The organism is Streptomyces europaeiscabiei, assembly GCF_036346855.1.
In the GTDB taxonomy this organism is placed as follows: Bacteria; Actinomycetota; Actinomycetes; order Streptomycetales; family Streptomycetaceae; genus Streptomyces; species Streptomyces europaeiscabiei.
Genome location: NZ_CP107841.1, coordinates 2,871,937 through 2,929,607 on the forward strand (window position 1 = coordinate 2,871,937; position 57,671 = coordinate 2,929,607).

A 57,671-nucleotide genomic window follows, 5' to 3' on the forward strand; every position below is an offset into this window, starting at 1 on the left:
CGGGAAGTTCAGGGTGTCGGCCTTCTCGGCCCAGAAGTCCGGACCGGTCACCGATCGCAGGGTGAAGTACATCGCGAAGAGGGCCGCGAAGAACATCAGCTCGGAACTCAACCAGATGATGGTTCCGACGCTGGTGAGGTTCGGCCGGTTGACCGACGGGTGCGCGTGCCCGGTTTCTACTGTCGTTGCTGTCGCCACGACCGACATTATGTCGGTCGCTTATCCCGCCCTCACTCCCGGGGGTGCCGTTCGGAGTGTTGCTCCCCTCCGTACCGGTGCTGACGTGGTGTTCGAGGGAGTAGCATCCGCGCATCGGGCCCTGTCCGTCTTGTTGTGCGTACGACGTCTGAGTCTTCTGCGTAACGGAGGAACAATGCAGCCGACCGCCACGGTGCTGGTGTACAGCGACGACTCGGGCACCCGGGAGCAGGTGCGGTTGGCCTCCGGCCGACGACCTGCCGCCGATGTGCCCCAGGTCGAGTTCTTGGAGTGCGCCACTCCGGCCGCCGTCATCAAGGAGCTGGACAAGGGCGGGATCGATGTCTGTGTGCTCGATGGTGAGGCGGCGCCCATGGGAGGCATGGGGGTGTGCCGGCAGATCAAGGACGAGATCTTCGAGTGCCCGCCCGCTCTGGTGCTGATCGGGCGGCCGCAGGACGCGTGGCTCGCGACCTGGAGCCGGGCGGACGCGGCGGTGACGCTGCCGGTGGAGCCGGTCGAGTTCGCGGCGGCGCTGGCTTCGCTGCTCCGGAGGAAGCAGGCGTTGAGCGCCTAGACCCCTGAGGGGGCGCGGCCTCACACCGACTCTGGTCGCAGGCGAGCCTGTACCTGGGGGCCCGGTACTTCCTCGGTGCCGCCGACCAGGGCGCTGCCCTCACGCCAGTTCTTCCAGTCGAGGTTCCAGTCGCCGTAGCCGTTGCCGAACGGGGCCATGGTGTCGCCGGCCGAGTTGACGACCTGGACGATGTCGCCCTCGTTGATGGTTTCGTAGAACCACTGGGCGTTGCCGGAACTCATGCCGGTGCAGCCGTGGCTGACGTTCGCGTACCCCTGGGAGCCGGTCGACCAGGGGGCCGCGTGGACGTACTCGCCGCTGTTGGTGACCCTGACGGAGTGGTGGACGGTCAGGTCGTAGAAGTCCGACGCACCTATGCTGGCGCTCGTCATGCGAACGGTACCTTCCTTGGCCAGGACGACCTTGACGCCGTTGCGGGTGTCGTAGCCGGGCCTGCCGGTGGTCACCGGTATCTCCTTGATGACCTGGTCGTTCTTGTAGACGGTCATCTGGTGCGACGAGGCGTCCGTGACGGCGACTATCTTGGCGCCGGTGGTCAGCTCGATGGGGTCGGCCTTCCCGCCCCAGAGCCGGTCGCCGATCTTGAGGCCCTCCAGGTTGCTGTGCACCCGGATGGTGGCCTCGGCGGGCCAGTACTCCTTGGGGCGGTAGTGGAGCTTCTTGTCGTCCACCCAGTGCCAGGCGCCTTCCGCGGCGGGGGTCGAGTCCACCTTGAGGGCGCGTTCGACGACGGACCGGGCGGCCTTGTCCTTCACCGGTCGGCTCAGTTCGGCGGTGACGGGCTGGCCGACGCCGTACCTGCCCTCCTCGGGGCCGAAGGTGACGTCGAGGCGCTTCTTGGTGAGGGGGCGGCCGGTGTCGAAGGAGCGGGTCTCGCGGCCGGGGGCGCCGTCCTCGTCCTCGGTGCTCACCCGGACCGTGTAGCGGGCGTTGGCGGCGAGCGGTGAGGTGGAGTGCCAGCGGCCTCCGTCGGCGGAGAGTTCGCCCGCCACGTACCGTCCTGCGGCGTCCACGGCGGTGACGTCGGTGATGCGTCCGTCGTCCTTGGCCGTGACTTCCAGCGGCTTGTCCGGGTCGGCCTTCTCCCCTTCCCCGGTGGGTGTGCTGAAGGTGACCTGGTCCGCGGCGTCGTACGGCCTGCCCGAAAGTGGGTGGCCACCGGAACCGCAGGCGGTGACGCCCGCTCCCAGGGAGACCACCAGCAGGGTGCAGCCGACGACCGTGCGACTACGGCGCGGGCGCGCCGGTATCGAGAGGCTGTGGGGGAGCGCGGAGGCCGAAGGGTCGAGCACGGTCGGGCTCTCGACACCGGCTGTGGCGCCCCTGAAAGGTTCTGAAGTGCTCATGGGTTCAACCTAGGAACGCGCGTCAAGCGTGGCGCGCCGGGTGACCCGACCGAGCTACGTACGGCGTGGCAAAAGGGGGAAGCCCGGACCTCCTGTCGGAGTGTCCGGGCTTCCGTGCGTTCTGCGCGTGCTACTGGTTCTGGCTTTCGCCGCGGTAGTACTCGAAGACCCAGCCCCAGAGGCCGATCAGGATGATCGGGGTGGAGAAGTACAGCAGCCACCAGCCGAAGACGACGCCCATGAAGGCGAGCGCGCCGCCCACGCCCAGGGCGAGGGGCTGCCAGCTGTGCGGGCTGAAGAACCCCAGCTCACCAGCGCCGTCGGCGACATCGGCCTCCTTGTCGTCCTGCGCGCCCACGTCGACCCGCCGGGCCGTGAAGGCCAGGTAGTAGCCGACCATGATGCACAGGCCGAAGGCCAGGAAGAGCGCCGTGGTTCCGGCCGGCTCCTTCGACCACACGCCATAGACGATCGCCATGGCGAGGACGAAGACGCTCAGCCAGATGAACATCTTGCCCTGGATCTTCACTTGTCGGCCTCCTTGGCCCCGGCGCCCGCGAGCTCACTGGCAGCCGGGCCGCCTTGCGCGAGCTGCTCGAGCGCAGCGATCTCAGGGTGGTGCAGGTCGAACGCCGGGGATTCGCTGCGGATCCGCGGCAGGGTGAGGAAGTTGTGCCGCGGCGGCGGGCAGGAGGTCGTCCACTCCAGCGAACGGCCGAAGCCCCACGGGTCGTCGACCTCGACCTTCTTGCCGTACTTGGCGGTCTTCCACACGTTGTAGAGGAACGGCAGGATCGACAGACCGAGGACGAACGAGGCGATCGTGGAGATCGTGTTCAGGGCCGTGAAGCCGTCGGCCGCGAGGTAGTCCGCGTAACGACGCGGCATACCCTCCGCGCCCAGCCAGTGCTGGACGAGGAACGTGCCGTGGAAGCCGGCGAACAGCGTCCAGAACGTGATCTTGCCGAGGCGCTCGTCGAGCATCTTGCCCGTCATCTTCGGCCACCAGAAGTGGAAGCCGGAGAACATGGCGAAGACCACGGTGCCGAAGACGACGTAGTGGAAGTGCGCCACCACGAAGTACGAGTCGGAGACGTGGAAGTCCAGCGGCGGCGAGGCCAGGATGACACCCGTCAGACCACCGAAGGTGAAGGTGATCAGGAAGCCGGTGGCCCACAGCATGGGTGTCTCGAAGGAGAGACTGCCCTTCCACATGGTGGCGATCCAGTTGAAGATCTTCACACCGGTGGGCACCGCGATCAGGAATGTCATGAAGGAGAAGAACGGCAGCAGCACCCCGCCGGTGACGTACATGTGGTGCGCCCACACCGTCACCGACAGACCCGCGATCGCGATCGTGGCCGCGATCAGGTTCATGTAACCGAAGATCGGCCGACGGGAGAAGACCGGGATGACCTCGGAGATGATGCCGAAGAACGGCAGGGCGATGATGTACACCTCTGGGTGCCCGAAGAACCAGAAGAGGTGTTGCCAGAGCAACGCGCCTCCGTTGGCCGCGTCGAAGACGTGGGCACCGAACTTTCGGTCCGCCTCAAGAGCGAACAGCGCCGCCGCGAGGACCGGGAAGGCCAGCAGGACCAGAACACCGGTCAGCAGCACATTCCAGGTGAACACCGGCATGCGGAACATGGTCATGCCGGGCGCGCGCATGCAGATGATCGTGGTGATGAAGTTGACCGAGCCGAGGATCGTGCCGAAGCCGGAGAAGGCCAGACCCATGATCCACATGTCGGCGCCGATACCCGGGCTGCGGACCGCGTCCGACAGCGGGCTGTAGGCGAACCAGCCGAAGTCGGCCGCGCCCTGCGGGGTGAGGAAGCCACCGACCGCGATGAGCGAGCCGAAGAGGTACAGCCAGTACGCGAACATGTTCAGCCGCGGGAACGCCACGTCGGGCGCGCCGATCTGCAGCGGCATGATCCAGTTGGCGAAACCGGCGAACAGCGGCGTCGCGAACATCAGCAGCATGATCGTGCCGTGCATCGTGAACGCCTGGTTGAACTGCTCGTTCGACATGAGCTGCGTACCCGGGCGGGCGAGTTCGGCGCGCATGAGGAGCGCCATGACGCCGCCGATGCAGAAGAACGCGAACGACGTGACCAGGTACAGCGTGCCGATGGTCTTGTGGTCGGTGGTCGTCAGCCACTTGACGACCACCTCGCCGCGCCGCTGGCGCCGGACCGGCAGCTCGTCCTCGTAGTGGGAGCCTGCCGCCTCGGCACCCTGGGGTTCGTTGAGGATGCTCACAGTACGTTCGTCTCCCGGTTCTTCTCGTGCTTCGTCTGCTCGATGCCGGCCGGGACGTAACCGGTCTGACCCTTCTCCACGAGCGACTTGAGGTGCTCCTCGTAGCGCTCCTGGGAGACGACCTTCACGTTGAAGAGCATCCGCGAGTGGTCCACGCCGCACAGTTCGGCGCACTTGCCCAGGAAGGTGCCCTCCTGGTTGGGGGTCACCTGGAAGGCGTTGGTGTGGCCCGGGATGACGTCCTGCTTCATCAGGAACGGCACCACCCAGAAGGAGTGGATGACGTCACGCGAGGTGAGGACGAAGCGAACCGTCTTGCCCTCCGGGAGCCAGAGCGTCGGGCCCGGGTTGCCGGTCTGCGGGTTCTTGTCGCCAGGAATGCCGCAGGTGTAGACGCCGCCGGCGTTCGCCGGGAAGTCCTTCTTGTACCGGTCCGGGATCGCGGCCAGGTTCTTGTCGGTGGCCGCGTCGCCGGTGGAGCCTTCGACGTTCTCGATGTAGTTGAAGCACCAGCTCCACTGGAAGCCCACCACGTTGACCGTGAGGTCGGGCTTCTTCGACGTGTCGAGGAGCTTCGACTCGTCGCGGGCGGTGAAGTAGAAGAGCACCGAGACGATGATCAGCGGGACGACCGTGTACAGCGCCTCGATGGGCATGTTGTACCGGGTCTGTGGGGGAACTTCGACCTTGGTGCGGCTGCGCCGGTGGAAGAAAGCACTCCACAGGATCAGGCCCCAGACCAGTACGCCCGTGGCGAGCGCGGCGGCCCATGAACCCTGCCAGAGGGAGAGGATCCGCGGAGCCTCTTCCGTGGTCGGGGTGGGCATACCAAGGCGGGGAAAGTCCTTGTATGTGCAACCGGTGGCGGTCGCCAGGACCATGCCCGCGGTCAGTGCCTGCAGCAGCTTCCGCCGCATCGGGCGCCGCGGCGAGCGGTCGGAGCCGTTGGGACTCACGTAGCGCCTTCCCGAGAGTCTCGCCCGCGCGGTATGGCTGCGGCCTTCTCGCTGGTCGGTCGCCGCCCTGCGACGGGCAGGGGTTTGGATGTTTATGCGGACCAAACCCTACTGGACGCGATTTGGGGTCGCGCGGGGAGGGGGGCCCAACACTCCGTGGGTCGTGCCGGGCGCCTAATAGCTCGGGAGTTCGGGTGATTTGGCGGGTGCGGGTGTGTTGTGGTTGTTCGCGCAGTTCCCCGCGCCCCTGCGTTGCGGGCCAGAGGCTTTAGCGTTGGCCTGTGGTCTACTTCGACGCTGCCTCAGCCGCTCCCCTTCATCACGTTGCCCGGCAGGCACTGCTGGCATCCCTGGACGAGGGGTGGGCGGATCCCGCGCGGTTGTATCGAGAAGGGCGGCGGGCCCGGCTGCTGCTGGACGCCGCCCGGGAGGCCGCCGCCGAGGCCGTGGGGTGCCGGGCGGACGAACTGGTCTTCACCTCGTCCGGTACGCGGGCCGTGCACTGCGGGATCGCGGGGGTGTTGGCGGGGCGGCGGCGGGTCGGGGGTCACCTGATCGTGTCAGCGGTCGAACACTCTTCGGTGCTGCACGCGGCGGAGATACATGAGGCCGATGGCGGCACGGTCACCCAGGTGGCGGTGGACCGTGCCGGGTCGGTGGCCGCGTCCTCGTACGCCGAGGCCCTGCGGGAGGACACCGCGCTCGCGTGTCTGCAGTCGGCCAACCACGAGGTGGGGACGGAGCAGCCGGTGGCCGAGGTCGCGGCGGTGTGCCGGGCGGCCGGGGTGCCGCTGCTGGTGGACGCGGCACAGTCGCTCGGGTGGGGGCGGGTGAACGGGGACTGGTCGGTGCTGACCGCCAGCGCCCATAAATGGGGTGGTCCGTCCGGGGTCGGACTCCTCGCCGTACGGAAGGGCGTGCGGTTCGCGGCGCAAGGGCCCGCCGACGAGCGGGAGTCGGGGCGGGCCGCCGGGTTCGAGAACATCCCGGCGATCGTGGCGGCCGCCGCCTCGCTGCGGGCCGTACGGGCGGAGGCGGACGCGGAGGCCGTACGGCTGCGGGAGTTGACGGAGCGGATCCGGGCGCGGGTGCCGTCGCTGGTGCCCGATGTGGAGGTGGTGGGCGACCCGGAGTGCAGGCTGCCCGGGGTGGTCACCTTCTCCTGTCTCTATGTCGACGGGGAGACACTGCTCCACGAACTGGACCGCGAGGGCTTCTCCGTCTCCTCCGGCTCCTCCTGCACGAGCAGCACGCTGACGCCCAGCCATGTGCTGCGGGCCATGGGGGTGCTGAGCGAGGGAAACGTACGGGTGTCACTGCCGACGGGGGCCGCGGCGGCGGACGTCGAGCGGTTCCTGTCGGTGCTGCCGGGGGCGGTCGCGGCGGTGCGGGAGAAGCTGGGGGCCCCGGCTCCCGCGACCGTCGTACATGAGGACGTCCTCGTCGTGGACGCCCTCGGCAAGCGCTGCCCGATCCCCGTCATCGAGCTGGCGAAGGTGATCGGCGACGTCCCGGTCGGCGGCACGGTCCGCGTCCTCTCCGACGACGAGGCGGCCCGCCTGGACATCCCGGCGTGGTGCGAGATGCGTGAGCAGGAGTACGTGGGCGAGGAGCCGGCGGAGCGGGGCTCTGCGTACGTGGTGCGAAGGCTGAGTTAGCGGGTATCCCGCGCCCCTTGCTCGCAAGGGGCGCGGGATACCGCGCGATCAGCCGCGACGGACTCTCAGCCGAGGTGCGCGCGAACCTCTTGTGCGGCCTCGTCCCCGTACGCCTTGGTGAACCGGTCCATGAAGTTCGCCCGGCGCAACTGGTACTCCTGCGTGCCCACCGTCTCGATGACCAGCGTGGCCAGCATGCAGCCGACCTGGGCCGCCCGCTCCAGGGAGACCCCCCAGGCCAGCCCCGAGAGGAACCCCGCGCGGAACGCGTCGCCGACGCCCGTGGGCTCGGCCTTGCGCTCCTCCTCCGGGCAGCCCACCTCGATCGGGTCGTGACCGGCGCGCTCGACGCGTACACCCTGCGCGCCGAGCGTGGTCACCCGGTGACCGACCTTGGCGAGGATCTCCGCGTCCGACCAGCCGGTCTTGGACTCGATGAGGCCCTTCTCGTACTCGTTGGAGAACAGGTACGTGGCGCCGTCCAGCAGTATCCGGATCTCTTCGCCGTTCATACGGGCGATCTGCTGGGAGAAGTCCGCGGCGAACGGAATGTTCCGGGAGCGACACTCCTCCGTGTGGCGGAGCATCGCCTCCGGGTCGTCCGCGCCGATGAGGACGAGGTCGAGGCCGCCGACGCGGTCGGCGACGGTCTTCAGCTCGATGAGGCGGGCCTCACTCATCGCGCCGGTGTAGAAGGAGCCGATCTGGTTGTGGTCGGCGTCCGTGGTGCACACGAAACGGGCCGTGTGCAGCGTCTCGGAGATGCGCACGGAGGCGGTGTCCACACCGTGCCGGTCGAGCCACGCGCGGTACTCGTCGAAGTCCGAGCCCGCCGCGCCGACCAGGATCGGGCGCGTGCCGAGCTGTCCCATGCCGAACGCGATGTTCGCGCCGACACCGCCCCGGCGTACGTCGAGCTGGTCGACGAGGAAGGAGAGGGAGACCGTGTGCAGCTGGTCCGCGACGAGTTGGTCGGCGAAGCGGCCCGGGAAGGTCATCAGATGGTCGGTGGCGATGGAGCCGGAGACTGCGATACGCACGGCGAGGACACGCTCCTGCGAAGGAAGAGGGGATTGACAGTTCACGCTACCGGGTCGTCCACGTGCTCTGAAGCAGGCAAAACTACCCGATAGTAGGCCTTTCTTCGCGGGGCCCGTGGTGCGTACGGTGCCGTTATGACGAACCCCAAGATCCACGGCACCGTTCCGTTCGACCCGGACGGCGGCCTTGCGGCGCTGCGCGGCGACTGCGCCCGGATGGCTCCGCACTGGGCGGCCCCCGCGAAGGTCATTACGGCTCCGGTGTCCCCTTCGCTCATTCACGGGGTGACCGTGCCGGCGACGTCCGCGCGGCTGGTGGACGCGATGCCGGAGTACGGCGACTGAGGGAACCGTCGGCTCCTCCGCCGCGTCCCATCGCTGTCCCCCGTATAGGGGATGCGGTGTACGACCTGCCGAAGGAGCAATGCGGTGAACTCCGAGCGACCCGACACCCCCGAGAACCCGGACGAGGGCCCCGCGCCCGACGCCACCGAGGAGATCAGGGCTGCCGGGGATGACGTCACCGAGGCCGACGCGGCCGACCGGGCCGACCGGGCCGACGCGGCCGACCGGGCCGACGCGGCCGACCGGGCCGACGCGGCCGACCGGGCCGACGCGGCCGACCGGGCCGACGCGGCCGACCGGGCCGACGCGGCCGACCGGGCCGACGCGGCCGACCGGGCCGATGAGCCTTCGGCTCCGGCCCCGGCTTCGTCCCCGACCTCGGCTGAGGTTCCGACCCCGGCTGAGGTTCCGGCCCCGGCTGAGGTTCCGACCCCGGCTGAGGCCCCGGCCCCGGCTGAGGTTCCGGCCCCGGCTGAGGTTCCGGCCCCGGAGAGTGGCGTGGACGACCGTGACGTAGCCGCCGCTGACAGCGACGGCGGTCCGGGTGACGGCGATGGCAGCGGCGGCGGTCATGTCGTGGACGTCGGCGGTGCCGAGCAGCCGCGTGGGCGGCGTTCCCGGGTGGCCGTGGCGTCGGTGGCCGCCGCGGTGCTGCTGGTCGGCGGTGGTGGGGCGTTCCTCGCCACCACCGCTTCCGGCGGGCCCGGGAGCGACGCCAAGGGCGCCGGCGCGCCCGGCGGTGACGGCACTCCCCCGCCGCTCGCGCTCGACGGCTACACCGACGGCGGTTCGAACGGCATCGCGCCCGGTGAGCCGAACCCCGACGGGGTGACCTATCGCGCGGGCGACGACCTGCCCGACGGCCCCGGCTCTGCTCCGGTGTACTCGGTCGAGGGCGAGGTGACGGCCGCCGAGGTGGCGCGACTGGCGAAGGCGCTCGGGGTGGAGGGCAGCCCGACGGCCGAGGGCGAGGCCTGGCAGGTGGGCGCGGCCGGGGACGGTTCGGGGCCGGTGCTCCACGTGAACAGGCAGGCGCCGGGAACGTGGACGTTCAACCGTTACACGCCGGGCACCGACAACTGCCAGAAGGTCGACGTCTGCACGTCCGGCACCGCCGAGGGCGGCGACCCGGTGAGCGCGGCGGCGGCCAGGAAGGCGGCGGCACCTGTCCTCAAGGCCGTCGGCCAGGACGACGCGAAGGTCGACGCCACCCAGCTCATGGGCGCCGTACGGGTGGTGAACGCCGACCCCGAGGTGGGTGGGCTTCCCACGTACGGCTGGTCGACCGGCCTCCAGATCGGCGCCGACGGCCAGGTGGTCGGCGGCAGCGGCAACATGAAGTCGCCGGTGAAGAGCGACACGTATCCCGTCGTGGACGCGGAGCGGGCGCTGGAGCTGATGAACGGCTCGGGGCAGGGCGTCGGCACCGAGGGCGGCGGCATCGGCGACTGCGCCGGTCCCGTACCGCTGGAGGGTGAGAACGGGACGGTCGCCGAGAGCGGGGCGGTCGTGGCGGACGAGACGCCGTGCGAGGGGGTGACCAGGCTGCCGAAGGCGGAGACCGTCGCTGTCGAGAAGGCGGTGTTCGGGCTCGCCTCGCACCATGTCGACGGCCGCCCGGCGCTGGTGCCGTCCTGGCTGTTCGAGGTGCGGCCGACGGGGGCCGGGGACACCTACACGGTGACGCATCCGGCGATCGACCCGAAGTACCTGGCCACCCCAGAGCCCCGCTCGGAGCCGACCGAGAAGCCCGGCAAGCCGGATGACACACCGTCCACCGGTCCGTCCTCGCGCGATGTGCGGCTCCAGGGCTTCACGCTGGACGAAGACGGGGACGAGCTGACCGTGACCTTCTGGGGAGGGGTGTGCAGCGACTACTCGGCCTCGGTGCGCGAGGAGTCGGACGAGGTGACGTTGACCGTGACCGACACCCCGCAGGAGGGCAGGGTCTGCATCCTGATCGCCAAGGAGATCGAGCTGACGGTACGGCTGGACGAGCCGCTCGACGGCCGGACGGTGGTCGGATCGGACGGCGAGGAGATCCCGCTGGGCGGGCCGCTCGGCAACCGGTAGGCCGTCGGATCGGACGGCGGGGCGATCTCGCGGGGCGGGATCGCGCAGCCGGAGCCGGGCTGGACACGGCACCACGGCCGAGCCCGCCGATGGCCATACGAGGGCGGCGTCCCCCTGGAGGGGACGCCGCCTTCGTCGTACCTGATCGTCGCCGTGCGCGTACGACTGCCGCGGGCGGGCGGGGACCCTAGCTGAAGGAGTCGCCGCAGGCGCAGGAGCCCGTCGCGTTCGGGTTGTCGATGGTGAAGCCCTGCTTCTCGATGGTGTCGACGAAGTCGATGGTGGCGCCGCCCAGGTACGGGGCGCTCATGCGGTCGGTGATGACCTTCACGCCGTCGAAGTCCTTCACGACGTCGCCGTCGAGCGAGCGCTCGTCGAAGAAGAGCTGGTAACGCAGGCCGGAGCAGCCGCCGGGCTGAACGGCGACGCGGAGCGCCAGATCGTCACGGCCTTCCTGGTCGAGCAGGGTCCTGACCTTTTCCGCGGCGGCGTCGGTCACGATGATGCCGTCGGTGACGGTGCCGGTCTCGTCCGATACGGACATCTACATCTCTCCCGGGTTGTACGGAGACTGCTTGCCGACGGGTGCAACCGCCGGAGCCCCGGATTCATTCCGGGCCGCGCGGATTTCCCCTCGCGTCTCTCTTCATGCTCGCACATGGTCCGCGGCATGGGCACCGGGTCGCCCGGGCTGTGGACAACCCCACGCGACGCGCGGCGGCCGAGCCCTCCGGGCCGTCCGCCGGGATTCATGTCACATCGACAATATGGGCATCGTCAAAGTGACGTGAAGCGGTTATGATAGATAGCGTCAATTCGACGAAAAGGATAGCCCGGATGTCCCGCCGACCCTCACCCGGACGGCGAGCCGCAGAACAGAAAGGGTGCGTGCCGTGACCACCGCCCAGACCCAGGAGCTCGACGTACAGCCGACGCCCCTCGCCCTGCTGCTGCTCGGCCGCGAGGCCGACCCGCGGAGCGAGCGGGGTGTCGAGTGTCCGGGTGACCTCCCCTCCCCGTCCGACCCCGACCTGGTGGAGCGCGCCCGCGCGGCCAAGGAGAAGCTCGGGGACAAGGTCTTCGTGCTGGGCCACCACTACCAGCGCGACGAGGTCATCCAGTTCGCGGACGTCACGGGCGACTCCTTCAAGCTGGCCCGGGACGCGGCGGCGCGCCCCGAGGCCGAGTACATCGTGTTCTGCGGTGTGCACTTCATGGCCGAGTCGGCGGACATCCTCACCGGCGACGACCAGAAGGTCGTCCTGCCGGACCTGGCCGCCGGGTGCTCCATGGCCGACATGGCCACCGCCGAGCAGGTCGCCGAGTGCTGGGACGTGCTGACCGAGGCGGGCATAGCCGAGCAGGTCGTGCCCGTGTCGTACATGAACTCCTCCGCCGACATCAAGGCCTTCACCGGCAGGCACGGCGGCACGATCTGCACCTCGTCGAACGCGAAGCGGGCGCTGGACTGGGCCTTCGAGCAGGGTGAGAAGGTCCTGTTCCTGCCGGACCAGCACCTGGGGCGCAACACCGCCGTGCGGGACATGGGGATGTCGCTCGACGACTGTGTCCTCTACAACCCGCACAAGCCGAACGGCGGTCTCACGGTCGAGCAGCTGCGGGCCGCGAAGATGATCCTGTGGCGCGGACACTGCTCGGTGCACGGCCGCTTCAGCGTGCAGTCCGTGAACGACGTACGGGAGCGGATTCCGGGCGTGAACGTCCTCGTCCACCCCGAGTGCAAGCACGAGGTCGTGGCGGCGGCGGACTACGTCGGGTCGACCGAGTACATCATCAAGGCCCTTGAGGCGGCCCCCGCCGGTTCCAAGTGGGCCATCGGGACCGAGCTGAACCTCGTCCGCCGGCTGGCGAACCGTTTCGCGCCCGAGGGCAAGGAGGTCGTGTTCCTCGACCGCGCGGTCTGCTTCTGCTCCACCATGAACCGCATCGACCTGCCCCACCTCGTCTGGACCCTGGAGTCCCTCGCCGAGGGCACCCTCGTCAACCGCATCGAGGTCGACAAGGAGACGGAGACGTTCGCGAAGCTGGCGCTGGAGCGGATGCTGGCGCTGCCGTAGCCCCTGGCCCGCGCAGCGGCGCGGCGCGCGCTCACCCCGACACGGGCTCCCGGTCGGGGTGGGCGGGGTCGAGGGAGAAGAGGGTGCCGTCGGAGACGGCCACGAACAGCGCTCCCTCGTGGGGCAGCGCCCAGGGAGCGCCGCCCTGGACGGACCAGGTCGGCGTGGCACGGGGCAGCGTCTCCCACAGCAGGGTGCCCTTGAGCCTGTCGAGCGCAGCGACCCTGCCGGTGTCGCTGGCCAGGTAGACGGTGCCCGTCACGGCGTCGTACCCGGGCTCGCCCGGCCGTTCCAGACTGGTCCTGGTCCGCCACAGCAGCTCGCCCGTGTGCGGTGACACGGCGGTCACCCGGCCGTCGGACCGGGTGAACAGCAGCATGCCGCCCGTCAGGGCCGCCCGGCCCCGCCCGTTCTCGCCCGGCTTGGTCCGCACTCGGGTCCCGGTCTCCAGGTCCATGAGCAGGATCGTGTCGTACGTCGGGTCGCTGCCGGGGGTCGCGTCGGTGTCCTCGGTGCCGTCCGCGACCAGGACCAGGTCTGACTGCTTCACGCCGAGGAGAACGCTGTTCAGCGGTACCTTCACGGTCCTGGCGGAGCCGTCGGCGCGGTCCACGACCAGGACCCGGGATTCCGAATTCGTCGCCTTGGCGTCCCGGGTCACCGGTCGGCAGTGCGCGTACGTGCCCGCTCCGGCCGTGGTGAACGTGCAGTGGTGGCCGGCGGGCATCGGCAGGGACCAGCGCTCGGCGCCCGTGCGCGGTGAACGGGCCGTGACCGTCACGCCGTCGGGTTCGGGGGTGAGGACGAGGCCGCCGGTCAGGGCCGGGGCGATCTCGGTGATGTCCACCCGACGGGTCCACAGCCGCTCCCCGGTGTCCGCGTCGAGGGCGACGAGATCGACCGGGTCCACCACGGGTTCGCCGCTGAAGACGGTCTGCTGCACGAGGACGGTGCCGTCCCGGACACCGACGACCGAGGCGTAGTACCGATCCCGCTCGTGGGTGGCCGGTACGAGGTCGGCCCGCCAGACGGTCTTTCCGGTCCTGCCGTCGACGCGGATGGGGAGGACTCCCTCGCCTCCGCAGTAGACGGCGTTCCCGTGCACCTGGCAGGAGGGGGCGCCGCCGTTGCGGCCGTCGTTCGAGGGCAGCGGCCCGCGGGTACCGGCCGACGCCTTCGCGAACACCGTCGTCTGCCACGGCTTCCAGCCGCTGGGCGGCGCCGTCCAGCGGGAGGTCGCGGTCGGCGCGGGTGCCGCCGTGTCGGTCGTCCTCACGCCGCCCGGTCCCAGCAGGTAGGCCGTCAGCCCGAGGACCAGCACACCGGCGGTGCCGGTCGCGGCGAGCAGGGGCCGGACACGGCGTCGGCGGGCGGGCCGGGTGGCCGGTTCGGGGTCCGCCCCGGGCCCCGTGCGGGGCTCCGTCGCAACGTCCTCCGTGTCCGCGCGCAGCGTCACCACCGGCAGGTCGTCCGGATCGGGCTCCGGCAGGGCGGTCGCGAACTCCTGTGCCAGTTCGACGAGTCCGGGACGGTCGGCGGCCTCCTTGGCCAGACAGCGTTCCAGGACGCCCCGCAGCGGCCCGTCCACCCCGTCCAGCACCGGTTCGTCGTGGATCACCCGGTAGGCCGTCAGATAGGGGCTGTCCGCGTCGAAGGGGCCCCGCCCGGTGACGGCGTACACCAGGAGGGTCCCGAGCGAGAAGACGTCCGAGGCCGGGCCTGCCGTGCGGGCGTCGGTGAGCTGTTCCGGGGACATGAACGGCGGGGTGCCGATCATCTGTCCGGTCTCGGTCAGGTTGAGGTTCTCCGTCGCGCGGGAGATGCCGAAGTCGATGACGCGGGGGCCGTCCTGCGCCATCAGGACGTTGGCCGGCTTCAGGTCCCGGTGCACCACACCGGCCCGGTGGATCTCCCGCAGCGCCTCGACGAGTCCCAGGGCCAGGGGGCGCAGCTCGGTGTCGGGGAGCGGGCCCCGGTCGCGGATCCGCTGGGCGAGCGAGCGCCCGGGCACGTACTGGGTCGCCATCCAGGGGCGTTCCGCCTCCGGGTCGGCGTCCACTACGGCCGCGGTGAAGGCGCCGCTGACCTTGCGGACGGCCTCGATCTCCTGCCGGAAGCGGGTGCGGAAGACGGGGTCCTGCGCGTACTGGGCGTGCACCACCTTCACGGCGACCTCTCGGCCGGAGCGTGCCCGAGCCCGGTAGACGACGCCCATGCCACCGTTTCCGAGGCGGTCGACCACTTTGTACCCGCCGACAGATCTCGGGTCGTCGCTGTGCAGGGCCACGCCCGGGTCCCTCCCCCGTGAAGCAGTTCGAGGCACAGGATACGTAACGCGGGCACACGAACGGCCGGGTCCCGAACGCTCACGGTTCGGGACCCGGCCGCTCCGGGCCTCGGGGGCGTCAGACCCCGGCGGGCTCCGGCTTCTCCGACTCGGACCCCGACGTCGACTCCGTCGGTTCGGACGAGGTGCCGGAGCGCTTCAGTGCCTTCTTCTTCGCCCGTCGCTCCTTGCGGATCTCGACCATCGTGTAGAGGGTCGGGACCAGGAGGAGGGTCAGGAGCGTCGAGGTGATCAGGCCGCCGATGACGACCACGGCCAGGGGCTGGGCGATGAAGCCGCCCTCGCCCGTGATGCCGAGGGCCATGGGCAGCAACGCGAAGATCGTCGCCAGCGCCGTCATCAGGATGGGCCGCAGACGGTGGCGTCCGCCCTCGATGACCGCCTCCACCGTGCCGTAGCCCTGGCGGCGGTACTGGTTGATCAGGTCGATCAGCACGATCGCGTTCGTCACCACGATGCCGATCAGCATCAGCATCCCGATCATCGCGGGGACACCCATGGGCGTACCGGTGATGATCAGCAGGCCGATCGCGCCGGTGGCCGCGAACGGGATCGAGACCAGCAGGATCAGCGGCTGGATCAGGGACCGGAAGGTCGCGACCAGCAGCATGAAGACGATCGCGATCGCCGCGAGCATCGCGAGGCCGAGGGAGGCGAAGGCCTCGTCCTGGTCCTCGGAGACGCCGCCGATGGCGGCCGTGGCGCCCTCGGGGAGGTCGATGGCGTCCAGCTTGGCGGTGAGGTCGGCGCTGACCGCGCCGGTGTTGTCGCCCTTGGGCTTCGCCGTGATCGTCGCGGCCCGCTGGCCGTCGATCCGGGTCATGGAGACCGGGCCGTCCACCAGCTCGACGTCCGCGATGTCACGCAGCTTGACCGGGCCCAGCCGCAGGTCCCGCAGCTCCTGAAGCGTCTCGGCGGGCTTCGCCGACCTGATGACGACGTCCCGCTCGGTGTCGTCGAGGATGGCCCGGCCGCTGGTCGTACCGCGTACGGCCTGGGAGACGGCCGCGCCGAGGGTCTGGTCGTCGAAGCCGGCCGCGGCCGCCCTGTCGGTGGCCCTGACCGAGATACGGGGCACGCTCGTGGCGAGGTCGCTGGTGACGTCCGTGACGTTGTCCATGGTCGAGACCGCGTCACGGACCTGATCGGCGGCCTTGCGCAGGACGTCGGCGTCGGCGGCCTTCACGACCACACTCAGGTCCTGGCTGCCGAAGGCGTCGCCGACCGCGACGGTCGTCGTACCGATCCCGGAGAGCCCCGCGAGGCCCTTCTCGATCGTGTCCTGGACGTCCGCGGCGGTGGCCGAGTCGTCCAGCATGACGCTGTACGAGGCCTGGTTGGAGTCGGTGCCACCGCCGAACGCGGCCATGAAGCCGGAGGAGCCGATGGTGACCTGGTGGTCCTTGACGCCCTTGGTGCCGGCGAGCAGCTTCTCGACCTTCCTGGTCTGCTCGTCGGTCGCCGCGAGGCTGGTGCCGGGCTTCAGCTCCTGCTTGAGGCTGAGGACCTCCTGGTCGCCCGGGTCGAAGAAGTTCGTCTTCAGCAGCGGGGTCATGCCGAACGTGCCGATCAGCACGACGGCCGCGATGGCCACACTGGTCAGGCGGCGGCGGGTGGCGAAGCGCAGGACGGGGACGTAGAAGCGCTGGAGGCGGCTCTTCGCCTCCTTCTCCTCCGCCTTCCGGCGTGCTTCCTCGGCGTCCTCGGGCGTGCCCTTCGGGGCGCGCAGGAACCAGTACGAGAGCACCGGGACCACGGTCAGCGAGACCACGAGGGAGGCCAGGAGGGCCGCCGTCACGGTGAGCGAGAAGCTGCCGAACAGCTCGCCCACCATGCCGCCGGTCAGGCCGATCGGGAGGAAGACCGCGACCGTCGTCAGGGTGGAGGACGTGACCGCGCCGGCGACCTCACGGACCGCCTTGAGGATCGCCTCCTCGCGCTCCTCGCCGTAGCCGAGGTGACGCTTGATGTTCTCCAGGACGACGATCGAGTCGTCGACGACCCGTCCGATGGCGATGGTCAGCGCGCCGAGCGTCAGCATGTTGAGGGAGAGGTCGCGGGTCCACAGGACGATCAGCGCCAGGACCACCGACAGCGGGATGGAGACCGCGGTGACGAGGGTCGAACGGATCGACGCCAGGAAGACCAGGATGACCAGGACCGCGAAGACCAGGCCGAGGGCGCCCTCGGTGGTCAGGCCGTCGATCGACTTGGAGACCGCCGGGCCCTGGTCGCTGACCACGGTGACGGTGGCGCCGGAGCCCAGGTCCCGGCGCATGGCCGGCAGTTCGTCCTCGACGGCCTCGGAGATGGCGACCGCGCTGCCGCCCCGGTCCATGGTGACCATGACCGCGAGGCTGGGCTCGCCGTTCGTGCGGGTGATGGAGTCGGCCCTGGCCTGCTCCTCCTTCACGGCGGCGACGTCGGCGAGGCGCACGGGCTTCTTCGCGCCCTCGCCGCGCACCATCAGGTTCTCGATCTGCTCCAGCGAGGTGTAGCCGCCGCCGACCTGGACGGTGCGGTTGGCGCCGTCCTCGTCGAAGGAGCCCGCGGGGACGGTGACGCCGCCCGCCTGGAGGGCCTGGGAGAGGGCCATCGTGCTCAGGCCCGCCTTCGCCAGCTTCGCGTCGTCGGGGGTGACGGTGACCTGGACGTCCCGTACGCCGTCGACGGTGACCTGGCCGACGCCGTCGATGCCTTCGAGGGTCGGCACGACGGTCCGGTCGAGCTGGTCCGCGAGGGCCTGCTGGTCCTGGTCGGAGGAGACGGCGAGGACGACGGTCGGCATGTCGTCCGTCGAGCCCGCGATCACCTGCGGGTCCACGTCGTCAGGCAGCTGCGCCCGGACCCGGTTGACGGCCTGCTGGACGTCGGCGACGAGCTGGTCGGTACCGGGTCCGTAGTCGAAGGACGCCATGATCAGGGCGTTGCCCTCGCTGGCGGTGGAGGTGACGCCCGTGATGCCGTCGACGCTTTCGAGGCTGTCCTCGATGGGCTCGACGACCTGCTTCTCGACCACGTCCGGGGACGCGCCCTGGTAGGGGGCGAGCACGGACACCATGGGCAGTTCGATGGTGGGCAGCAGCTGCTGCTTGAGCTGGGGTATCGCGATCGCCCCGAAGACGAGCGCGATGATCGACATCAGACCGACGAGGGCCCGTTGTGCGAGGCTGAACCGAGACAGCCAGGACATGGGTCAGGGTCTCTCTTCTGTGGCGTGAGCGGAGGACGAACGCCCATGTGTCACATGCGGCACGGGTGCCTCATGTGTCGCCTGTGTGAAGCATATGTGAGCGCTCACCTCATACCCTGGGCCATGGGGACCCCCTCTTCCCTCGCCCCCCAGGGCCATTTCCTTACAGCGCGCATACTCCGAGTGGAGTAGTCCCGGGCGGCTCTCAGTCCACCCGTGGGCGTACCAGCCCCGATTCGTAAGCGAAGACCACCAGTTGAGCCCGGTCCCGGGCGCCGAGCTTGGCCATGGCCCGGTTGACGTGTGTCTTCACGGTCAGCGGGCTGACCTCCAGGCGCTCGGCGATCTCGTCGTTGGAAAGCCCGCCCGCGACCAGCCCGAGCACCTCGCGCTCGCGGCTGGTCAGTGTGGCGAGCCGCTCGGAGCGGGCGGCGGCGCCGTCGCCGTCGGTCGAGTCGTCCGGCTGGGCGAGGAAGCGGGCGATCAGGCCCTTGGTCGCGGTGGGCGACAGCAGCGCCTCGCCGCCGGCGGCCACGCGGATCGCGTTCAGGAGTTCCTCCGGCTCGGAGCCCTTGCCGAGGAACCCGGAGGCGCCGGCGCGCAGCGACCGCACGACGTAGTCGTCGACCTCGAAGGTGGTGAGGATGACGACGCGGACGTGGGCGAGCGTCGGATCGGCGCTGATCAGGCGAGTGGCGGCGAGCCCGTCCGTGCCCGGCATCCGGATGTCCATCAGTACGACATCGGCCCGCTCCTCCTTCGCGAGCCGCACCGCCTCCGCCCCGTCCGACGCCTCCCCCACGACCTCCATGTCCGGCTCCGAGTCGACGAGCACCCGGAAGGCGCTGCGCAGCAGGGCCTGGTCGTCGGCGAGCAGGACACGGATCGTCATGCGGGGTCCCCCGGGGTGCTGGTCATGGTCGTACGGCTTGCGGAACGGCCTTACGGCTCACGGTCGTACAGCTCGCGGAACGGCCTTACCGCTCACGGTCGTACGGCTTCCGCGGCGGTCGTTCGGGTCTTGAGCGGCAGGATCGCATGGACGCGGAAGCCGCCGCCGTAGCGGGGGCCGGTGGTGAGGGTGCCGCCGATCGCGGCGACGCGTTCGCGCATGCCGAGGAGTCCGTGCCCGCCGCCGTCGGCCTCCTCGCCGTCCGTCCTCGCCCGCCCGGTGCCGTTGTCGAGGACGGTGATCTCCATGTTCGGGCCGACGCGTACGACGCTGACCTCGGCCTTCGCCTCCTGCCCCGCGTGTTTCTGCACATTGGTGAGGGCTTCCTGGATGACGCGGTAAGCGGCGAGGTCGACGGCGGCCGGGAGGCTCACTCCCTGGTCGGCGCGGGCCACCTCGACCGCCAGGCCCGCGTTGTGGAAGGTGCCGACGAGCTCGTCGAGCCGTACCAGACCGGGGGCGGGTTCGGTCGGGGCCTCGGGGTCGCCGGACTGGCGGAGCAGACCGACGGTGGCGCGGAGTTCGTTGAGTGCGGAGCGGCTGGCCTCGCGGACGTGGGCGAGGGCCTCCTTGGCCTGGTCGGGCCGCTTGTCCATGACGTGCGCGGCGACTCCGGCCTGCACATTGACCAGGGCGATGTGGTGGGCGACGACGTCGTGCAGGTCGCGGGCGATCCGCAGGCGCTCCTCGGCGACCCGGCGACGCGCCTCCTCCTCGCGGGTGCGCTCGGCCCGCTCGGCGCGCTCCCGGATGGCGTGCACGAAGTCGCGACGGCTGCGTACGGCGTCCCCGGCCGCGGCGGCCATGCCGGTCCAGGCGAAGATGCCGACGTTCTCCTGGTCGTACCAGGGCAGCGGGCCCGCGAGCATGGCCGTACCGGTGAGCACGGTCATCGTGAGCAGGCCGACACGCCAGGTGGTGGGGCGGTCGGTGGTGGAGGCGACGGCGTACAGGGCGACGACGGCGGACATCGCGACGGGGGCCCGGGGGTCACCGGTCACCAGTTCGGCGAGGGTGAGGGCGGAGGTCGCGGCCAGCACGGCCAGGGGCGCGCGGCGGCGGGCGATCAGGACGGCGGCGGCCGGCACCATCAGCACGATGCTGAGGCCGTCGGGGGTACGGGCACCCCACTTGTCGCCGTGCTGGGCGTGAGGGTCGACGAAGGCGCCCGCGACCATCGCGACGAGGACGCCGAGGGCGAGGGCCGCGTCCAGCGCGGTGGGGTGTGCCGTCAGCCAGGCCCTGGCGCGCGATGCGAGAGACGGCGGACTGTTCGGGTGCGGGTGGGTGGGGGCCGGTCGCGCCCCGCGCCGGAGCCGCTGATCGACACGGCCCCGCGCCCCTGGACAGCCCTTCGGCCCGGTCCCCCGCGTCGGTGCGATCACCCTGGGATGAGGCCGTCGTCGCTCAGCATCTCCCTGACCTCCTCCAGCGTCGCGTCCGGCGCCGGGAGGATCAGTTCCGACGGCTCCAGGGAGTCGTCGGGCAGGGTCGTGCCCAGTTCTCGGACCTTGTCCAGGAGGGCGTGGAGGGTACGGCGGAAGCCTGGGCCGTCGCCGACCTCCATTTCCGCCAGGAGCACGTCGTCCAGCTTGTTCAACTCGGTGAAGTGGACGTCGTCCAGCCTCACCTGCCCCTCCCCCATGATCCGTACGATCATGTCGCCCTCCTCAGGCGTGGGACCCGATGTGCGTACGCGATGTGTCTGCCCGATGGCACGTGTCCACCGTTCCACTGCCGCCCTACGGCTTGTCGAAGCGCGGAGTGTCCTGCCGCTGGGACTGCTGCTGGGCCGACTGGCCCGTGCCGCCCTCGATGGCCTGCTGCTGCGCGGACGGACCGCCCGCCAGCTCCGCCTTCATGCGCTGGAGCTCCAGCTCGACGTCCGTACCACCGGAGAGGCGGTCCAGCTCGGTCTGGATGTCGTCCTTGTGCAGGCCGGAGGAGTCGTCGAGAGCGCCGGAGGCGAGCAGCTCGTCGATCGCGCCGGCGCGGGCCTGGAGCTGCGCCGTCTTGTCCTCGGCGCGCTGTATGGCGAGGCCGACGTCACCCATCTCCTCGGAGATGCCGGAGAACGCCTCGCCGATCCGGGTCTGGGCCTGGGCGGCGGTGTACGTGGCCTTGATCGTCTCCTTCTTCGTACGGAAGGCGTCGACCTTGGCCTGCAGCCGCTGCGCGGCGAGGGTGAGCTTCTCCTCCTCGCCCTGGAGGGTGGAGTGCTGCGTCTCCAGGTCCGTCACCTGCTGCTGGAGCGCGGCGCGGCGCGAGAGCGCCTCGCGGGCCAGGTCCTCGCGGCCCAGCGCGAGGGCCTTGCGGCCCTGGTCCTCCAGCTTCGAGGACTGGGACTGGAGCTGGTTGAGCTGGAGCTCCAGGCGCTTGCGGGACGTGGCCACGTCGGCCACGCCTCGGCGCACCTTCTGGAGCAGCTCCAGCTGTTTCTGGTACGAGTAATCGAGGGTCTCGCGCGGGTCCTCGGCCCGGTCAAGGGCCTTGTTCGCCTTCGCGCGGAAGATCATCCCCATACGCTTCATGACACCGCTCATGGGCTTCGCGCGCCCCCTTCTGACGGAACTCCAGCTCACAGGTCTGCGACAGAACCCACAGTACGGGCCCTGCTTCTATTACCGCACTGTTCGGGGACGGATGCGCTCATCCCCAAGGACGACTGTGTACGGCACCGCTCCGGCGTAGGGAGTAGATGTCTCCCGGGGTTGCGTACGGGCCGCTCCCCGGAACATCTCGGACCCCCTACGGACGAACCGTCACCGCGCTCCCCCTTTTTCCGGGTTCCCGGGTTGCCCCGGCCACTTTCGCCCCACCTCTGTCTTCAGTACGGACGCCGGGTGTTGCCGGATCGTTCCCCACTCGGCTGGGGTCCATGCCCCGGCACCCCGTACCCTTGGGTTTTGTGTTCCGTAGCCGCGCCAAGAGCGAGAAGGAATCGGCCGCCGACAAGGCGACTGTGACCGACTCCCAGCAGACCCGTCACCCGCAGGCCCCCAAGGGGCGGCCCACTCCCAAGCGGAGTGTGGCCCAAGGCCAGCGTCGAAGCGTCGCCAATACGCCGACGACGCGCAAGGAGGCCGCCAAGCGCTCCCGCGACGAGCGCCGCTCCGCCATGGAGAAGCAGCGTCAGGCGCTGGCCACCGGCGACGAGCGCTATCTGCCCGCCCGGGACAAGGGTCCGGTGCGCAGGTTCGCCCGTGATTTCGTGGACTCGCGCTTCCACATCGCCGAGTTCTTCCTGCCGCTGGCCGTGGTCATCCTGGTGCTGAGCATGGTGCAGGTGGCGTCGCTGCAGAACGTCGCGCTGCTGCTGTGGCTGTTCGTGATCGTTCTGATCGTGGTCGACTCGATCAGCCTCGGGTTCCGTCTGAAGAAGCAGCTTGCCGCGCGCTTCCCCGACGCGAACAAGAAGGGCGCCGTGGCCTACGCCCTGATGCGCACGCTCCAGATGCGTCGCCTCCGGCTGCCGAAGCCGCAGGTCAAGCGCGGAGAGCGGCCCTGAGCACGACCGCTTTCTCCGGAGGTGCCGCGGATGCCTGGCTGAACCGGCTGGGCACACTGCGTGAGGTCGTACGACAGGAGCTGGTCTCCCGCCAGGTCGACGAGCAGATAGTCGGCCGCTTCCCGGTCGGGCAGCGGCTGCGGGTGCTCGACGTGGGCATGGGGCAGGGCACGCAGGCGCTGCGGCTGGCCCGGGCCGGACACGCGGTGACCGGGATCGAGCGGGAGGCGAAGCTGATCGCCGTGGCCCGGGAGGCGCTCGCCGCCGAGCCCGAGGGCATCCGGGGCCGGGTGCGGATCGTCGAGGGCGACGGCCGGGACACGGGTGTGCACTTCCTGCCGGGCAGTTTCGACGTGGTGCTCTGTCATGGGGTCCTGATGTACGTCGAGGAGCCGGACGCGCTGCTGGCGGGGCTGGCGCGGATGCTGGCGCCCGGGGGGCTGCTGTCGCTGCTCGTACGGAACGGCGACGCGCTCGCGATGCGGGCGGGGCTGGCCGGGGACTGGGCGGGGGCGCTGGCCGCCTTCGACACCACCGCGTACCGCAATCGGCTCGGGCTGGATGTGCGGGCGGATCGGCTGGCGACGCTGACGGACGCGCTCGGGGGGATCGGGGCGCCGCTGCACGCGTGGTACGGCGTTCGGGTGTTCACGGATCTGGCGGCGGACGACGCGGGGGTTCCTGGTGACGGGGATCTGGAGGCGTTGCTCGCCGCGGAGGAGCGGGCGGGGCGGACGGATCCCTATCGGCGGGTCGCGGCGTTGCTGCACCTGTGCGGTGTGCGCGGCTGAGTTCTCCTCGCCCCCGCCGCCCCTACCCGTCCCATCCCCAGGGGCTACGCCCCTTCGACCCCCAGGTGCGGGTTCGGTGGGGGCTTCTCGCGCAGTTCCCCGCGCCCCTTGAGGGCCTACGGCCACTCAGGGGCGAAAAGCACGGGGCGCAGCCCCTGCTTTTCAGGGGCGCGGGGAACTGCGCGAGAAGCCCCCTCCACCCGCACCCGCCCGCACCCGCAACCGCCCGCGAACCCCGTCACCCGAGCTCTTCCGCGGGATCGGGGCGGAGCCCCGCGTGGGAGCCCCGCCCACCGCGGAGCGGCTACGCGTCCTGGGCGTTCAGGCTCATCGGGCCGTAGATCTCCGTCGTGTCCTCGAAGAGGCGGACCTGTTCGGCGCCGCCTGCCAGGAGCTCCTTCCAGTGTTCCCCGATCCACGACTCGGCGTCCCCCTGGGTCGTGAACTCCTCGGGCTGGACCGCGGGCTGGACCTCCGCCCCGTCGGCCTTCTCGAACCGCCACGTCCATGCCGCCATGTGAGCCTCCGTAAGTACCGGCCCGGCACCGCACACGCAGCACCGAGCAAGATCCGGTTCCTCCCTGAGCCTAGTCGGACGCACAAGACCTGCGGGTGTTCATCGGGACACGCGAAGATCGGGGGCGTGGAACTGACTTTGCTGGGCACCGGCGCCCCCGCGGGGCTTCCCCGCCCCGACTGTCCGTGCGCGGCGTGTGCGACCGCGCTCGGTGATGCCGCGCGCGGGGCGACCGCGCTGCTCGTGGACGGCACACTGCTGCTCGACCTCACTCCGGGCGCCGCCCTCGCGGCCGCGCGCGCCGGGCATTCGCTGAACGGTGTGCGGCAGGTGCTGCTGTCACATCCGCACGACGGACCCCCCGTGGAGGTGCCGGCGGGGCTGCCGCAGCCGGGGCGGGTGCCCGACGGGCGGGAGCTGGCGCTGCTGACCGGGCACCGGGTGCGGGCACTGGCCCTGGATGCGCCGGGGACGGGGTACGCGGTGACCGGGCCGGGCGGGCAGCGGTTGCTGTACCTGCCGCCGGGCGGCGCGCCCGCCGGTCTGGAGGAGAACTCGGTGGAGCCGTACGACATGGTGCTCGCCGATGTGCTGGGGCGGCCGGACGCGCTGGCGCGGCTGCGGAGGGCGGGAGCCGTCGGGCCGACGACCGATGTCGTCGCCGTGCACATCGACCACGACGTGCCCCCGGACGGCGAGTTGCCGCGCCGGCTCGCGGCGGCGGGCGCGCGTGCCGTGCCGGACGGAACGACGCTGGCGGTGGGCGCCTACGAGGACGTGCCCGATGTGCCGCGCCGCACGCTGGTGCTCGGCGGGGCGCGGTCCGGGAAGTCGGTGGAGGCCGAGCGGCGGCTGGAGGCGTTCCCGGACGTGCTGTACGTGGCGACCGGCGGGATGCGCGGCGGCGACGGGGAGTGGGCCGCACGGGTCACCACCCACCGTGAGCGGCGGCCCGGCTCCTGGCACACGGTCGAGACCTGCGACCTCGTCCCGTTGCTCAAGGAAGACGACGGGCCGCCGCTGCTCGTCGACTGTCTCTCGCTGTGGCTGACGGACGCGATGGACTCGGTGGGGGCGTGGGACGACGCGGAGTGGGCCGACGGCGGGGAGCGCGCGCTCCGGGCGCGTGTCACCGAGCTGACCGACGCCGTACGGCACACGCGCCGCACGGTGGTCGCCGTCTCGAACGAAGTCGGCTCCGGAATCGTCCCCGCCACCGCCTCCGGCCGCCGCTACCGCGATGAACTCGGACGGCTCAACGCGGCCTTCGCGGCGGAATGCGAGCACGTGTTGCTGGTGGTGGCGGGTCAGGCCTTGTCCCTACGGGGTTGAGGCATCGGCTGCGTGGGGGCCGAAGGAGGCGGCCGGTCGTGTGGTGCGGCGGGCGAGGATGCGGTGGGCGCGGGGCGGGACAGGGGTGCAGGGGCGGGCGGTGAGGACCTCGTAGCCCAGGGACCGCAGTTCGGTGAGCAGGTTGCGCAGGGGCATGAGGTGGAGGGGGCGTGGGCGGTCGTGCGGCTTCCAGTAGCGGCGGCTTCCCCTGGGCCGCGTGCCGAACGGGCGGGCCGGGTCCGGGACTTCGAGGAGGAGGTGGCCGCCGGGGCGCAGGACGGCGTGGGCGGCGCGGAGTTCCTCACGGGGGTCGGCGGTGTGTTCGAGGTGGTGGAACATGCTGACCACGTCGTAGCGGGCGCGCAGCCGCGCGGTGATCTCCGGGTCGGTGAGCAGTCCCTGGTACGCCTCCTCCACGCGCCCGGCCTCCCAGGCCTGTTCGACGCGCCGGGTCGGGTCGAGGCCGTCGAAGGAGGTGTACGGGTGGATCGCGCGCGCGGCCTCCGGGAAGTGGCCGTACCCGGTGCCGACGTCCAGCCAGCTCTCCGGTTCGGGGTACGGCAGCAGCGCGCGGGCGGCGCCCCGGTGGTGCCTGCGGCGCCGTCGCCCGGCGAGGTTCGCGCGGACGTCGTCCTCGACGGGGTGCCGGTGGTACCGGAGCAGCAACCCGTCCGCCGTCGGCCGGGGGTTCTGGAAGGCGTGGGCGCAGTCCCGGCACTCGTCCACCACGAACGTGCCCGGCGTGCGCCGCCTCCCCTCCGGCGCACGCACCCGCGTGCGCAACTGCCGTGAACCGCACCAGGGGCAGTCGTCCCGGCGCGGTTCGTGGAAGGGGTCGGCTCCCGAGGCGGGTCGGCCGGGCTCCGGCCGCGGGGTGGGGGGCATGGCGGCTCCTGGGAACGACGGGATCGCGTACGCGACAGGGACGACGGCGCACGGACATTCGCACCGAAAAGGTACGTACGTGAGCGTGCTCCTGGGTGCAATGACGTGGCGGTGGCGCGGTGGGACGTTCGTACGTCGCGGGGTCACGGTGTGGCGCGGTCGTGTTCGAGCGCTGCCGGTACTGTTCGGCGAATGAGCTCGCTTAATCTCGACGACTTCACCGATCTGATCGAGCGCCCCGACGGTGGGGTGCGCCGCGACGCCGAGGCGCGGCGGGAGCGGCAGATCGTGCCGCCCGGGGCGCTCGGCCGCCTCGACGAACTGGGTGAGTGGCTGGCGGCGGCGCAGTCGGCCGTGCCGGTGCGGCCGATCGGCCGGGCCCGGGTGGTGCTGTTCGCGGGCGACCACGGGATCGCCGAACTCGGCGTCTCCGCGCGGGCCGCGGGCACCGCGGACCAGTTGGTGCGGGCCGTCCTCGACGGCAGCAGCCCGGTGGCGGTGCTCGCCCGGCAGCTCGACGTACCCGTCCGCGTGGTGGACCTTGGGCTCGACTGCGACCCGGACGCGTTGCCCGCCGAGGTCGTACGGCACCGGGTGCGGCGCGGGTCCGGGCGTATCGATGTCGAGGACGCGCTGACGGCCGAGGAGGCGGAGGCCGCGTTCCGGGTGGGTGTCGCCCTCGCGGACGAGGAGGCGGACTCCGGGACCGACCTCGTCGTCCTCGGCGATGTGAGCGTCGGCGGGACCACGGCGGCGGCCGTCCTCGTCGCCGGGCTGTGCGGGACCGACGCGTCCGTCGTCACCGGGCGCGGCGGGCGGGCGATCGACGATCTGGCGTGGATGCGCAAGTGCGCGGCCGTACGGGACGCCCTGCGGCGGGCCCGGCCGGTGCTCGGGGACCAGTTGCAGTTGCTGGCGACCGTGGGCGGGGCGGACCTCGCGGCCATGACCGGGTTCCTGTTGCAGGGCGCGGTGCGGAAGATGCCGGTGATTCTGGACGGTGTGGTGTCCGCGGCGTGTGCGCTGGTCGCCCAGCGGGTCGCCTTCCGGGCGCCGGACTGGTGGCTTGCCGGGCAGAGCAGCGGGGAGCCGGCCCAGGCCAAGGCGCTGGACCGGATGGCCATCGAGCCGCTGCTCGACCATGGCGTGAAGGTCGGCGAGGGGGCGGGGGCGCTGCTGGCGCTGCCGCTGGTGCGGGCCGCGGCGTCACTGGCGGCGGAGCTTCCGGAACGGGAGCCGTCGGAGCAGGAGCCGGAGAAGCCGGAAGAGGCCGAGGAGAAGAACCTCGCCGAGGAGTACGACGCGACCTAGGAAGGGCGCGACGGCATCGCGTACGGCCGGATCGGCAGCGTCGGACCGGGCCGTACGCGGTTGCGAGCCGTCGCGGCGGGAAAAGGGCGCCTGACGGAGCGGCGGAGCGGCGGAGCGGCGGAGCGGCGGAGCGGCGGAGCGGCGGAGCGGGCGGCACGGTCCGGACGCGCTGGAACTCGGCGACGAGGGACTCCTCGACACGGCCGAGTTCACGCTCGACGGACGGGCCGTGCGGACGGTTACCGGCGCTGGATCTGCCCGTGTGGGGCGGGCTGGCGCAGATCCTGATCGTGTTCGGGATCGCGGAGATCTGTCTGGGCCGGTGGCGGACGCCGGCGATCGCGTACGTCGCCACGCTGGCCGGCACGTTGTACGCGCGCGTGGGCATCGCGCTCGGTCCGGACGTCTTCTTCGTGGGGCTGCCGGCGTCGGACGCGGGGGTCGTGGACACCGGGCCGTCGGCGGCCGTCGTGGGGCTCGCCGTGTTCGTGGGGTGGCGTCACCGGGCTCACGTCACGGCGGGCGCGGTCGTCGTGGCGATGGTCGTCGAGGTGCTGGTGAAGGAGAACCTCGCGGGCAAGGAGCATCTGGCGGCGATCGCGGCGGTGCTGGTGATGTGCGGGGTCGTGGCCGTGCGTCAGCGGCGCTCGGGCGGGTCGCTCGGTTCGGCCGGACCGGCGGAACCGGACGGACCGGCGGGGAGCGCGGGGCGGGTGGCGGGTTCCAGTTCCGGTGCCGCGTCCGGGGTGCCGCCGATCCAGTCCTGAAGGCGGCGACTGGGGCCCGTCCAGCGGCGGTCGTGGCGGTAGGCGCGCTTCCAGGACCGGGCGCGGGCACGTGGGCGACGGCGGTAGAGGCGGCGCGCCCAGGCGGAGGTGGGGCGGGCCAGGCGGACGGCGCCGATGACCGCGATGAACGGGATGACCACGCCGAAGATGGCCGTGCGGGCCTTGCCCTTGGCGAGGGCGATCAGGGCGATCAGGAAGTTCGTCCCCATGGTGGCCATGACGGCGCCCCGGTCCTGGAGCTCCTCCTCGTCGAGGTCGTTGACGCCGAAGGGGAGGAAGCCGACCAGCATCAGGCCCACCAGAGCCGCTGTCAGCACGACCACCTCGACGCTCTGCCGGCCCTCCTCGCTCCAGTACACGTCGTCCAGGTGCAGGATCAGCGCGAACTCGTCCAGCACCAGGCCCACGCCCATGCCGAACAGCACGGCGGAGAGCAACGCGCCGAAGCCGTGCCCGTCGCCGGCCACCGAGCCGAAGCCGCCGATGACGGTGAGGACGACGCCGGGGACGACATGGTGGATGTGTACGCCGCCGCTGCCGCTGATGTTGCGGAAAGGTCCCTTGCCCGCGCGGATCAAACGGGTGATGACCCGGGTGATCAAGAACGTCAGTACGAACGCGAGGAGCGCGAGAAGCAGCGGCAGTTTGCCCGGCTCGATGATGTTCCGCTCCCACCAGTGACCCATATGCGAACTTTATCCACCACCGCCCTTGGGCGCCGCCGAGCCCGTCGGCCCCGCCGGGTAGCCTGCGCCGGTGTCCACGCCCCCCGAGCCCCCCGGCGACGAACCCATGACCCCGGTGTCCGCGCCCGCGCTCTCCGACGGCCCGCGTTTCGCCTTCGGCACCCTGACCGTGCTGCCGGTGGCCGTGCACCGCTGGGACCGCGAGGCCGCGCGCGCCGGAATGCTGTGCGCGCCCGTCGCCGGGCTGGTCGTCGGCCTGGGCGCGGCCGCGCTCGGCTGTCTCCTCCTGCTCCTGGGCGCCGGTCCGCTGCTCGCAGCCGTGGTCTCCGTCGCCGTACCGGCCGCCCTCACCCGGGGCCTCCATCTGGACGGGCTCGCCGACACCGCCGACGGGCTCGGCAGCGGCAGGCCCGCCGAGGACGCCCTGCGGATCATGAAGCAGTCGGACATCGGGCCGTTCGGGGTCGTCACCCTCGTCCTCGTCCTGCTGGCCCAGGTCGCCGCCCTCACCGAGGCGTACGGCGAGTCCTGGACGCTCGGCGCGCTCGCGGCGGCCGTCTCGGCGACCACCGCGAGGCTGGCCCTGACCCTGGCCGCGCGCGTCGGCGTACCCGCCGCCCGACCCGAGGGGCTGGGGGCCGCGGTGGCGGGGGTGGTTCCGGTACGGGCCGCAACTCTCGTGGCCGTCCTGGTCGGGTGCGCGGCGGCGGGCGCGGGGGCGCTCCTCGGGCCGTACGACCTCGGCCGCGCGGTCCTCGCGGTCGTCGTCGCCTGCGGTGCCGCCGAACTCCTGCTCCGCCATTGCGTACGGCGGTTCGGCGGCGTCACCGGTGATGTGTTCGGCGGCCTGGCGGAGACCGCGGCGACGGCGGCGCTCCTGGTGTTCACCCTCGGGTGAACACCAGGCCTTCCGCCACACCCCCAACTCCCACTTCTTCAGCAGCGAGCTGAGCTCCAGGCGTCGGGCCTCGGCGCAGAGGTCGCCCGTCTCATCCAGCACTCGACGTGGAAATGATGCAGACCGATGAGCTGATCACTCACCGGCGGGACGAGCGTGACCCAGGTCATGGCATACGAAGCACGAAGACGACCATGAAGCCACCCAGGGGTGAACGCCCGCAGGAGTGATCGAAATCGGCTGCCGACGCTACGCGCGAAGACCGTCGGCGCTACGCGCGAAGACCATGGAACCGCGACTCGGGCCCCGGCGATAAGGGATCCCCCTATGCCGAAGGCATGGGGATCTCCCTGCACGTCCGGGGCGGAAAGTCGGGGAGGCTGGTCGCAGCGGACGCCGTACGGACGGCGAGAGCGCAAGCGGCCCACGCCCCAGGTCCGATGGGCCGAACAAGGGCCTAGGCTCGTTCTCGGCACGTCGACCCATCCGTTCGGCCACCGAAACTCAATCGGAAGCGAGATTTCACCACCGTGACTGCTCTCACTCTCAGCACCGCCGCCGCGTCGGGTCTCCGTGCCGACGCGATCGTGGTCGGTGTCGCGAAGGGCGCCAAGGGACCGGTCATCGCGCCGGGTGCCGAGGCCGTGGACAAGGCCTACGACGGCAGGCTGGCCGGCCTCCTGGAGACCCTCGGCGCCTCTGGCGCGGAGGGCGAGGTGACGAAGCTGCCCGCACCGTCCGGCTTCAAGGCGCCGCTCGTGGTGGCGGTGGGCCTCGGCGCGGTGCCCGAGAAGGACGCCTCGTTCGGCGCCGAGGCGCTGCGCCGCGCGGCCGGTGCCGCCGCCCGCGCCCTGTCCGGTACGAAGAAGGCCGCGTTCACGCTGCCCGTCGAGGACGCCGACGCCGTGGGCGCCGTCTCCGAGGGCGCGCTGCTCGGCGCGTACTCCTTCGATGCCTACAAGGAGACCGCGCCTTCGAAGAACGCCGCGAAGGCGAAGAACGGCAAGGCGCCGCTCGCCGAGATCGCCGTGCTCGGCGCGAAGCCCCGCGACAAGGCCCACAAGGCGGCCGCCGAGCGCGCGATCGCGGTGACCGAGGAGCTGAACCGCGCCCGCGACCTGATCAACACGCCGCCGAACGACCTCTACCCGGAGGCCTTCGCCGCCGTCGCGCAGACCGCGGGCAAGGAACACGGCATCAAGGTGACCGTGCTCGACGAGAAGGCGCTCGCCAAGGGCGGCTACGGCGGCATCCTCGGCGTCGGCGCGGGCTCCGCGGCCACGCCCCGGCTGGTGCAGCTGTCGTACACCAGCTCCAAGGCGACGAAGCACCTGGCGTTCGTCGGCAAGGGCATCACCTACGACTCGGGCGGCATCTCGCTCAAGCCCGCCGGGCACAACGAGACGATGAAGTGCGACATGAGCGGTGCGGCCGCCGTGTTCGCCGCGGTCGTCGCCGCCGCACGCCTGGGCCTCGAGGTCAACATCACCGGCTGGCTCGCCCTCGCCGAGAACATGCCGTCCGGCTCCGCCACCCGCCCGGGTGACGTGCTGCGCATGTACAGCGGCAAGACGGTGGAGGTGCTGAACACCGACGCGGAGGGCCGGCTCGTGCTGGCCGACGCGCTCGCCAAGGCCTCCGAGGACAAGCCGGACGCGATCGTCGACGTGGCGACGCTGACCGGGGCGATGGTGCTGGCGCTGGGCAACCGGACGTTCGGGATCATGGCGAACGACGACGCGTTCCGCTCCGCGGTGCACGAGGCGGCGGAGGAGTCGGGGGAGCCGGCGTGGCCCATGCCGCTGCCGGACCACCTGCGCAAGGGGATGGACTCCCCGACCGCCGACATCGCGAACATGGGTGAGCGGTACGGCGGCGGGCTCGTCGCCGGGCTGTTCCTGAAGGAGTTCGTGGGCGAGGGGATCACCTGGGCGCACCTGGACATCGCGGGGCCGGCCTTCAACGAGGGGGGTCCCTTCGGGTACACGCCGAAGGGCGGGACCGGGACGGCGGTGCGGACCCTGGTGCGGCTGGCCGAGCGGGCTGCCTCCGGCGACCTGGGGTGATGGTCGCCGAGGAGCTCGGCGTCTGAGGGGCGCGGTGGACCGTGGACCGGCTGTGGCCGATCGCGCGGTTCCCCGCGCCCCTTCGGGGCGTTGCCCCACGGCTGCTGCGTCACATCTGAGCGTGTGGTGTCTCACACCCCGGCCCGGCGTCTCGTTCCCTCCCGACAAGTGCGAAGATGGGGCTCGGCAGGACAGGGCCCCCACCACAGGGCCGAAGAAGAGCGGCCGGACACCAGCCGCCGCGCGGTCATGGACGACCGGCGTACGGCGTACATGCATGGAGGACGTGACGTGGCGAACGACGCCAGCACCGTTTTCGACCTAGTGATCCTCGGTGGTGGTAGCGGTGGTTACGCCGCGGCCCTGCGCGGGGCCCAGCTGGGCCTGGACGTCGCCCTGATCGAGAAGGACAAGGTCGGCGGCACCTGCCTGCACCGGGGATGCATTCCCACGAAGGCCCTGCTTCACGCGGGCGAGATCGCCGACCAGGCCCGCGAGAGCGAGCAGTTCGGTGTGAAGGCCACCTTCGAGGGCATCGACGTCCCGGCCGTGCACAAGTACAAGGACGGCGTGATCTCCGGCCTGTACAAGGGCCTGCAGGGGCTCATCGCCTCCCGCAAGGTCACCTACATCGAGGGTGAGGGCCGCCTGTCCTCCCCGACCTCCGTCGACGTCAACGGCCAGCGTGTCCAGGGCCGTCACGTCCTGCTGGCGACCGGCTCCGTGCCGAAGTCGCTGCCGGGCCTGGAGATCGACGGCAACCGCATCATCTCCTCGGACCACGCCCTCGTCCTGGACCGTGTGCCGAAGTCGGCGATCGTCCTCGGCGGCGGTGTCATCGGCGTCGAGTTCGCCTCCGCCTGGAAGTCCTTCGGCACCGACATCACGATCATCGAGGGCCTGAAGCACCTGGCCCCTCTCGAGGACGAGAACTCCTCCAAGCTTCTTGAGCGCGCCTTCCGCAAGCGCGGCATCAAGTTCAACCTGGGCACCTTCTTCTCGAAGGCCGAGTACACCCAGGACGGTGTCAAGGTCACCCTTGCCGACGGCAAGGAGTTCGAGGCCGAGCTGCTGCTCGTGGCCGTCGGCCGCGGCCCCGTCTCCCAGGGTCTGGGTTACGAGGAGCAGGGCGTCGCCATGGACCGCGGCTACGTCCTGGTCGACGAGTACATGCGGACGAACGTCCCGACCATCTCCGCCGTCGGTGACCTGGTCCCGACGCTCCAGCTCGCGCACGTCGGCTTCGCCGAGGGCATCCTGGTGGCGGAGCGTCTGGCCGGCCTGAAGGCCGTTCCGATCGACTACGACGGTGTGCCGCGGGTGACGTACTGCCACCCGGAGGTCGCCTCCGTGGGCATCACCGAGGCCAAGGCCAAGGAGATCTACGGCGCGGACAAGGTCGTCGCTCTGAAGTACAACCTCGCGGGCAACGGCAAGAGCAAGATCCTGAACACCTCGGGCGAGATCAAGCTCGTCCAGGTCAAGGACGGTGCCGTGGTCGGCGTCCACATGGTCGGCGACCGCATGGGCGAGCAGGTGGGCGAGGCCCAGCTGATCTACAACTGGGAAGCCCTCCCCGCCGAGGTCGCCCAGCTCATCCACGCCCACCCGACGCAGAACGAGGCGCTCGGCGAGGCCCACCTGGCCCTCGCGGGCAAGCCGCTGCACTCGCACGACTGACCCCTCGGTCGACGAAGCGACGATCCAGACTTCCGCAATCGTTAAGGAGCAACAGAAACCATGGCGGTTTCCGTAACCCTTCCGGCGCTCGGCGAGAGCGTCACCGAGGGCACTGTCACCCGCTGGCTGAAGGCCGAGGGTGAGCGCGTAGAGGCCGACGAGCCGCTGCTCGAGGTGTCGACCGACAAGGTCGACACCGAGATCCCCTCCCCCGTCGCCGGCATCCTGGCGTCCATCAAGGTCGCCGAGGACGAGACCGTCGAGGTCGGTGCCGAGCTGGCGCTGATCGACGACGGCACGGGCGCGCCCGCCGCCGCCCCGGCCCCCGCCGCCGAGGAGGCTCCGGCTCCGGCCCCCGAGCCCGCCGCGGCCGCGCCCTCCACCGAGCAGGCCGCCCCCGCGCCGGCCCCGACCGCCGAGGCGGCCACCGGTGCCGGCTCCGCCGAGGGCACCGACGTGGTCCTCCCGGCGCTCGGCGAGTCCGTCACCGAGGGCACCGTCACCCGCTGGCTCAAGGAGGTCGGCGACTCCGTCGAGGCCGACGAGCCGCTGCTTGAGGTCTCCACCGACAAGGTCGACACCGAGATCCCGGCACCCACCTCCGGTGTGCTCCTGGAGATCACGGTCGCCGAGGACGAGACGGCCGAGGTCGGCGCCAAGCTGGCCGTCATCGGTGCCCCGGGTGCCGCTCCGGCGGCTGCTCCGGCCCCGGCCGCCCCGGCTCCGGCTCCCGCCGCAGCTGCCCCGGCCCCGGCTGCCCCCGCGGCTCCGGCTCCGGCCCCCGCGCCGGTGGCCCCCGCCGCTCCCGCCCCGGCACCCGCCGCCGCTGCTCCGGCCGCGCCGGCTGCCGCACCCGCCCCGGTCGCCCCGGCTCCGGCAGCTGCCGCCCCGGCTGTGACTGCCGCGGGCTCCGCCGCCACCAAGGCGACCGACGAGGGCGCGTACGTCACCCCGCTGGTGCGCAAGCTCGCCGCCGAGAACGGCGTCGACCTGGGCTCCGTCAAGGGCACCGGTGTCGGCGGCCGTATCCGCAAGCAGGACGTCATCGCCGCCGCCGAGGCCGCGAAGGCCGCTGCCGCCGCTCCGGCGCCGGCCGCCGCCGCTGCTCCGGCCGCCAAGAAGGCGCCGTCCCTGGAGGCCTCGCCCCTGCGTGGCCAGACCATCAAGATGCCGCGCATCCGCAAGGTCATCGGCGACAACATGGTCAAGGCGCTGCACGAGCAGGCCCAGCTGTCGTCGGTCGTCGAGGTCGACGTCACCCGCCTGATGAGGCTGCGCGCCCGGGCCAAGGACTCCTTCGCGGCCCGCGAGGGTGTCAAGCTCTCCCCGATGCCGTTCTTCGTCAAGGCCGCGGCCCAGGCGCTGAAGGCGCACGCGCCCATCAACGCCCGGATCAACGAGGGCGAGGGCACGATCACCTACTTCGACGCCGAGAACATCGGTATCGCGGTGGACTCCGAGAAGGGCCTGATGACCCCGGTCATCAAGGGCGCGGGCGACCTCAACATCGCCGGCATCGCCAAGGCCACCGCCGACCTGGCGGGCAAGGTCCGGGCCAACAAGATCACACCGGACGAGCTCTCCGGCGCGACCTTCACCATCTCCAACACCGGATCGCGCGGCGCGCTCTTCGACACGATCATCGTGCCGCCGAACCAGGTCGCGATCCTCGGCATCGGCGCCACGGTCAAGCGCCCCGCCGTGATCGAGACGGAGGAGGGCACGGTCATCGGCGTCCGCGACATGACGTACCTGACCCTCTCCTACGACCACCGCCTGGTCGACGGCGCCGACGCGGCCCGTTACCTGACGGCCGTCAAGGCGATCCTGGAGGCGGGCGAGTTCGAGGTCGAGCTCGGCCTGTGACACCCCTGAGCAGGGGCTTCTGAGCAGAAGCCGCTGATCGCGCCACGGCGGTGCCCCGTCCGGAGTTCTCCGGGCGGGGCACCGGTGCGTTCACGCCCACTCGACGCACGCGGGGAACCGGTCACCGAGCCTGGCCGGTACGGGTCTTTACAAACCGGCCCCCACGGGAACGTGTAAGTCTCGTCTCACCTGCGCGAAAGCACCCCCGTGCGTCTCTCTCCCGGAGGGCCACGGCTCTATTGTCTAGAGGTCAACGCCCTTGGGGCTCGTCCCCCGCCGGTCCCCCGCCGAAGGAGCCCGCATGACCACCGCGCCCGTCGTCCACTCGCTGCGCGAACAGATCCGCGAGCACATCGTGGAGGGGATCGTGAGCGGACGGTGGAAGCCGGGTGAGCGGATCGTGGAGCGGCGGATCGCGACGGAGCTGGAAGTCAGCCAGACCCCGGTGCGGGAGGCGCTGCGTGAGCTGGAGTCGCTGCGGTTGATCGAATCCGCGCCGAACAAGGGCGTACGCGTGCGGAACCTCACCGCCGCCGACCTGGAGGAGAGCTACCCGGTACGGGCCGGGCTGGAGGCGATCGCGGCGGAGCTGGCGGCGGAGCGACTGGCCGAGGACTGCTCGGCGCTGGAGCCGCATGTGGCCGCGCTGTACGAGGCGGACCGCAACGCCGACGGCACGTCGCAGGTGCGGCACACGGTGGCGTTCCACCGCGAGCTGGTGCGGGCGGCCGGCAACTCGGTGCTGCTCCACACCTGGGAGGGCCTGGGCATCGAGGTCTTCACCGCGCTCTCGATCCGCTGGCTGGGTACGGTCCAGCAGTCCTACGCGGAGGAGCACGAGGAGTTGGTCGCGGCGTTCCGGCGCCGTGACCCGCGGATCGCCGACCTGGTCAAGTCCCACGTGTTGGGCTGCGCCCCGCACACGGACGACGAGCCGGCGTAGCCGTCGAGGGCGCGTCCTCGGCTGCGGGTGGGTGGGGGCCGGTCGCACAGTTCCCCGCCTGCCTGAAAAGCAGGGGCTGCGCCCGGTGCTTTTCGGCCCCGCCGGCCCGTCGTCCTCAGGCGCGCCCGGCCGGGGTCTGCAGGCCCGCAGGGGCCTGGTCTTTAGGGGCGCGGGGAACTGCGCGACCAGCCCCCACCCACCCGCAACCGCCACACAACCGAACCCCCCACCCCCTGAGCACACCCCCGCTCAAACGCCGCCCCACCTGCAGAAACCCCAGACGGCAAGGCACCCGGTGTCGTCGCCGAAGGCACCCCGTGCCGACTTTCTCGAGATCAAGAGATTTTGCCTGCGACCCTTTGATCGATCATCGATCAGCGGGTTAGAGTCGCGGCGGGCTTCCACCGAAGCCCATCGCCCTGTCCTGCCAAAGACCAAGGGCAACCCCCGAACCCTTACCGATGAGGGAACCCCCTTCGACTGAGGAAGGCGGCGCGATGACCGACTCCAACGCCATCCAGCCGAGCGCGCTCGACCAGCTCCCCGACCGCGATCCGGAGGAGACCGCCGAATGGCAGGCCTCGCTGGACGCCGTCGCCAAGGCGGCCGGGCCGCACCGCGCGGCGTACCTGATGCGCCGCACCCTGGAGCGCGCGGAGGGCAACGGCATCGCGCTGCCCAAGCTGCTCGAGACGGACTACGTCAACTCCATCCCCACCGCCGCCGAGCCGGGCGTCCCCGGTGACGAGGCGTTGGAGCGTCGTATCACCGCATGGAACCGCTGGAACGCGGCCGCGATGGTCACCCGTGGCTCCAAATACGGCGTCGGCGGCCACATCGCCACCTTCGCCTCCGCCGCCTGGCTCTACGAGACGGGCTTCAACCACTTCTTCAAGGGCAAGGAGGCCGACGGCTCGGGCGACCAGCTCTACATCCAGGGCCACGCCTCCCCCGGCATCTACGCCCGCGCCTTCCTCGACGGCCGGCTGAACGAGTCCCACCTGGACAACTTCCGCCGCGAGTCCGGGGGCAACGGCCTCCCGTCGTACCCGCACCCCCGCCGCCTGCCCTGGCTGTGGGAGTTCCCGACGGTGTCGATGGGTCTCGGCCCGCTGTCGGCGATCTACCAGGCGCGCTTCAACCGCTATCTCACCAGCCGCGGCATCAAGGACGTCTCGAACTCCCACGTCTGGGCCTTCCTCGGCGACGGCGAGATGGACGAGCCGGAGTCGACGGCGGCACTCGCGCTCGCCTCCCGTGAGGGTCTCGACAACCTCACCTTCGTCATCAACTGCAACCTGCAACGCCTCGACGGCCCGGTCCGCGCGAACTTCAAGATCGTGCAGGAGCTGGAGGCGCAGTTCCGCGGCGCCGGCTGGAACGTCGTCAAGTCGCTCTGGGGCTCGGCCTGGGACGAGCTGTTCCAGCTCGACACCACGGGCGCGCTGGTACGCCGCCTGCGCGAGGTACCGGACGCGCAGGTGCAGACGTACCAGACCCGCGACGCCGCCTACATCCGCCAGGACTTCTTCGGCAAGGACCCCGCGCTCGTCGAGATGGCGAAGCTGCTGAGCGACGACAAGATCCTCGAGTGTTTCCACCTGTCCCGCGGTGGTCACGAGTCGCGCAAGGTGTACGCCGCCTACAAGGCCGCCGTCGAGTTCAAGGGCGCGCCGACCGTCATCCTGGCCCAGACCGTCAAGGGCTTCACCCTCGGCGAGGGCTTCGCGTCGAAGAACGCCAACCACCAGATGAAGAAGCTCTCGGTGGACGAGTTCAAGCAGATGCGTGACCTGCTCGAACTCCCCATCAAGGACAGCGACTTCATCGACGGGGTCGTGCCCTACGGCCACCCGGGCGCCGACTCCGCCGAGGTCCGCTACCTCCAGGAGCGCCGCGCCGCCCTCGGCGGTCCCGCCCCGGCCCGCCGTACACACGCGCTGGCCCCGCTGCCGGCTGCCGCCGACAAGACCTTCGCCGCCTTCGACAAGGGTTCCGGCTCGCAGAACATGGCGACGACCATGGCCTTCGTCCGCCTGGTCAAGGACCTGGTCCGCGACAAGCAGACCGGCAGGCGCTGGGTGCCGATCGTCCCCGACGAGGCACGCACCTTCGGCATGGAGTCGCTCTTCCCCTCCCTCGGGATCTACTCCCCCAAGGGCCAGACGTACGAGCCGGTCGACCGCGACCAGCTGATGTACTACAAGGAGGCCAAGGACGGCCAGATCCTCAACGAGGGGATCACCGAGGCCGGTTCCATGGCGGACTTCATCGCCGCGTCCACCGCGTACTCCACGCACGGTGAGGCGATGATCCCCTTCTACATCTTCTACTCGATGTTCGGCTGGCAGCGCACGGCCGACCAGATGTGGCAGCTCGGCGACCAGCTCGGCCGCGGCTTCCTCGTCGGCGCGACGGCCGGCCGTACGACCCTGACGGGCGAGGGCCTCCAGCACGCCGACGGCCACTCCCCGGTGATCGCGGCGACGAACCCGGCGGCGCTGACGTACGACCCGGCGTTCGCGTACGAGGTCGCGGCGATCGTCAAGGACGGTCTGCGCCGGATGTACGGCGAGGCCGCCCCGGATGAGGACCCGAACGTCTTCTACTACCTGACCGTCTACAACGAGCCGCTGCCGCAGCCCGCCAAGCCGGCCGTCGCGGGGGTGGACGAGGGCATCCTCAAGGGCCTGTACCGCTTCAACACGGCCGAGTCGGCGGGGCTGTCCCCGGTGGCGAACGCCCCGCGCGTCCAACTGCTCGGCTCCGGCACGGCGATCCACTGGGCCCTTGAGGCGCAGAAGCTGCTTGCGGACGAGTGGGGCGTGGCGGCCGACGTCTGGTCCGCGACCTCCTGGAGTGAGCTGCGCCGGGACGCGCTGGAGTCCGACGCCGCGTTGCTGCGCGGGGAGGAGCGGGTGCCGTACCTCCGTCAGGCGCTGCAGGGTGCCGAGGGGCCGGTCCTCGCGGTCTCCGACTACATGCGTCAGGTCCCCGACCAGATCGCCCAGTGGGTCGAGCAGGACTACTCCTCGCTCGGTGCCGACGGTTTCGGCCTCTCCGACACCCGTGAGGCCGCCCGCCGCCACTTCGGCGTCGACGCCCAGTCCGTCGTCGTGGCCGCCCTCGCCCAGCTCGCCCGTCGTGGCGAGGTCAAGGCGACGGCGGTGAAGGAGGCTCGGGAGCGGTACGGGTTGTGACACCGGCGGGGGTGACGGGGGGCCTTCGCCCCCGCCGCCCCTACCCGTCCCTCCCCCACTCTCGGCTTCGCTCGAGCGGGAGGTGCCCCCACCCAGGGGCTGCGCCCCTTCGCCCCCCACAGCGCGGGTCCGGTGGGGCTTCTCGCGCAGTTCCCCGCGCCCCTGAAAAGCAGGGGCTGCGCCCCGTGCTTTTCAGGCCCGCAGGGGCCTGAATCCTTTAGGGGCGCGGGGAACTGCGCGAGAAGCCCCCACCGAACCCGCACCCGCCCAAGCACCCCAGACTCCCCCGACACCCTCGGGGTCGAAGGGGCGGAGCCCCTGGGGAAGGACGGGTAGGGGCGGCGGGGGCGGAAAACTGCCGTCGGTCCGGACCGGCATCATGGGCGTATGCGTGCCGCCCGGCTGATCAAGATGGTGTTGTTGCTCCAGTCCCGCCCCTCCATGACCGCCGCCGAACTCGCGCGAGAGCTGGAGGTGTCCGAGCGAACCGTCACCCGGGACGCCCAGGCACTGTCGGAGGCGGGGGTACCGGTGTACGCGGACCGGGGCCGGGCCGGCGGGTATCGGCTGATCGGCGGATACCGGACGCGACTGACGGGGCTCGCCCGGAGCGAGGCCGAGGCGCTGTTCCTCAGCGGTGTGCCGGGGGCGCTGCGGGAGATGGGGTTGGAGGACGCGGCCTCCGCCGCCCGGCTGAAGGTGTCGGCCGCCCTGTTGCCCTCCCTCCGCGATGCCTCCCGTACGGCCTCCCAGCGGTTCCACCTCGACGCGCCGAGCTGGTTCGAGGAGCCGAAGACCCCTGAGCTGCTGCCCTCCGTGGCGGACGCGGTGTGGGACGACCGCCGGATCGTCGCGCGGTACCGCAGGGGTGACAGCGAGGTCGAGCGCGAGCTGGAGCCGTACGGCCTCGTCCTCAAGGCCGGCATCTGGTACCTGTGCGCCCGTGTTCCGGGCCGGAGCCCCGGCACGGGCTCCTTCCGGACCTACCGCATCGACCGCTTCCTCACCGTCGACGGCGACGGCGAGCGCTTCACCCGCGACGAGGAGTTCGACCTGCCCGCCTACTGGGACGAGCAGGCGGAACGGTTCGCCCGGTCGATCCTGCACGCCGAGATCGTCGTACGGCTCTCGGCGGAGGGGGTGCGGAGGCTGCCCCGCGTCGTGGATCCCGTCTCGGCGCGGGACGCCCTGGCGTCGGCCGGGGCCCCCGACGGCCACGGCCTGACGACCGTCGCGCTCCGCGTCGAGTCGGAGGAGGTGGCGCACACCCAGCTCACGGCGTTGGGGGCGGAGGCCGAGGTGCTGGCCCCCGAGAGCCTGCGGGAGCGCTTCGCGGGAGACGCGCGTCGGCTCGCCGGGATGTACCCGACCGCATGAGGTCCCGGACTGCGCCGTGCCGGACATAACAATCCGCCGTCCTCCGCGTGCGTCCCGCCCGCCCAGGCACGATGCTGGACCAGTGATGGACGAGACGGAGTTCTGGGAGCTGGTGGACAAGGCCCGCGAGGACGCCGAGGGCGATCCCGAGGACCAGGCCGACCTGCTCGTGGAGCGGCTCGGCCGACTGGACCCGGAGGCGGTGCTGGACTTCGCCCGGCACTTCGAGTCCCGTTACAACCGCGCGTACATCTGGGACCTCTGGGGCGCCGCCTGGGTGCTGCTCGACGGTGCCAGCGACGACGCGTTCGACTTCTTCCGGTGCTGGCTGATCGGTCAGGGCCGGGAGATCTTCGAGGGGGCGGTGCACGACCCCGACTCGCTCGCCGGTCTGCTGGACGACTTCGACGAGGAGATCGACGGGGACGCCGAGGAGCTGGGCTACGCCGCGGACGAGGCGTACGAGCAGCTCACCGGCGTGGTCGCCCCGGACCTCGGAATCCCGCCCCCGCCCGGCGAACCCGAGGGCACCCCGCTCGACTTCGAGGACGAGTCCGCGCTCGCCGAGCGCTGCCCGAAGCTCTGGGAGCGTTTCCGGACCCAGGGCTGACCCGGGGCCGACCCACGGCTGCCCCGGGGTCTGTCCGGCGGGAGTTCACGGGCGGTTCAACGGTTCAGGCGCGCAGCCCGCGGCTCGACGTGCGCGGCACGTACGCGTGCTGCTCGGTGGTGTACGGCTGGGCGTGGTGGTGGCGTTCCTTGCCCGGGGCCGGGTGTTCGGGGGCCGAGGCGCCGTGCAGGGGCGCGGAGTTGGCGCGGTCCAGTGCGGACGCGGTGACGGCGGACGGGCCGAGCACGACGACGGCGGTCGCACAGGCCACCGTCCAGGGGCTCCGCAGGGCCGAGGACCAGAACTTCTTCGGGCCACGGGACACGTTCTTCGTACGGCTCTTCGTACGGCTCTTCGTACGGCTGCCGATCATTTTCCCCACCACTTTCCCCACCTCCGGTCGGCGTGACACCGACGAAGTTAGGGCGCGGATCTTGGAGAAGTCTGTGAGGCCCCGGCGCGCTGTCTGTGAACCTCATGAGATCCCTCTCAACGCCGGCCCTGGAGGCGGGCCGCCAGTTCCCTGATCGCGGGCAGGCGTTCCGCGAGGGCCGCGCCCGGGCAGCTGGTCATGTAGCCGTCGCTGTGGCCCGCGAGGGTGGGCAGCAGAGCGGTGGTGCCGGAGGCGTAGCGGCTGAGGCTGTTGCTGGAGGTGAGCCTGACGCTTCCGCGGGGGTCGGTGTCGGAGAGACCGAGTTTCCAGGCGGCGAGGGCGGCGATCGCGTCGGTCATGGCCTGCGGGACGGGGACGCCGGCGGTGAAGGTGCCGAGGGCGGCGATGCCGGTGGTGCGGTGGTTGAAGCCCTGGGTGTGGGCGCCGGTGACGGGGCGGTCGACGCCGCCCGCGCGGCCCTCGTAGATGGTGCCGCAGCGGTCGACGAGGAAGTTGTAGCCGATGTCGTCCCAGTCCTTGGCGCCGGTCTGACCGGCGTACAGGTGGCGGATGATGCGGGGCGCGTCGGCGCAGTCGTAGCCGTTGGGCGAGTCCGTGTGGTGGACGAAGACGGCGGCGACCTCGTCGTCGTAGCGGGCGGGCGGCTGGCTGGGCACGTCCTTCTCCAGCTCCAGCCAGCGGGCCCTGGGCACGATGGGCGGCCGGGGCGCCTGGTGCGGCAGCGCGGGCCGGGTGGCCTCTGACCGGGCCGAGCGGTGCCCCGTACGGTCCACGCCGATCGCGCACATCACCAGCGCGAGGACGGCCGCCAGTCCGGGCAGACAGGCCAGTAGCAGGAGGACGGGCCGCGGCAGGTCCACGCGCTCCCGGGCCCGGCGCTTACGGGCGCGGGAACGGCCGGGGCGCTCCCGGGCCGGGTCCGGGGCGCGCGGGGTCCGTATTCGGCGGCGCCACACGCGCAAGGGCCGCCGTATTCGCGCCCCCCGTGACCTCCGGAACACACGCATGCCCCCAGAGTCACCCGGATGCCCACCGGCCGCGATGTGGGGTGGGCCACCCGGTGGAAGCGGAAGGAACCAACGCCGTGGTCCGGGACGTTTTTACTGTTCCAGGCGGATGTGGCGCGGTGGTGGCCGGTTCGCGCGGGCCACCGGGGTGCCGTGGGGGCGTAGCTGATCACTGCGCCCGTCGCGCGCGTACTACTGGGTCCCTAGAGAGAGGCGGCTGGAGTGGACGTGCTCGACATCCTGCTGATGCTGGTGATCCTGGCCTACGCGGCGTCGGGTTACCGTCGCGGCCTGGTAGCGGGATGTGTGTCCCTCGCCGGTTTCGTGGGCGGCGCGGCGACAGGCGTCTGGGTGCTGCCCTGGATGATGGAGCTGGTGGAGGCGGGCACCCCGGCAGCGACCGTCACGGCGGTGCTGACGGTGCTGGTGCCGGGGGTGATCGGTCACGAACTGGCGGGCCGGCTGGCGCTGCGGCTGCGCCGGGAGATCGACCGCAGCCCCCTGCGGGTGGCCGACGGCATCGGCGGGGCGGCGGCCAACACGATCGCCGTGCTCATCGTGGCGTGGGTGGCCGCGAGCGTCCTCGGGGCTTCCTCGTCGGCGGTGGTGACCAACGCGATCCGTAACTCCGCGCTGCTCGGCGCCGTGCAGAACACCATGCCGGACACCACCCCGGCCTGGTTCTCCGACGCCACGTCCGCGCTCACCGAGGCGGGCTTCCCCCAGGTCTTCAACCCGTTCGAGAACGAGGCGACGGCCGAGGTCGCCAAGCCCTCCGGCGACAGTGTGACCGCGGCGGCGACCGGCGCCGCCAAGCGGAGCACGGTGAAGATCGAGGGCGTCGCGGGTACCCAGGGCCGCGAGGGCAGCGGTTTCGTGTACGCCACCGAGCACGTGATGACCAACGCCCATGTGGTGGCGGGCATCGACGACCCGAGCGTGCGGGTGGGCGGCGTGGGCAGGGCGTACGAGGCGAAGGTCGTGCTCTTCGACCCCGACAAGGACGTGGCGGTCCTCTACGTCCCGGGGCTCAAGGCACCGCTGCTGCGCTTCGACGACAGCGCCGAGCGCGGTGACGCGGCGGTCGTGGCCGGCTATCCGGAGGACGGCGGTCTCGACCTCCAGGCGGCCACGGTCGCCAGCCGTATCGACGCGACCGGCCGGAACATCTACAACACCGACTCGGTCACCCGCGACATCTACTCCATCCGCTCCACCGTCCGCCCCGGCAACTCCGGCGGCCCCCTGCTCACCACCGACGGCCAGGTCTTCGGCGTCGTCTTCGCCCGCTCCACCTCGGACGCGGAGACGGGTTACGTCCTCACCGTGGACGAGGTCGTCCCGGACGCGGAGCGGGCGGCGAACGCGACGGCGGCGGTGGACACGGGCGACCTCGTGACGTCGTGACCTCCTGACGTCGTGACCTCCTGACGTCGTGACCTCCTGACGTCGTGACGTCGTGACCTCGTGAGGGCCGCGCGGTCGGTGTGGTGGGCGGTCGGGTCAGAGCCGACGGCCCATCAGGACGTCGTCCACGTACGCCCCGTCCAGCAGGAACTCCTCCGGCAGGATTCCCTCCACGACGAACCCCTCGGACTCGTAGAGCTTCCTGGCCGCGGTGTTGTGGCCGAGGACCCGAAGGGTGAGCCGGCGGGCGCCGCGGCGGCGCGCCTCGTCCTGTACGGCACGCAGCAGCGCCCGTGCGACGCCCGCCCCGCGCGCCCGGTCGGCGACGGCGAGGCCCTGGATCTGGCGGACGTGCGCGTGACAGGCGAGGGGGGAGGGCAGGGCGAGGCGGACGTATCCGACGACGGTGCCGCCGAGTTCGGCGACCAGGTGGTCGTGGGGGCCGTAACGCTCGTTGAAGAACGGCTGGTAGGGCTGCTTGGGGCGTTCCTGGACGGAGTGCAGCGTGGACCATGTGTCGCGGTCGAGCCGACTGAGCGTGTCCTCGTCGTCCGAGGTCGCGACGCGTATGTACGGAACAGGCATGGCGGCCACTGTAGGCGGCGGCACCGCGATCGACCGGCGGATTGCGCCCCCACGTCCGCCGTCCCGCCGCGCGCCGGGCAGGATGGGGGCATGACCGTTGAATCGCCCGTTGCGCCCGGTTCTCGTATCGCGATCGCCGGGGCGTCCGGCCTGATCGGCTCGGCACTGGCCCGTTCCCTCACCGACGACGGCTATGAGGTGCTCCGGCTCGTGCGGCGGGCGCCCCGGGCGCGCGGTGAGGTGCGCTGGGACCCGGACGCGGGACAGGTCGACGTGGCGGGGCTCGACGGGTGCGCCGCCGTCGTCAATCTCGCCGGCGCGGGGGTCGCGTCCCGCCGCTGGACGGAGGCGTACAAGGCGACGATCCGCACCAGCCGGGTGCACGGCACGAGGGCACTCGCCGAGGCCGCCGCATCCCTCGACACACCGCCGAGCGTGTTCGTCAACGGCAGCGCGATCGGCTTCTACGGCTTCACGGGCGACCGGGTCGTGGACGAGTCGGCGGAACCGGGGGCGGAGTTCCTGTCCACGTTGTGCGTGGAGTGGGAGGGGGCGACCGAGGCGGCGCGGGAGGCCGGGATCCGCACGGCGTTCGCCCGTACGGGGCTGGTGGTGGCCCGGGGCGGGGGTGCCTGGGGTCCGCTGTTCCCGCTGTTCAAGGCCGGTTTGGGCGGGCGGATGGGGAACGGCCGCCAGTACTGGAGCTTCATCTCCCTCCATGACGAGGTCGCCGCCCTGCGCCATCTGATCTTCACTCCGTCGCTGTCCGGGCCGTTCAACCTGACGGCGCCGACGCCGCTCACCAACCGCGAGATCACGGCGGCCATGGGCCGGGTCCTGCACCGGCCCACCGTGTTCACCGTGCCCGCGCCCGCGCTGCGGCTCGCTCTCGGCGGGGTCGCGGGCGACGTCCTGGGCAGCACGCGGGCCGTCCCGACGCGGTTGTCGGAGTCGGGGTTCACGTTCACGTATCCGGAGATCGACGACGCGATCAGGGCGGCGATGGGGCGCTGAGGGGGTGCGTCGTCGGGTGCGGGCGAGTGGGGGCTGGTCGCGCACTTCCCCCGCCCCTGAAAGACCCGGGGCGCAACCCATGGCGTCAAGGAGCGCGGGGAACTGCGCGACCGGCCACGACGAACCCGCAGCCGGGTGGGCGAAGGGGCGCCGCCCGGCAGGATGGGACGGGCGGGGGCGGCGGGGGCGAGGAAGCCCATGTCCGGACGCCCGGCGCACACTCACCCCGCCCATGCCCCCGTGCGAGGTCACACGCTCCTTCCCCGGAACCGGCCCCCACCTTCACTCTCGTGCCGAACTCAGGTATTTCAGAATGCTGTTGGGGGCATCACGTTCCCAGCAGCCGCGCGACCTCGGGAGGGGCACGTGCTTGAGTCGGTGCACCAGTCGGCGTTCCCGGCGGACACGGAGAACACCGAAGACACGGACGTCATCGTCGTAGGAGCCGGCGTGGCCGGCCTCGCTGCGGCCGGACATCTGACCAGGGCGGGGCTGAGGGCCATCGTCCTGGAGGCCGCCCCCGCCGTCGGCGGCCGTATGTCCACCGAGAAGATCGACGGCTTCCGCCTCGACCGGACGACGCAGTTGCTCTCCACGTCGTACCCGGAACTGCGCCGCACGCCGGGCCTGGAGTCCCTGCCCCTGCGGCCGTTCGCCCCCGGCGTCCTGCTGCACGCCGACGGCCGTCATCAGCGCGCCGGAGCCAGCCCCGTCCTGCGGAGCGCGAGGGGCGCACTCACGGCCGCGCGCGCCCTCGCAAGCGCCCCCAGGCTCCCCCGGAACCAGGGCCGTTCACAGCCCCGTTCCACGGGCACCCGGCCCGGCCGGCTGGGCGCCCCCGCCGACCAGTCCCGGCTGGCCATGGCGCTGGCCCGGCTCGCCGCGACCGCGCCCGAGCGACTCCTCACCCGGGTGGAGGTCCCGGCCGCCCAGGCGCTGGCGACCCGGGGTTTCCCGCCCCGGACCATCGACGGCTTCGTCCGGCCCCTGCTGGCCGCGCTGCTCGCCGACCCGGCGCTCGGGACCTCCAGCCGCTGTGCCGACCTGGCCCTGCACACCTTCGCGACGGGCCGGCTGTGCATCCCGGAGGGCGGCGCCGACACCCTTCCGGAGCTGCTCGCGGCCGCGCTGCCGCCGGGCTCGGTCCATACCGGAGTCCAGGTCACCGCGATCAGCACGACCTCGGTGACGACGGCGCACCACGGTGAACTCACCTGCCGTGCGGTGGTGCTGGCCACGGACGCCCGCTCCGCCGCCGAACTGCTCCCGGGACTGCGGGTGCCGGGGTTCCACCCGGTGACGGTGCTGCACCACGCCACGGACGAACCCCCGTTGACCGAACCGGCGCTGCTTCTCGACGCCGACCGCAGCGGGCCCGTCTCGCACACGGCGGTCATCAGCCAGGTCGACCCGAGCCGGGCACCGGCGGGCCGGGCCCTGATCACCTCCACGGTCCTCGGCGCTCCCCCGGACCCCGCGCACCTGGACGCCACGGTCCGTGCCCAACTGGCCCGCCTCTACCGCACGTCCACGACCCGCTGGGAACTCCTCGCCGCGCACCACGTCCCCGAGGCCGTGCCCGCGATGCCCCCGCCGCACGACCTGCGCCGCCCGGTGCGCCTCCTGGCCGGCCTCTACGTCTGCGGCGACCACCGTGACACCAGCACCGTCCAGGGCGCCCTGCACTCCGCCCGCCGGGCCGCCCACGCCGTCCTGACCGATCTGGACGCCCGCCCGACGTTCCTGGAGGAGCTGCTGGACACGGCCGCCTGAGACCCCGTGAGCGACGCAGGGGCACCCGGCCTACCACCGGGCGCCCCTGTCGCGGATCACACGCCTACCCCAGCGCCGCCACCTTGTCCCGGTACCCCCTCACCGGTGCCGCGTCGCGGTAGGGCTCCAGACGGCGCTCGAAGTCGCGGACGTACTCCACGGCTCGCACGGACCGCATCTCGGCGGCCTGGCCGGCGGCCTCGGCGCCCAACTGACAGGCCTGGTCGAGTTCGCCGAGGCCGAGGCGGGCGGAGGCGAGCACGACACGGCTGAAGAGACGGCTGCGGGCGTAGGCGGGCGCCCGCAACTGCAGGGAGCGCTCGGCGTGCTGGGCCGCGGCCCGGTACTGCTGGAGGTCGCGGTGGCTGTGGCCGAACTCGTCGGCGAGCTGGGCCTCGTCGAAGAACCGCGCCCAGTACGGGACCTCGTCCCCGGGGCGGGCCGTCTCCAGGGCGCGCTCGGCCCGTACCAGCGCGGCCGTGGAGGCCCGTACCTCGCCGAGCACCGCGTGCCCCCGCGCCTCGACGGAGTGCAGCAGCGACTGCACCACCGGCGGCACGGCCGACCCGACACCCTGCTGGGCGACGCGCGCGAGCTGCACCGCCTCCCGGCCGTGCCCCAGGTACACCGCCTGCCGGCTCATCGTGACGAGCACGTACGCCCCGTACGCCCGGTCCCCCGCCGCCTGCGCCAGCCTCAGCGCCTGCACGAAGTACCGCTGGGCGAGACCGTGCGCGCCGATGTCGTACGAGGTCCAGCCGGCCAGCCGGGTGAGGTCGGCGGCGGCCGCGAACAGCCGTCGGCCGACCTGCTCGCCGTAGGCGCCGCGCAGCATGGGCTCGGCCTCGTGCTCCAGGTAGCGCACGAGGGCCTGGCGGGCGTGGCCGCCGCCGTACGCGTCGTCGAGGGCGCGGAACAGCTCCCCGACCGAGCGGAGGGCGGCGATGTCCCCGCCGGTGACCTTCTGGCCGGGGCCGCGCTCGGTCTGGCTGCGCTGCCGGGGGACGACCGGACGGCCCTGCGGGGGGACCCGGGTCGCGCCCGGATCACCCCGGCCCACCCGGTCGTCGGCACGGCCGATCAGCCAGTCCCGGCTGGGGACGACCAGTCCGGCCGGGGTGAACGCGATCTTGCGAAGCTCGGCGTGGCTGCCGGAGTCCTTGCGCCACAGCCCGCCGACGATGTCGATGGCCTCCTCGGGGGTCGCGGCGAACTCCAGGCCCGCGTAGACGGGGGCACAGGCGTCCAGGCCGAGGTCCTGGGCGGTGAGCCGGCGGCCGAGGCGGCGGGTGAACACCTCGGCGATGAGTGCGGGCGTCGTGCCCCGGGGCTGCTGACCGCGCAACCAGCGGGTGACCGACGTCTTGTCGTATCTGAGGTCGAGGCCGTGTTCGAGACCGAGCTGGTCCACACGGCGCGCTAGTCCCGCGTTCGAGAACCCCGCTTCTGCGATGAGGGCGGCGAGCTGGCGGTTGGGGGTGCGCTGCGCGGGTCGTTCCGTCATCTGCGGTGCGGTCTCCTGCCTTCCGGGTGTCGGCGGGGTTTCCCGGATTGCCTGGTGAGAAGCCTTTTGCGGCCTTGTGAACGGCGCGAATGTAGCGGAGAGTAAGCACCTGATAGCACACTTCCGCATCCATTCATCCGATCGTGTGAGGATTTGCCGCACGGCTGACGTGGTCGGCCTCCGACACGCGCCGGCGGGGCCCCTCGTACGCCCGGCGTGCCAAGACGTACGCCGGATGCCCGCCCACCGCCTCCGCGCCCGGTACGACCGAGGCCGCGCGCCGGTGCGGACGGCGATGCCGGGTGCCGCTGCCGGATGTCGCCGCCGGAGGCCGCTCGAACAGCGCCCGGTCGCACGGTCGTACAGTGGCTTGGGCGCGTCACGCGCCTGACAGGGCTATCGCGGTGCCGCCGCCCGGCAGTACCGCGGAGGGAGGCGCTTGCCGTGAGTGGGTTGCGGTTCGTCCGCATGGGGTTCGGCACGGAGGCCGTCGAGTACCAGGCGGCGTGGGACGAGCAGCGCCGGGTGCACGCGGCGCGCTTCACCGACGAGGTCCCCGACACCGTGCTGCTCCTGGAGCACCCGCCTGTCTACACGGCCGGCCGGCGCACGGCCGACAACGAGCGCCCCCTCGACGGCACCCCCGTCATCGATGTCGACCGCGGCGGCAAGATCACCTGGCACGGTCCGGGCCAGCTGGTGGGCTACCCGATCCAGAAGCTTCCCCGCCCGGTGGACGTGGTGGCCCACGTACGACGTCTCGAAGAGGCCCTGATCCGTACGTGCGCGGAGTTCGGGGTGGAGACCACCCGGGTCGAGGGCCGCAGCGGCGTGTGGGTGCTCGGCGATCCGGTCGAGCAGCGGCTCGGCGGACTCTCCCTGGACCTGGATCCCCGGATGACCGACGACGAGTTCGATCCGCGGATGAACGGGCCGGAGTACGCGCCCTCCAACGCCGGGCAGCGGCGCGAGGACCGCAAGATCGCGGCCATCGGGATCCGGGTGGCGAAGGGCGTCACGATGCACGGCTTCGCTCTGAACGTGAACCCGGACAACAAGTGGTTCGACCGGATCATCCCCTGCGGGATCCGCGACGCCGGCGTCGCCTCCCTGGCGGGTGAGCTGGGCCGCGACATCGAGATCGCGGAGGTGCTTCCGGTGGCCGAGCGGCATCTGCGGGACGTGCTGGAGGACGCGGAGCTGAAGCCGCGCGAGGTCGAACGGGCGTCGGTGTAGTCCGCGTCGGGCTCGGGGGGGGGCGGTGCGTTGGCGGGTGCGGGTTCGGTGGGGGCTGGTCGCGCAGTTCCCCGCGCCCGTGAAAGACCGGCCCCCGCGCCCCTGAAAGACCAGGCTCCTGCGGGCCTGGAAGGCCACGGCCGGGCGGGCCTGAAGAGCACGGGGCGCAGCCCCTGCTTTTCAGGGGCGCGGGGAACTGCGCGAGAAGCCCCACCCACCCGCGCCGTGGGGGTCGAAGGGGCACAGCCCCTGGGATGGGACGGGCAGGGGCGGCGGGGGCGAAGGGAATGCCACCCCGATGCCGAAGGTTGCCCACCCCGGAGACCGAGAACCGCACGGGCGTACCCTGGTGGACGCCGAAGAATCGAAGCACAGGGAGCCGATGTGTCCGCAGTCGCACCCGACGGACGCAAGATGCTGCGCCTGGAGGTCCGGAACAGCCAGACCCCCATCGAGCGCAAGCCCGAGTGGATCAAGACCCGGGCGAAAATGGGCCCCGAGTACACGAAGATGCAGGCCCTGGTGAAGAGCGAGGGTCTGCACACGGTCTGCCAGGAGGCGGGCTGTCCCAACATCTACGAGTGCTGGGAGGACCGTGAGGCGACGTTCCTCATCGGTGGCGACCAGTGCACCCGGCGCTGCGACTTCTGCCAGATCGACACCGGCAAGCCCGAGGCGCTCGACCGCGACGAGCCCCGCCGCGTCGGCGAGTCCGTCGTCACCATGGACCTGAACTACGCCACCATCACCGGCGTCGCCCGTGACGACCTCCCCGACGGCGGCGCCTGGCTGTACGCCGAGACGGTCCGGCAGATCCACGAGCAGACGGCGGGCCGCGAGGACGGCCGGACCAAGGTCGAACTGCTGGCGCCCGACTTCAACGCCGTGCCGGAGCTCCTGGAGGAGGTCTTCGCCTCCCGCCCCGAGGTCTTCGCGCACAACGTCGAGACGGTCCCCCGGATCTTCAAGCGCATCCGCCCCGGCTTCCGCTACGAGCGCTCCCTGAAGGTCATCACCGAGGCCCGTGACTACGGTCTGGTCACGAAGTCGAACCTGATCCTCGGCATGGGCGAGACCCGCGAAGAGGTCAGCGAGGCGCTCCGGCAGCTGCACGACGCCGGCTGCGAGCTGGTGACCATCACCCAGTACCTTCGCCCGAGCGTCCGCCACCACCCCGTGGAGCGCTGGGTCAAGCCGCAGGAGTTCGTCGAACTGAAGCAGGAGGCCGACGAGATCGGCTTCTCCGGCGTGATGTCCGGCCCGCTCGTCCGCTCCTCGTACCGTGCCGGCCGCCTCTACCAGATGGCCATCGAGAAGCGCGGTTCCTACATCGCTTCGCAGGCCGTCTGACCGCCACGCCGACCACTCCGCCGAATGGCACGGAGTGCCATCAGGTCGTGTGAATCCCAGCACAAGTAGCTACTCGTCAGTAATGGCCGATCGACCGCGGTCCTGACAGTCCTCGCAGATGAGGGCACTGTCAGGGCCGCGTCGAGGTTTAAGGGCCCCACATCAAGGCTTCACTGGCGTTTGACCGGTCGGTCACGCCCTGGTAACACCAATGAGTGACCCTGGTTTCACACCCGGTACAGAGTCCTAGCCAGAGCAGCCATCCCGAGGGGGGACCTCCCATGCAGGCCGCACCCGTCCACGCCACACCGATCCCGTCGATCACCGGTGCACTCCGTGCCGTCGAGTCGCTGCTCATGAGCAGCGGTCAGCGCACGGCCCGTCGCAACGCCTGGACCTCCGTCCTGGAGGACCGCCGCCGCGCCAAGGACCGTGTCGAGGTCGAGCGCGTCCTCGAAGCGGTCGTCGCCTCACGCACCTCGTAACCCCAGCCCCTCCCCGCACCACCCCGTCTCCGCACGACGGCCGCACCACCCCGTCTCCGCACGACGGCCGCACCACCCCGTCTCCGCACGACGGCCGCTCCACGCCGGCACCGCCGCCGCCCGGCGCCGCTTCCCCAGCGCTGCCCCGGTCTCCGGTCCCCACCGGCACCGCCGTCGTCCTCGCTTCCCCGGACACGTAGACTTCGTGCCATGGCGAGGAAGGAATCCGCAGCGGACGCTGCGAACCCCGGGCGACTCAAGCAGATCGCCCTGACATACAAGATGACCCGCAAGGCCGACAAGAAGATCGGTCTTGTACTCGCGACTGTCGGAATCTTCACCTTCGGTGTCTTCCTCGCGATCGGTTTCTTGATCGGTCACCCCATCTATCTCGGCGCTCTGGGCCTCCTGCTCGCCTTCCTCGCGACGGCGATCGTCTTCGGACGACGGGCCGAGCGGGCCGCGTTCGGGCAGATGGAGGGCCAGCCGGGTGCGGCGGCCGCGGTGCTGGACAACGTGGGCCGTGGCTGGACCACGACCCCCGCGGTGGCGATGAACCGCAGCCAGGACGTGGTGCACCGGGCCGTGGGCAAGGCCGGCATCGTCCTGGTCGCCGAGGGCAACCCGAACCGGGTGAAGACCCTGCTGGCCGCCGAGAAGCGGAAGATGGCCCGCATCGTGGCGGACGTCCCGGTGCACGACCTGGTCGTGGGCACCGGTGAGGGCCGGACCGAGCTGAAGAAGCTCCGCACGACCATGCTCAAGCTGCCGCGCGTCCTCTCCGGCCCCCAGGTGACCGCCACCAACGACCGGCTGCGCGCCATGGGCGACCTGATGAGCAACATGCCGCTCCCCAAGGGCCCGATGCCCAAGGGCATGCGCATGCCCAAGGGCGGCCCGAAGGCCCGCTGACGACCCTGTACGACGATGGGGGCGCCCGGATCACTCCGGGCGCCCCCATCGTCGTACAGGGTCTCGTCGTGCAGGGTCGTCGTACCGGCGCTAGATCCGCACCTCCACCGTCCGCGCCAGCCGGTCGTGCAGGCCCCGGCCGTCGCGGTCCCAGACGAGGGCGGGGATGGCGAGGCACAGCAGGGCCGTCCGGGCGAGGGCGCGCCAGGGGTTCACGGTGCCGGTGTCCTGGGCGACGACGCGGAGGCCGAAGAGGCGCTTGCCCGGGGTGAAGCCCACCGTGCCCAGCGTGAGGGTGTGGAGCAGGAAGAAGATGAGCAGGGCCCAGTTGCTGGTGGCCTGATCGTAGCCGTCGGTGATCAGGCCGTATGCGATCAAGAGGCAGAGGCCCCAGTCCACGGCCAGGGCGCCGAGACGGCGGCCGGGGCGGGCGATGGAGCCGGCCCCCTCCTCCGGCAGGCCGAGCTGCTCTCCCCTGTATCCGAAGTCGATTCCGGCGTCCTCCGCAGCGGCGCGGGGGCCGGAGAGCCACGATCCGAGTGCTTGCCTCTTGTCCACCCGCCCACCGTACTGCGACCGTTTTGCCATACGGACAGGTGGGGTGCGGGGCGGGATGTCCGGTTAACTTGTGCGAAACAAATGGGTCACGTACGAGAAATCACCCGTCCCTAGTGTCGACGACAGCGTGTGCCACCGCACTGGCAGCACGAACGAACTACCACCCCGGCAGGACGTCGGGAGTAGGAGGAGCTGGATGTTCCAGAACGCCGACGAGGCCAAGAAGTACATCGCGGACGAGGACGTCAAGTTCGTCGACGTCCGCTTCTGCGACCTGCCGGGTGTGATGCAGCACTTCACGATCCCGGCCGAGGCCTTCGACCCGGCCGAGGAGCTCGCGTTCGACGGCTCCTCGATCCGCGGCTTCCAGGCCATCCACGAGTCCGACATGGCGCTCCGCGCCGACCTGTCCACCGCGCGCGTCGACCCGTTCCGCCGCGACAAGACGGTCAACATCAACTTCTTCATCCACGACCCGATCACGGGCGAGCAGTACTCCCGCGACCCGCGGAACGTGGCGAAGAAGGCCGAGGCGTACCTCGCGTCCACCGGCATCGCCGACACCGCGTACTTCGGCCCCGAGGCCGAGTTCTACGTTTTCGACAGCGTGCGCTTCAAGACCTCGGAGAACGAGTCCTTCTACCACATCGACTCCGAGGCGGGCGCCTGGAACACCGGTGCGCTGGAGGACAACCGCGGTTACAAGGTCCGCTACAAGGGCGGTTACTTCCCGACCCCTCCGGTCGACCACTTCGCCGACCTGCGTGCCGAGATCTCGCTGGAGCTGGCCAAGTCCGGCCTCCAGGTCGAGCGCCAGCACCACGAGGTGGGCACCGCCGGCCAGGCCGAGATCAACTACAAGTTCAACACGCTGCTCGCCGCGGCCGACGACCTCCAGCTCTTCAAGTACATCGTGAAGAACGTGGCCTGGCGCAACGGCAAGACCGCGACCTTCATGCCGAAGCCGATCTTCGGTGACAACGGCTCGGGCATGCACGTCCACCAGTCGCTGTGGGCGGGCGGCTCCCCGCTCTTCTACGACGAGGCCGGTTACGCGGGCCTGTCGGACATGGCCCGCTACTACATCGGCGGCATCCTCAAGCACGCCCCGTCGCTGCTGGCCTTCACCAACCCGACGGTGAACTCGTACCACCGCCTGGTTCCCGGCTTCGAGGCCCCGGTCAACCTCGTCTACTCGCAGCGCAACCGCTCCGCGGCCATGCGTATCCCGATCACGGGTTCGAACCCGAAGGCCAAGCGCGTCGAGTTCCGCGCGCCCGACTCCTCCGGCAACCCGTACCTCGCCTTCTCGGCCCTCCTCCTCGCGGGCCTCGACGGCGTCAAGAACAAGATCGAGCCGGCCGAGCCGATCGACAAGGACCTCTACGAGCTGGCCCCCGAGGAGCACGCGGGCGTCCCGCAGGTCCCGACCTCCCTCCCGGCCGTCCTCGACTCCCTCGAGCGCGACCACGAGTTCCTCCTCCAGGGCGACGTCTTCACGCCGGACCTGATCGAGACGTGGATCGACTACAAGCGCGCCAACGAGATCGCCCCGCTGCAGCTGCGCCCGCACCCGCACGAGTTCGAGCTCTACTTCGACGTGTGATATCGCCCCAGGTCAGAGCGGGTTTCCGCTCGCCTGGGCCGTCTGTGGGCCGTCGGCCGTGTTCTTCCCGCTCCGGGAAGGGCACGGCTGGCGGCCTTTTGCGCTCAGGGTCCGGGAGACACTCCCTTGCCGAACGCTGAGTCGATGGCCCGGCGCGCCCGGTCCCTGCTGTTCGGCATGAGGTGTGTGTACGTCCGCAGCGTGAACCCCGGGTCGGAGTGACCGAGGTACTCGGCCAGGGCCTTGATGTTCTCTCCCGAGTCCAGCAGGACCGACGCGTAGTAGTGCCGCAAGGCGTGCATGCCGTGCTCACGCGACGGTTTGAACCGCTCCCCCGGCACCCGTTCCGGGATGACGCCGCCAGCGATCAGGGCGGGCTTCCACAGGTACATGTTGAAGTAGTTCCTGTTCAGTGCCTTACGCTCCCGCGAGTAGAACAGCAACTTCGCTGTGACAGGCGGGCCGTCCGGGGTCTTCCACGGCAGAGTGACGTCGATAGGGGGCCGGCGGGTGACGTGTGCGGCGAGCGCATCCGACACCACGTCGGGCAGCGGCTCGTCTCGCAGCTTGCCGCCCTTGGGCGGGGCGAACACCATCTGCGGACCGACCGGCTTGACCTGCCGTGCGATGTGCAGCGCTCCCCCGTCGAAGTCGACTTCATCGACGGCCAGCCCGAAGATCTCGCCCTGTCGCAGGCCGCACCCGGCACCGAGGTCCACTGTTGTTGCGTACTGCTCCGGGAGCCCGCCGCGAACAGCCACCACTCGATAACGCGTCCACGGCTTGATTTTCCGAGGATCGAGCTTGGGCGCACGAACGGAACCCGCACGGCGCCGCGCTACAAGTCAGGGGATGACGCTTCCGTCGCCTTCTGCCCATGTGGATAAAGTCATGCCACTGACAAGAGGGTCACAGGGGGTGGCGGAGAACTCAATGGGTTTACGTGAGGGAAGGGGCCTGCCCCGGCGGCGGGGAGTGCCGTCGGGGCCGGATCCTGTCTGCGTCCGTTCCTGTGTCCGTCAGCCGGCGGCCCACACGTCGAAGGGGATGCCGGCGGCGGGGCCGTTCTTGGCCGCGTTGAGCTCGTTGTTGTAGCGGCCGTCCTTCAGCGGGAAGTTGGCCTTGCCCCAGGTGGCGTTCTGCATCCGGCTCTGGAGGTTCACGCCGTTGTTGCCGGCCGGGAACCTGTTCCAGGTGACCAGGCGCGGGAAGTCCCAGCCGCCGTCGCTCCAGGCCTCCGCGGTCTCGCCCCAGCCGGCGAAGCGGAAGGAGTGGGTCCCCACGTCCGTCGCGAAATTGCCCTCCTTGTGGTAGACGACCTTGAGACGGGCCCCGTCCCTCGGGACATCGCTCCAGTTCTTGGTCGTGTAGTCGCCGTGGGCGGAGACGGACGCGTACGAGGGCGTGCTCGCGCCCTGCCGGATCCAGATCACGGCGGCTTCCCAGTCGTGGCGGTGCGACAAGGCGGTGCATGCAGTGCAGGCCATGTCCTTCTCGAAGTACAGGGTGTAGATGATCGCGCACCAGCCGTTGTTGCACTTGGCCCGCGAGTAGGTGTTGGCCCTGCCCAGGTGGTTGTCGCGGCACTGGCCGGTGATGGCTCCGCTGTCGTCGAGGCCGCCGTTGAGGTTGCCCCACTGGTCGATGGCGGCGACCGGGAGACAGCCGTCCGTGTCGTAGTCGAAGACCGGCTGGAAGGTCTTCTGGAACGAGGTGGTGCTCTCGGGCAGGGGGGTCAGTACGCCGGCGTGGGCGCTGCCGGTCAGCCCGATGGTCAGCGCGGCGGCGCTGGCCGCGACGAGCGCGAAACGCCCGAGGCGGCCGAGGCGGGACTTCCTGCTCTTCAGTGCTTGGGACATCAGCGGTTCTCTCCACTTGCTCTGCGCGGGGGACGCCGGTGATCCGGCTCTGCGGGGCAGAGGCTGCTCAGCGGCGGGGGACGCCGGCTGATCCGGCTTGACGGGACAGAGACTGGCAAGCGGAGAGTTGATCGACACCTACTCTCACCAGGGCAATCAAATCCGGCCAACGGTTCCGGATTGTTCGGCGGCACGTACCGCCGCTGTCATCAACGCCACACTTTGCGGCCGCAGGGTTTCGGCTGGTCAGCGGGGTACGTATGTTGATGCCTCCGACCCGGTTCACTTGATGTATCAGAAAATGCCGTAAGTGTCGGAAATCTTGTAATAGTTCGGAAATAGGTAGATGCATGGGACGTCCGGAAAGAGCCGTTGACCCGACGGCCGGCCCCGTCCAACTGCTCGCCCACCGGCTGAGGGAGTTGCGCGGAGCCGCCGGCAACCCCTCGTACCGGGCGATGGCCGAGGGCG

Annotated in this window: 48 protein-coding genes and 2 pseudogenes (2 of these 50 only partly in view); 27 read left to right on the forward strand and 23 right to left on the reverse strand. The window is 71.1% G+C overall.

From position 1 onward, the window contains the following. Positions 1 to 207 carry the start of an aa3-type cytochrome oxidase subunit III gene (ctaE, locus tag OG858_RS12485; protein ID WP_086746632.1) on the reverse strand. It extends 414 nt beyond the left edge of the window, so the window shows 207 of its 621 coding nt (coding positions 1-207); the start codon lies at positions 205 to 207; the stop codon falls past the left edge of the window. 166 nt (positions 208 to 373) lie between these two features. On the opposite strand from ctaE, the gene OG858_RS12490 reads away from it, so the two are divergent. Continuing rightward, the gene (locus OG858_RS12490) at positions 374 to 775 is read left to right on the forward strand and encodes a response regulator (RefSeq protein ID WP_037693494.1); all 402 of its coding nucleotides are present in this window, start codon (positions 374 to 376) and stop codon (positions 773 to 775) included. Between the two features lie 20 nt (positions 776 to 795). On the opposite strand, the gene OG858_RS12495 is transcribed toward OG858_RS12490, so the two are convergent. The 4 genes from OG858_RS12495 to ctaC all read right to left on the reverse strand — a co-directional run bounded on the left by OG858_RS12495 (position 796) and on the right by ctaC (position 5,366). Continuing rightward, the gene (locus OG858_RS12495; RefSeq protein ID WP_256960189.1) at positions 796 to 2,142 is read right to left on the reverse strand and encodes a L,D-transpeptidase; all 1,347 of its coding nucleotides are present in this window, start codon (positions 2,140 to 2,142) and stop codon (positions 796 to 798) included. Between the two features lie 130 nt (positions 2,143 to 2,272). Beyond that, complete coding sequence (locus OG858_RS12500) at positions 2,273 to 2,671, reverse strand: cytochrome c oxidase subunit 4 (protein WP_086746633.1); 399 nt, start codon at positions 2,669 to 2,671, stop codon at positions 2,273 to 2,275. Further along, positions 2,668 to 4,410 (reverse strand): aa3-type cytochrome oxidase subunit I, encoded by a 1,743-nt coding sequence (gene ctaD / locus OG858_RS12505; protein ID WP_086746634.1) that lies wholly within the window; start codon positions 4,408 to 4,410, stop codon positions 2,668 to 2,670. Before ctaD ends, OG858_RS12500 begins: the two co-directional genes overlap by 4 nt. Next, positions 4,407 to 5,366: an aa3-type cytochrome oxidase subunit II gene (gene ctaC / locus OG858_RS12510; protein ID WP_086746635.1), complete on the reverse strand. Its 960-nt coding sequence runs from the start codon at positions 5,364 to 5,366 to the stop codon at positions 4,407 to 4,409. Before ctaC ends, ctaD begins: the two co-directional genes overlap by 4 nt. Positions 5,367 to 5,647: 281 nt before the next feature. Between ctaC and OG858_RS12515 the strand changes: the two genes are divergently transcribed. Continuing rightward, positions 5,648 to 7,024, forward strand: coding sequence for a cysteine desulfurase/sulfurtransferase TusA family protein (locus OG858_RS12515; protein WP_328544912.1), 1,377 nt, complete (start codon positions 5,648 to 5,650; stop codon positions 7,022 to 7,024). 65 nt (positions 7,025 to 7,089) lie between these two features. Here the strand turns inward: OG858_RS12515 and OG858_RS12520 are convergent, their stop codons facing one another. Further along, positions 7,090 to 8,064, reverse strand: a complete 975-nt coding sequence (locus OG858_RS12520; RefSeq protein ID WP_086754411.1) for a carbohydrate kinase family protein — start codon at positions 8,062 to 8,064, stop codon at positions 7,090 to 7,092. Between the two features lie 135 nt (positions 8,065 to 8,199). Between OG858_RS12520 and OG858_RS12525 the strand changes: the two genes are divergently transcribed. Both OG858_RS12525 and OG858_RS12530 read left to right on the forward strand, forming a co-directional pair. After that, complete coding sequence (locus tag OG858_RS12525) at positions 8,200 to 8,409, forward strand: hypothetical protein (protein WP_037693507.1); 210 nt, start codon at positions 8,200 to 8,202, stop codon at positions 8,407 to 8,409. Positions 8,410 to 8,493: 84 nt separating this feature from the next. Then, complete coding sequence (locus OG858_RS12530) at positions 8,494 to 10,482, forward strand: hypothetical protein (RefSeq protein WP_328544911.1); 1,989 nt, start codon at positions 8,494 to 8,496, stop codon at positions 10,480 to 10,482. Between the two features lie 187 nt (positions 10,483 to 10,669). Here OG858_RS12530 and OG858_RS12535 read toward each other — a convergent pair whose 3' ends face one another. Beyond that, positions 10,670 to 11,026, reverse strand: coding sequence for a HesB/IscA family protein (locus tag OG858_RS12535; RefSeq protein WP_037693510.1), 357 nt, complete (start codon positions 11,024 to 11,026; stop codon positions 10,670 to 10,672). A 349-nt stretch (positions 11,027 to 11,375) separates the two neighbouring features. On the opposite strand from OG858_RS12535, the gene nadA reads away from it, so the two are divergent. Continuing rightward, positions 11,376 to 12,560 (forward strand): quinolinate synthase NadA, encoded by a 1,185-nt coding sequence (nadA, locus tag OG858_RS12540; protein ID WP_086750507.1) that lies wholly within the window; start codon positions 11,376 to 11,378, stop codon positions 12,558 to 12,560. Positions 12,561 to 12,591: 31 nt separating this feature from the next. Here the strand turns inward: nadA and OG858_RS12545 are convergent, their stop codons facing one another. The 6 genes from OG858_RS12545 to OG858_RS12570 form a co-directional block, all read right to left on the reverse strand. Continuing rightward, positions 12,592 to 14,847, reverse strand: coding sequence for a protein kinase domain-containing protein (locus OG858_RS12545; RefSeq protein ID WP_086750508.1), 2,256 nt, complete (start codon positions 14,845 to 14,847; stop codon positions 12,592 to 12,594). Between the two features lie 118 nt (positions 14,848 to 14,965). Further along, complete coding sequence (locus OG858_RS12550) at positions 14,966 to 18,100, reverse strand: efflux RND transporter permease subunit (protein ID WP_327723891.1); 3,135 nt, start codon at positions 18,098 to 18,100, stop codon at positions 14,966 to 14,968. A gap of 205 nt (positions 18,101 to 18,305) precedes the next feature. Further along, complete coding sequence (locus OG858_RS12555; protein ID WP_086750510.1) at positions 18,306 to 18,992, reverse strand: response regulator; 687 nt, start codon at positions 18,990 to 18,992, stop codon at positions 18,306 to 18,308. A 92-nt stretch (positions 18,993 to 19,084) separates the two neighbouring features. Further along, positions 19,085 to 20,287: a sensor histidine kinase gene (locus OG858_RS12560; RefSeq protein ID WP_086750513.1), complete on the reverse strand. Its 1,203-nt coding sequence runs from the start codon at positions 20,285 to 20,287 to the stop codon at positions 19,085 to 19,087. Positions 20,288 to 20,433: 146 nt separating this feature from the next. After that, entirely contained in the window at positions 20,434 to 20,712 is a 279-nt protein-coding gene (gene pspAA, locus OG858_RS12565; protein ID WP_086750511.1) for a PspA-associated protein PspAA, read from the reverse strand. An 82-nt stretch (positions 20,713 to 20,794) separates the two neighbouring features. Continuing rightward, the gene (locus OG858_RS12570) at positions 20,795 to 21,583 is read right to left on the reverse strand and encodes a PspA/IM30 family protein (RefSeq protein WP_086750514.1); all 789 of its coding nucleotides are present in this window, start codon (positions 21,581 to 21,583) and stop codon (positions 20,795 to 20,797) included. A gap of 347 nt (positions 21,584 to 21,930) precedes the next feature. Between OG858_RS12570 and OG858_RS12575 the strand changes: the two genes are divergently transcribed. Together OG858_RS12575 and OG858_RS12580 are read left to right on the forward strand one after the other, a co-directional pair. Further along, a complete protein-coding gene (locus tag OG858_RS12575; RefSeq protein ID WP_179201233.1) occupies positions 21,931 to 22,560 on the forward strand; it encodes a DUF3043 domain-containing protein in 630 nt (209 codons plus the stop codon). Positions 22,561 to 22,640: 80 nt separating this feature from the next. Beyond that, positions 22,641 to 23,351, forward strand: coding sequence for a class I SAM-dependent methyltransferase (locus OG858_RS12580; protein ID WP_319261144.1), 711 nt, complete (start codon positions 22,641 to 22,643; stop codon positions 23,349 to 23,351). Positions 23,352 to 23,655: 304 nt separating this feature from the next. Here OG858_RS12580 and OG858_RS12585 read toward each other — a convergent pair whose 3' ends face one another. Continuing rightward, positions 23,656 to 23,868: a hypothetical protein gene (locus tag OG858_RS12585; protein WP_037693522.1), complete on the reverse strand. Its 213-nt coding sequence runs from the start codon at positions 23,866 to 23,868 to the stop codon at positions 23,656 to 23,658. 126 nt (positions 23,869 to 23,994) lie between these two features. On the opposite strand from OG858_RS12585, the gene OG858_RS12590 reads away from it, so the two are divergent. Continuing rightward, the gene (locus OG858_RS12590) at positions 23,995 to 25,200 is read left to right on the forward strand and encodes a bifunctional adenosylcobinamide kinase/adenosylcobinamide-phosphate guanylyltransferase (protein WP_327723892.1); all 1,206 of its coding nucleotides are present in this window, start codon (positions 23,995 to 23,997) and stop codon (positions 25,198 to 25,200) included. Here the strand turns inward: OG858_RS12590 and OG858_RS12595 are convergent. Beyond that, complete coding sequence (locus OG858_RS12595; RefSeq protein WP_319269966.1) at positions 25,189 to 26,085, reverse strand: class I SAM-dependent methyltransferase; 897 nt, start codon at positions 26,083 to 26,085, stop codon at positions 25,189 to 25,191. The two genes, OG858_RS12590 and OG858_RS12595, sit on opposite strands and share 12 nt — an antisense overlap. A gap of 192 nt (positions 26,086 to 26,277) precedes the next feature. On the opposite strand from OG858_RS12595, the gene cobT reads away from it, so the two are divergent. Both cobT and OG858_RS12605 read left to right on the forward strand, forming a co-directional pair. Then, on the forward strand, positions 26,278 to 27,396 hold the full coding sequence (gene cobT / locus OG858_RS12600) for a nicotinate-nucleotide--dimethylbenzimidazole phosphoribosyltransferase (RefSeq protein WP_328544910.1): 1,119 nt from the start codon (positions 26,278 to 26,280) through the stop codon (positions 27,394 to 27,396). A gap of 239 nt (positions 27,397 to 27,635) precedes the next feature. Continuing rightward, positions 27,636 to 28,046, forward strand: a pseudogene (locus tag OG858_RS12605) (hypothetical protein); the annotation flags it as partial. Here OG858_RS12605 and OG858_RS12610 read toward each other — a convergent pair. Beyond that, positions 28,034 to 28,870, reverse strand: a complete 837-nt coding sequence (locus OG858_RS12610; RefSeq protein WP_086747946.1) for a hypothetical protein — start codon at positions 28,868 to 28,870, stop codon at positions 28,034 to 28,036. The pseudogene OG858_RS12605 and the gene OG858_RS12610 sit on opposite strands and share 13 nt — an antisense overlap. Before the next feature lie 106 nt (positions 28,871 to 28,976). Between OG858_RS12610 and OG858_RS12615 the strand changes: the two genes are divergently transcribed. The 8 genes from OG858_RS12615 to OG858_RS12650 all read left to right on the forward strand — a co-directional run bounded on the left by OG858_RS12615 (position 28,977) and on the right by OG858_RS12650 (position 41,510). Then, on the forward strand, positions 28,977 to 29,768 hold the full coding sequence (locus OG858_RS12615) for an adenosylcobinamide-GDP ribazoletransferase (protein ID WP_319320800.1): 792 nt from the start codon (positions 28,977 to 28,979) through the stop codon (positions 29,766 to 29,768). 530 nt (positions 29,769 to 30,298) lie between these two features. Further along, on the forward strand, positions 30,299 to 31,834 hold the full coding sequence (locus OG858_RS12620; protein WP_086747948.1) for a leucyl aminopeptidase: 1,536 nt from the start codon (positions 30,299 to 30,301) through the stop codon (positions 31,832 to 31,834). A gap of 291 nt (positions 31,835 to 32,125) precedes the next feature. Beyond that, positions 32,126 to 33,514 (forward strand): dihydrolipoyl dehydrogenase, encoded by a 1,389-nt coding sequence (gene lpdA / locus OG858_RS12625; RefSeq protein WP_086747949.1) that lies wholly within the window; start codon positions 32,126 to 32,128, stop codon positions 33,512 to 33,514. Positions 33,515 to 33,574: 60 nt separating this feature from the next. Next, positions 33,575 to 35,380, forward strand: coding sequence for a 2-oxoglutarate dehydrogenase, E2 component, dihydrolipoamide succinyltransferase (gene sucB, locus OG858_RS12630; RefSeq protein WP_328544909.1), 1,806 nt, complete (start codon positions 33,575 to 33,577; stop codon positions 35,378 to 35,380). 301 nt (positions 35,381 to 35,681) lie between these two features. Beyond that, positions 35,682 to 36,323: a GntR family transcriptional regulator gene (locus OG858_RS12635; protein ID WP_005478380.1), complete on the forward strand. Its 642-nt coding sequence runs from the start codon at positions 35,682 to 35,684 to the stop codon at positions 36,321 to 36,323. Positions 36,324 to 36,820: 497 nt separating this feature from the next. Continuing rightward, positions 36,821 to 39,523 carry a pyruvate dehydrogenase (acetyl-transferring), homodimeric type gene (aceE, locus tag OG858_RS12640; protein WP_319064580.1) on the forward strand — a complete coding sequence of 901 codons (2,703 nt, stop codon included), beginning with the start codon at positions 36,821 to 36,823 and terminating at the stop codon, positions 39,521 to 39,523. 387 nt (positions 39,524 to 39,910) lie between these two features. Beyond that, positions 39,911 to 40,900: a helix-turn-helix transcriptional regulator gene (locus OG858_RS12645; RefSeq protein WP_328544908.1), complete on the forward strand. Its 990-nt coding sequence runs from the start codon at positions 39,911 to 39,913 to the stop codon at positions 40,898 to 40,900. Between the two features lie 85 nt (positions 40,901 to 40,985). After that, positions 40,986 to 41,510, forward strand: a complete 525-nt coding sequence (locus OG858_RS12650) for a DUF4240 domain-containing protein (protein ID WP_086749698.1) — start codon at positions 40,986 to 40,988, stop codon at positions 41,508 to 41,510. A 64-nt stretch (positions 41,511 to 41,574) separates the two neighbouring features. On the opposite strand, the gene OG858_RS12655 is transcribed toward OG858_RS12650, so the two are convergent. Both OG858_RS12655 and OG858_RS12660 read right to left on the reverse strand, forming a co-directional pair. Further along, positions 41,575 to 41,895: a hypothetical protein gene (locus OG858_RS12655; RefSeq protein ID WP_408059388.1), complete on the reverse strand. Its 321-nt coding sequence runs from the start codon at positions 41,893 to 41,895 to the stop codon at positions 41,575 to 41,577. Between the two features lie 104 nt (positions 41,896 to 41,999). Further along, a complete protein-coding gene (locus OG858_RS12660; RefSeq protein ID WP_086749701.1) occupies positions 42,000 to 42,692 on the reverse strand; it encodes a peptidoglycan recognition protein family protein in 693 nt (230 codons plus the stop codon). Positions 42,693 to 43,133: 441 nt separating this feature from the next. Here OG858_RS12660 and OG858_RS12665 point away from each other — a divergent pair, with 441 nt between their 5' ends. After that, positions 43,134 to 44,318, forward strand: a complete 1,185-nt coding sequence (locus OG858_RS12665; RefSeq protein ID WP_319064582.1) for a MarP family serine protease — start codon at positions 43,134 to 43,136, stop codon at positions 44,316 to 44,318. Between the two features lie 96 nt (positions 44,319 to 44,414). Here the strand turns inward: OG858_RS12665 and OG858_RS12670 are convergent, their stop codons facing one another. Further along, entirely contained in the window at positions 44,415 to 44,903 is a 489-nt protein-coding gene (locus OG858_RS12670) for a GNAT family N-acetyltransferase (protein ID WP_256960601.1), read from the reverse strand. 90 nt (positions 44,904 to 44,993) lie between these two features. Here OG858_RS12670 and OG858_RS12675 point away from each other — a divergent pair, with 90 nt between their 5' ends. Then, positions 44,994 to 45,917: a TIGR01777 family oxidoreductase gene (locus tag OG858_RS12675; protein ID WP_319064583.1), complete on the forward strand. Its 924-nt coding sequence runs from the start codon at positions 44,994 to 44,996 to the stop codon at positions 45,915 to 45,917. Between the two features lie 366 nt (positions 45,918 to 46,283). Next, a complete protein-coding gene (locus OG858_RS12680) occupies positions 46,284 to 47,690 on the forward strand; it encodes an NAD(P)/FAD-dependent oxidoreductase (protein ID WP_328544907.1) in 1,407 nt (468 codons plus the stop codon). Positions 47,691 to 47,754: 64 nt separating this feature from the next. On the opposite strand, the gene OG858_RS12685 is transcribed toward OG858_RS12680, so the two are convergent. Next, positions 47,755 to 49,194, reverse strand: a complete 1,440-nt coding sequence (locus tag OG858_RS12685) for a regulator (protein ID WP_086748452.1) — start codon at positions 49,192 to 49,194, stop codon at positions 47,755 to 47,757. 444 nt (positions 49,195 to 49,638) lie between these two features. On the opposite strand from OG858_RS12685, the gene lipB reads away from it, so the two are divergent. The 4 genes from lipB (at position 49,639) to OG858_RS12705 (ending at position 53,177) form a co-directional block, all read left to right on the forward strand. Continuing rightward, entirely contained in the window at positions 49,639 to 50,430 is a 792-nt protein-coding gene (gene lipB, locus OG858_RS12690; protein ID WP_086748453.1) for a lipoyl(octanoyl) transferase LipB, read from the forward strand. A gap of 384 nt (positions 50,431 to 50,814) precedes the next feature. Continuing rightward, on the forward strand, positions 50,815 to 51,780 hold the full coding sequence (gene lipA, locus OG858_RS12695) for a lipoyl synthase (RefSeq protein ID WP_086748454.1): 966 nt from the start codon (positions 50,815 to 50,817) through the stop codon (positions 51,778 to 51,780). 281 nt (positions 51,781 to 52,061) lie between these two features. Continuing rightward, positions 52,062 to 52,265 (forward strand): SCO2195 family GlnR-regulated protein, encoded by a 204-nt coding sequence (locus tag OG858_RS12700; protein ID WP_046709005.1) that lies wholly within the window; start codon positions 52,062 to 52,064, stop codon positions 52,263 to 52,265. 210 nt (positions 52,266 to 52,475) lie between these two features. Then, positions 52,476 to 53,177, forward strand: a complete 702-nt coding sequence (locus OG858_RS12705; protein WP_319266719.1) for a DUF4191 domain-containing protein — start codon at positions 52,476 to 52,478, stop codon at positions 53,175 to 53,177. Between the two features lie 90 nt (positions 53,178 to 53,267). Here the strand turns inward: OG858_RS12705 and OG858_RS12710 are convergent, their stop codons facing one another. After that, positions 53,268 to 53,735 carry an RDD family protein gene (locus tag OG858_RS12710; RefSeq protein ID WP_328544906.1) on the reverse strand — a complete coding sequence of 156 codons (468 nt, stop codon included), beginning with the start codon at positions 53,733 to 53,735 and terminating at the stop codon, positions 53,268 to 53,270. A gap of 196 nt (positions 53,736 to 53,931) precedes the next feature. On the opposite strand from OG858_RS12710, the gene glnA reads away from it, so the two are divergent. Beyond that, on the forward strand, positions 53,932 to 55,341 hold the full coding sequence (gene glnA, locus OG858_RS12715; RefSeq protein WP_037693601.1) for a type I glutamate--ammonia ligase: 1,410 nt from the start codon (positions 53,932 to 53,934) through the stop codon (positions 55,339 to 55,341). A 104-nt stretch (positions 55,342 to 55,445) separates the two neighbouring features. Here glnA and OG858_RS12720 read toward each other — a convergent pair. Both OG858_RS12720 and OG858_RS12725 read right to left on the reverse strand, forming a co-directional pair. Then, positions 55,446 to 56,168, reverse strand: a pseudogene (locus tag OG858_RS12720) (tyrosine-type recombinase/integrase); the annotation flags it as partial. Between the two features lie 192 nt (positions 56,169 to 56,360). Further along, entirely contained in the window at positions 56,361 to 57,200 is an 840-nt protein-coding gene (locus OG858_RS12725) for an NPP1 family protein (protein ID WP_319319777.1), read from the reverse strand. A 350-nt stretch (positions 57,201 to 57,550) separates the two neighbouring features. Here OG858_RS12725 and OG858_RS12730 point away from each other — a divergent pair, with 350 nt between their 5' ends. Further along, on the forward strand, positions 57,551 to 57,671 hold the beginning of the coding sequence (locus tag OG858_RS12730) for an nSTAND1 domain-containing NTPase (protein WP_328544904.1). It continues 3,665 nt past the right edge of the window; 121 of the gene's 3,786 nt are visible here — the first part of the coding sequence; its start codon is at positions 57,551 to 57,553; its stop codon lies beyond the right edge, outside the window.

Bases quoted from the DNA above. Each gene is read 5' to 3' on its own strand.
- OG858_RS12490 (WP_037693494.1), top strand. From the start codon at position 374: ATGCAGCCGACCGCCACGGTGCTGGTGTACAGCGACGACTCGGGCACC.
- OG858_RS12495 (WP_256960189.1), bottom strand. From the start codon at position 2,142: ATGAGCACTTCAGAACCTTTCAGGGGCGCCACAGCCGGTGTCGAGAGC.
- OG858_RS12525 (WP_037693507.1), top strand. From the start codon at position 8,200: ATGACGAACCCCAAGATCCACGGCACCGTTCCGTTCGACCCGGACGGC.
- OG858_RS12535 (WP_037693510.1), bottom strand. From the start codon at position 11,026: ATGTCCGTATCGGACGAGACCGGCACCGTCACCGACGGCATCATCGTG.
- OG858_RS12550 (WP_327723891.1), bottom strand. From the start codon at position 18,100: ATGTCCTGGCTGTCTCGGTTCAGCCTCGCACAACGGGCCCTCGTCGGT.
- OG858_RS12555 (WP_086750510.1), bottom strand. From the start codon at position 18,992: ATGACGATCCGTGTCCTGCTCGCCGACGACCAGGCCCTGCTGCGCAGC.
- pspAA (WP_086750511.1), bottom strand. From the start codon at position 20,712: ATGATCGTACGGATCATGGGGGAGGGGCAGGTGAGGCTGGACGACGTC.
- OG858_RS12570 (WP_086750514.1), bottom strand. From the start codon at position 21,583: ATGAAGCGTATGGGGATGATCTTCCGCGCGAAGGCGAACAAGGCCCTT.
- OG858_RS12575 (WP_179201233.1), top strand. From the start codon at position 21,931: ATGCCCCGGCACCCCGTACCCTTGGGTTTTGTGTTCCGTAGCCGCGCC.
- OG858_RS12585 (WP_037693522.1), bottom strand. From the start codon at position 23,868: ATGGCGGCATGGACGTGGCGGTTCGAGAAGGCCGACGGGGCGGAGGTC.
- OG858_RS12595 (WP_319269966.1), bottom strand. From the start codon at position 26,085: ATGCCCCCCACCCCGCGGCCGGAGCCCGGCCGACCCGCCTCGGGAGCC.
- cobT (WP_328544910.1), top strand. From the start codon at position 26,278: ATGAGCTCGCTTAATCTCGACGACTTCACCGATCTGATCGAGCGCCCC.
- OG858_RS12610 (WP_086747946.1), bottom strand. From the start codon at position 28,870: ATGGGTCACTGGTGGGAGCGGAACATCATCGAGCCGGGCAAACTGCCG.
- OG858_RS12615 (WP_319320800.1), top strand. From the start codon at position 28,977: ATGACCCCGGTGTCCGCGCCCGCGCTCTCCGACGGCCCGCGTTTCGCC.
- sucB (WP_328544909.1), top strand. From the start codon at position 33,575: ATGGCGGTTTCCGTAACCCTTCCGGCGCTCGGCGAGAGCGTCACCGAG.
- OG858_RS12635 (WP_005478380.1), top strand. From the start codon at position 35,682: ATGACCACCGCGCCCGTCGTCCACTCGCTGCGCGAACAGATCCGCGAG.
- aceE (WP_319064580.1), top strand. From the start codon at position 36,821: ATGACCGACTCCAACGCCATCCAGCCGAGCGCGCTCGACCAGCTCCCC.
- OG858_RS12645 (WP_328544908.1), top strand. From the start codon at position 39,911: ATGCGTGCCGCCCGGCTGATCAAGATGGTGTTGTTGCTCCAGTCCCGC.
- OG858_RS12650 (WP_086749698.1), top strand. From the start codon at position 40,986: ATGGACGAGACGGAGTTCTGGGAGCTGGTGGACAAGGCCCGCGAGGAC.
- OG858_RS12660 (WP_086749701.1), bottom strand. From the start codon at position 42,692: ATGTGCGCGATCGGCGTGGACCGTACGGGGCACCGCTCGGCCCGGTCA.
- OG858_RS12670 (WP_256960601.1), bottom strand. From the start codon at position 44,903: ATGCCTGTTCCGTACATACGCGTCGCGACCTCGGACGACGAGGACACG.
- OG858_RS12675 (WP_319064583.1), top strand. From the start codon at position 44,994: ATGACCGTTGAATCGCCCGTTGCGCCCGGTTCTCGTATCGCGATCGCC.
- OG858_RS12685 (WP_086748452.1), bottom strand. From the start codon at position 49,194: ATGACGGAACGACCCGCGCAGCGCACCCCCAACCGCCAGCTCGCCGCC.
- OG858_RS12700 (WP_046709005.1), top strand. From the start codon at position 52,062: ATGCAGGCCGCACCCGTCCACGCCACACCGATCCCGTCGATCACCGGT.
- OG858_RS12705 (WP_319266719.1), top strand. From the start codon at position 52,476: ATGGCGAGGAAGGAATCCGCAGCGGACGCTGCGAACCCCGGGCGACTC.
- glnA (WP_037693601.1), top strand. From the start codon at position 53,932: ATGTTCCAGAACGCCGACGAGGCCAAGAAGTACATCGCGGACGAGGAC.
- OG858_RS12725 (WP_319319777.1), bottom strand. From the start codon at position 57,200: ATGTCCCAAGCACTGAAGAGCAGGAAGTCCCGCCTCGGCCGCCTCGGG.